Genomic DNA, 57,671 nt, shown 5'->3' on the forward strand with positions numbered 1-57,671 from the left:
ACGAGATGAGTTTTCCATATAGGATCGTAGTAGACTACTACGTTGATAGGCTACAGATGTAAAGGTGGTGACACCATAGTCAAGTAGTACTAATCATCCGAAGCTTTCTTAGAGCAGATAAAAGCTGTTGTTTTCTAAATTACTTCTTTCAATATATGTCTTAGGTAAAAGCGAAAAGCTTTCACCTTAAATGATCTTCAGGTGCCTATATCGGCGGTGTCCACCTCTTCCCATTCCGAACAGAGAAGTTAAGCCCGCCAGAGCCAATGGTACTGCAGTAAAATGTGGGAGAGTAGGTCGGTGCCAACTTTTAAACAAAAGCCCTTCAGGAAACTGATAGGGCTTTTTCATTTGGGGATTTTTCTACTTTTAATTATGCCCCTAGTAAAGATCTTTCGTTTTATAAGAATTCCTACAGCCATTTGTGCCCTCTACGTTTACTTGAAACATATAATAGTTTTAACCCTGGTCTTTAGCTTCTAATGAAAATTTTGAAATAACAGGATAGATATTAGACTCCAATACACCTTGCTTATTCACAGGGGTATAAGTGTCGGTCCGAGAATTCTACTAATTAAAATGCAGCTATATTAGTTCTGAAGTGATCTTTGCTGATAGCAATGCCAAAGGTATTCCCCCTCCGGGATGTACACTTCCCCCCACAAAATATAGATTTTTAATGGAGGAACTGAAATTGGGGTGGCGTAAAAACGCGGCAAAACGACTGTTTGAACTGGTACCGTATAAAGAGCCTTGATAAGAGCTTGTTCTGCTTTCAATGCTTCTCGGATCAAGTATATCTTCGCAAACTATATAGTCTCTGAGATTAACATTCAAATTACGGCTAATCTTATTTATAACATTTTCCCTTGCTTCTGCAATCAGTTTATCCCAATCTTGTCCTGCGTTAGCTGGTACATTGATCATGACAAACCAGTTCTCACATCCTGCCGGAGCATCAGAGGCATTATATTTAGAGCTTATATTAATATAAACGGTAGGATCATTGAAGATCTTCTTTTCTTTCCAGATTGCTCTGAACTCCGCTTCGTAGTGTTCGCTAAATAGAATATTGTGAAGGTCAAGTTCTTGAAAGGTCGTGTTTATTCCCCAATAGAAAATAAGTGCCGAACTACTTCTCTCTTGATTCAATACTCTTGACGAAACGTACAGGTTTTTTAAAAGCTTTTTGTAAGTATGCCACACATCCATGTTAGAAATTACCAAATCAGCTTCTTCTAACTGACCTTGCAACCTTATGCCTTTAACTTTTTCGTCTTCCAATACAATTTCCTCAACTTTGCTGTTATACCGGAACTTCACGCCCAGCTCCTCAGCTAGTTTAACCAGGCTTGCCGTTATCATATTCATTCCGCCTTTAGGGAAGTATGCACCAAAATGCTGCTCAAGGTGAGGAATAACATTTAAAGTTGCCGGGGCTCGGTAAGGATCAGATCCATTATAGGTGGCATAACGATTAAAAAGCTGCGTAGTCCTTTGATCAATAAAATAACTCTCGTTCGCCTCATTCATTGACCTGAGAGAATCGATCTTTCCAATTTTAAGAAGGGAGTTAAGCGTAGCCGTATTAAGGTAGGTCCTTATTTTGTGAAGGGATTTTTCAAGGAATACATGGTGTGTTATTTCGTAGATCTCTTCAGATCTCTTAAGAAAGTCATGTACAGCATGCTCTGAATCTGCAGTTTTTCCCGCTATTTCCCGCGCAAACTTATGTTTATCTGCCCATGCGGTTAAGCGGGTTCCGTCTTCATAGAAATAGTTGCAGATAGAAGATAGCTTGTAGTAAGAAAAGTACTCTAATGGATTCTTTCCTGCCAGGTGAAATAATTCTTCAACATATTGAGGCATGGTAAATAAACTGGGTCCGGCATCGAAACGATATCCATCAATCACTATCTCAGACAGCTTGCCACCCGGATAAGCGTTTGATTCGAAAACTTCAACTTCGAAACCTTTAACCGCCAGTCGTATCGCTGAAGCAATACCTGCCACTCCTGCACCTATGATGATTGCCTTTGGCATTATTTATCCTTATTAACAAAATAGGCCACTATTACTGCAAAGATCACCAGGGCAGCTAATACTGCAACTCCTATCTTTCTTGTTTTCGCGTCTTTCCATACAATAAAGTAGAAAAAGAAGAAGATCATTGGTATAACGAAAACGAGACCAAAGATTATAGTTGAAAAACTCATGTATACGTGTTCAAATAAGATTAAAATTAAAAAGGCATTCTGGCTAAAGGAGCGATATCCTGTCCTACAAAGTCTTTATTAAGGAATTTGTAATAACCGGCAATTGCGATCATTCCAGCGTTATCGGTGCAATATTGAAACTCGGGAATAAAAACCTTCCATCCTTGTTGTTGCGCCATTTCTTTCAATGCAGATCTTAAGCCCGAATTGGCAGACACCCCACCGGCAATGGCAATACTTTTTATACCGTACTGTTTTGCCGCTTTTTTAACCTTACTTAAGAGAATGGTAATGATACGGTACTGAACGGAAGCACAGACGTCTGCCATATTCTTTTCCAAGAACTCAGGATCGTTCTTCTGTTTATCCCTCACAAAATATAAAATGGAGGTTTTGAGTCCGCTGAAGCTGAAGTCGAAGCCCGGTATTTGAGGTTCTGGAAACTGAAACGCATCTGGATTGCCTTCCTTAGCATATTTATCGATCAGTGGTCCACCCGGATAAGGCAGGTCGAGTATCTTAGCTGTTTTATCAAAGGCCTCTCCTGCAGCATCGTCCATTGTTTGTCCGATGATTTCCATATCAAAGTAATCTTTCACCAGAACCACTTGCGTATGGCCGCCAGAAACGGTAAGGCATAAAAAAGGAAATTCAGGAGCTGACCAGTCCGGATGATTATCATAAGGGATGAAATGAGCCAGAATGTGCGCCTGCATATGGTTAACCTCAATTAAAGGGATATTTCTAGCAAGGGTAAACGCCTTTGCAAAAGAAGTTCCAACCAGGAGTGAACCTAATAAGCCGGGACCACGAGTAAAAGCTACTGCATCAATCTCTTTTTTGTTTACTTTTGCGTTAGAAAGTGCTTCCTCTACGACGGGGATGATGTGCTGTTGATGCGCACGGGAAGCTAATTCTGGCACTACTCCACCATATTTTTGATGAACTTGCTGAGTAGCTATAATATTAGACAGCATTTTGCCGTCTTTACATACGGCTGCTGATGTTTCATCACACGAAGATTCAATTGCGAGGATTGTTGCCAAACCGGATATCTTTATTATTGTTTTACTTATACAAAACGCAAAACTATTAAAAAAGTACTTAAAATAACGCTTTGGACACTGACTGTGATCATTCTATTGTTTGCAGCTTTAGTTTTCTCCTTGCGATATAAGTCGGTACAAACCTACATAGCAAAAAAAGCGGCTGCTTACCTTTCTAAAGAGCTTAAGACATTAGTTGACCTAAAGGGCATTTATGTAAAGCCTTTTAAATCCCTGGTTCTTGAAGGACTATATGTGCAGGACCTGGACAAGGATACGCTACTTTATTCTCCTCAACTTACGGTAGATATTAATGTCTTCTCTATTGAGAACCGCCGGATAGGTATTGAATCTGCCCAACTTGATAGCGGGCAGTTCTACTTCAAGAGCTATAAAGGCGGAGGCAATAACCTGAAGTTTATAATTGACTATTTTAAACCTAAGCCTAGTGGCAAACCTAAAGGGAAGCCCTATGACATTACTGTGGATAGGATTGTACTTAATAAAATAGCTTTCAAGTACCGCAATTTTAGTCGGGATAATGCATTAAAACGAATTAATTTCGATGATATTGACCTTTCCGCTCTAAGTACTACAGTTCTAAATATCGATACCAAAAAGCATTTGTTTGATGCCCAGGTTAACAATTTGACTTTCAGGGAGAAGAGCGGTTTTAAGCTTCTTAATCTAACTACGAAAGCAAGTATCGATACTAATAAGATGGAATTCAGCAGGTTGTTGCTGCAAACGCCTCATTCCAGGGTCAGCAACTACTTACTAATGCGGTATAATCGCTTTTCCGACTTTAAAAGTTTCGTAAGTAAGGTTTATGTAAAGGCTAACTTAAAACAATCTCACATCCACTCAAAAGATATCTCCTTCTTTGCAGATGCCACCAGGAAAATGAACCTTGATCTTAGGGTTAAAGGAAATTTAAATGGTTATGTAAATAATATAAGGGCAAGGAATTTCATAGCAAGTGCAGGACAGGCGACCTATTTGAAAGGGAATTTTACTGTCAAAGGATTGCCTTCAATCAGTAAAACTTACCTCGAACTTCGGTTTGACCAATTGCATACCAACAGTAAAGACATACAATATTTGTCAAAGGCACTTGCACTTAAATTGAAAGCGCTGCCTCCGGTTGTAACAAAATTGGGAAATGTTAGTTATTCGGGTGTTTTTAAAGGGCTCGTTAAGAACTTCAGCATTAACGGGGAGGTGAAAACAGCCTTAGGAAGACTTCAGCCAAACCTGCGTATGAACCTGGCAGGAACTCCAACTTATTCGGGTGTTGTTAAGGCAATTGATTTTGATCTGCAGAGCTTGTTGAATCGACAGGACCTTGGTCGTGCAACTTTAACTGCAAACATCTCCGGCAAAGGGTTTGATGTTAAGAACCTAAGTGAAACGGTAGAGGCACGAGCTGATTATTTTGATTTCAGAGGTTATCGGTACACAAACATCGCTATCAACGGAACGTACAACCGCCGGTTCTTCCGGGGTAAGGCTAGTATTAATGACAGAAATATTCATCTTCAATTTAATGGAGGGATAAATTTGGACTTGAAAGTGCCCGAGTTCCATTTCGTGGCCAGCTTAAGGAATACTGATTTCAGGAAACTTGGATTCACCAAAGACACTTTAAAAGTTGATGCCGATATCAGGACAAATTTTACAGGCACCAACCTTAATAACATCCAGGGAAATTTTGTGGTGAGGAATATCCATTTGATCCGTCCGGGAAATTCTTTGGTTGTTAATTCTTTGGATCTGGTAGCTGGAGGCACAGGTAGATCTCGTTCACTTACAGTTAAGTCTGATATACTCGATGCTGAAATAGTAGGTCAGTACGGCCTGCAAGAGCTTCCTGCCTATTTCAAGTCGGTAGTCAAGAAATATATACCTTCTTTGCAGCTAAAAACTCAGAGAACTGCTCCTCAGATTTTTGATATTAATCTCAAGATTAAATATTTCGAACCGATAGCAGCTTTCTTTATGCCGCAATTGAAACTACCCGAGGGTGCGGTGTTCAATGGCAAGTTTAACTCAACTACTAACACTGCTACGATCAACGGGTCAAGTCCGGTTATCGAGTATCAGCAAATTAAACTTACTAATTTTATCCTCGACGAGTCCACTACTCCGGAAGCTTTAAATATTTTCGCTACTGCGGATCGTATCGACCTTAATAATAAATTTTATATACAGAATATAAACGTTGCTAACATCCTCAGAAACGATAGTCTGGCACTGAATGTTAAGTTATCGGATAAGGACGCAACGAACCAGCTCGACTTGAACGGCCTCGTTGAATTTTCTACTGATACCGCTGCACGATTATCTGTACTGCCGTCTGACGTTGTTATCAACAAAGAGGGTTGGAGGATTCAGGAGAAGGTTAGGCTGAAGTTTGATCAGAAGAAGGTTTATATTGAAAACTTTGAATTATTCAGGGATAACCAGTTGCTGACAGTAGACGGGGTATTGTCTGCCGATCCAAAGGATGTTCTTAACGTAGGTTTCAAGCAGTTCAAGCTGGCTACCTTCAATTCTTTAACCGCCGGGTCTAAGGTTGCCCTTGGAGGCATGATGAACGGTCACCTTATTATAAATACACCACTTAAAAAGCCTAAGCTAGAATCTGATATCAGCATAGATTCCCTAACAATGAATAGTACTCATATTGGGGACCTTACCTTAACTGCTAATCTCGACAACGAAACGAAGCTGGTAGAGGTCGAAATGAATATTCTGAAGGAAGGCAAGGAGACAATGTTCATCTCGGGAACTTATAATGCTAATTCAGAAAATAACAAGCTGAACCTTGATCTCATCATGAATAATAGTGAGGCTGTACTTTTTCAGCCTTTTATAAAAAACCTTGTTTCTGACTTGAATGGTAATGTTTCGGCATCCTTCAAGGTAACAGGTAATCCTCTAAATCCACACATCCGGGGAAGAGCTAAACTTGATGGGGTCGGATTAACAGTTAATTATTTAAAAACGCATTATCTCATAAACGATAGTGTAAGGGTTGAGAATAGTGTGATCCTTTTAAGGGATCTTGCTATCAACGATATTTATGGTCATACTGCTACTGCCAACGGGACCGTGGATATGAAGAACCCCAAGGTTCCTGATATAGACATTGTGATCAAGGCGGATGGTATTCAGGCTTTAAATACAACGGCCAAGGATAATCCTTTGTACTATGGAACCGCCTTTGGCACGGGTACGTTTAAGTTTAAAGGACCAACAAATAATATGAGGATTGATATTACCGCCCGGACAGAAGACAGGACGGTATTCAATATCCCTCTGAATAGTTCTGAGCGGGTAGGTAACAGTAATTTTATTACTTATGTAACTAAGGATTCAGCACTGGCTCCACCAAAGGCAAACTACTTTGCTGGTTTAGTGATGAATTTTGAGCTAACAGTGGGAGAATCCTCTCAGGTGAATATTATCACTGACCTTGGTAAGCTAAGCGGACAAGGCCGCGCCGATCCTCTTGTTATGAAGATCACCAGTGCAGGGGACTTCGAAATGCGTGGAGAATACCAGATCTCTCAGGGTAAATTTATCTTCACTGCGCAGGATTATTTCAACAAGCAGTTTGATATTTATCAGGGTGGTACCATTCGTTGGACAGGAGATCCTACTCAAGCTTTGATCAATGTTAACGCAGTATATAGTGTAAGAGCTAATCTTAAAGATCTTTATCTGGCAGCTAATGCCGGGCAGCAGTCTCAGACTGCTCTTACAGAAGCAATTATTAACCTGCAGGGAATTATCACTCAGCCCAAGATAAATCTCGACCTTAACTTCCCTAACGATGCGTACATAAAGGATCAATTGCAAAGTTATTTCAGCAATCCCGATAATACCCGTACACAAGCGATCAGTATTATCGTAAGAAGAGCTTTTACCAATACCAGTAACTTTGAAAATACTGCGACATCAACACTTGCCAACGCAGGTACAGAGCTGACGGTGAATATTCTTAACTCAATTATTGCCAAGTCTTTGAACCTTAAAACTGTCGATATAAACATCAGGTCGGTAAACGATTTCGGTTTGTCTGGCAGGTTCTTTAATGACAGGCTAAGGATCACAGGAAGTTTAACAGACGTAAGGGCCACTTCAAGTAATCTCGTTAATTTCAATAGTTCGACTGGAAATACCTATTACGCCCGCGATATTGAGTTGCAATACCTGATCAAGAAAGATGGGACATTAATTGCTCGGGCCTCTAACCGCCTGAGTAATCGCAGTATCCTTACTGCTACAAATGTGAACGGGCAGGACTATGTGAATGCATTGGGAGTAGTCTATAGGAAAGATTTTGATTCGCTTGGAGAATTTATCAGAGCATTTGTAGGAAAGAGCAGGAAGGAAGAAAGAAAGGATGGAACTCCTATTCCTAATCCAGCCGGCCCCGTAACTCCTGTAACTCCCAGTACTCCGGTTCCGGCTCCAATATCAGGTGAACCTGCCAAAAAAGCGGCAGGCCGTTAATCTTGTTCGTTCTTCATTATCGAATGCCCCATCTTATCCCTTTTCGTTTTCAAGTATAACTCGTTATGCTTGTTTGACTGGATTTCGATAGGAACGTTTTCTATAACTTCTAATTGATAACCAATTAAACCAGCCCTTTTAGTCGGGTTATTTGACATCAGGCGCATTTTTTTAACACCAAGGCTGCGAAGGATCTGGGCTCCTACACCGTAATCCCGCTGATCCATTTTGAACCCTAGCTGAAGATTAGCTTCGACGGTATCAAAACCATTTTCCTGCAAGTTATATGCATGTAATTTATTGATCAGGCCAATACCTCGGCCTTCCTGATTCATGTAAATGATCACGCCTTTTCCTTCCTGGTCAATCATCTCCATAGCTTTATGAAGCTGAGGACCGCAATCGCAGCGGCAAGAACCAAATATATCTCCGGTAATACATGAACTATGAACACGTACCAGGATGGGTTCTTCTGGATCCCAGGTCCCTTTGACAAGTGCAATATGGTGTTCCCCTGTATTGATCTGTGTATAGGCAACCATTTCGAAATCGCCCCACTCTGTAGGAAGTTTAACCGCTACTTCTTTTTTAATAAGAGATTCGGTACGCAACCTATAGGCAATAAGATCCTTTATAGAAATGATCTTCATGTCGAATCTTTTAGCGATCTCTACAAGATCATATAGACGGGCCATTTCTCCGTCCTCTTTCATGATCTCTACGATCAGACCTGCAGGCTCAAAACCTGCCATTGCTGCAAGGTCTGTAGCTGCTTCTGTATGTCCAGCTCTTCTAAGCACACCGCCTTCTACAGATCTTAGAGGAAAGATATGTCCCGGTCTGCCTAATTCTTCTGGCTTGGTTGCTGGATTTATCAGGGCAAGCACCGTTTTAGCACGGTCTGAGGCAGAAATGCCAGTAGTACAGCCATGTCCAATTAAATCTACCGAAATAGTGAAATTAGTTTCATGGGTAGCGGTATTGTTGCCTACCATCATATCCAGCTTTAGTTCATCGCATCGTTCTGCTGTAAGAGGTGCACAGATTAAGCCTTTGCCATGAGTAGCCATGAAGTTGATCACTTCAGGAGTGGCATTAGCTGCAGCAGTTAGGAAGTCGCCTTCATTTTCGCGATCTTCATCATCCACTACAATGATCACTTTTCCGGCTTTTATATCGTCAATAGCTTCTTCTATTGTATTTAATTTGATATCCATGTTAAGAACAAAATTACGCTATTCGAGCAAGCAAAAAATGGGAGTATATAATTGAAAGGTAAATTATGTGGATTTCTTAAACCGCTTGAATAGCTTCTGGAAGTATTGCTTATAATAATCCAGGTCAAACAACACAGAATCGGAAGCCGCTTTATAGGTTAAAAATGCTCCGAGAGGCGCAAGTACTACAATTGCTATCCACATACCCAACAGTGGGGTGATTGATCCTTCACGAGCTGCTTTCTCCCCAATGGTAGAAATAATGTGGAAGATCAGGAAGAAAATGATAGACACCACCACAGGCAATCCCAAACCACCTTTTCTTATAATTGCACCTAAGGGAGCGCCAATGAAAAATAGCACCAGACAGGAAAGGGCCAGGGTGAATTTACGATGATATTCTACAATGTACCTTCTGATGAGCTTATAATATCCCTCCTGTTCTTCTTTTCGCATCGTAAGTGACTCAGAAAGCGTTCTAGCCTGACTCATGGCATACTCGATCGACTGACTACGGTTGGTTTCGGGAATGATTTCAAGAACTGGCTTATTAGCAGCTTTAATCTTTGGATGCTGTGCTATTCTGTAATTCGAGAAGAATACACGGTAGGATGGTAGTAATGTTCTGTAGATTGCACTGGCATTGCTGTCGGCAATTTTTCCGGTAGAGTCCTGGTAGTATTTCAGCTGCTTTAGATTAAGCATAGCAGCATTGTTTTTGAAAAGATCTTCATCGGTGCGTTTCATCTTGAAACTACTGATGTTAAACTTTTGCTCGGTCTGTTGGAAAAAGAATCTGCTGAAGCGTTGACGGGGATTGTACACTTTATCTCCTGAAGTTTCCTCATAACGTACCCCATCTTTCAGGATCATTACAAGGAACTGGTCATCATGTGTTTTATACATTTTGCCAGACTTCGCTTTGATTACCGAAGAAGCGCCATTAGCTCCATTATTTTCGTAGATCAACACATTGTGAAGTGTTTGACCGTCAGGGTCTTTCTTTTCCACCTTTATGGCATAATTATCAAAGGTGCTGTTAAAGACCCCTTCCTGAATAAGTTTGGTGGATTTCTGGTTCCTAACATCCCAAAGCAGCGAACCCATTTTAAGGTTAGCTACGGGAAGCATATAGTCTGAGAAGAGGAATGCCGCAATACTCAGCATAGAAATGAGTACGACCAAAGGCATCATCGCTTTCTGTAAAGAAATTCCTGCTGCTTTTATTGCTACAAGTTCATAGTTCTCTCCCAGGCTACCAAAGGTCATAATAGAGGAAAGCAGCATCGCGAGCGGCAATGCCATTGCTACGTTTGTAGCCGAAGCATACCACATTAACTCCAGAATAACGTACCATTCGAACCCCTTTCCAATAAGATCATCGATGTATTTAAATAAAAATAGCATCAATAATACAAACATTACAATAAGAAAGGTCACGAAGAAAGGCCTTATAAATGCCTTAATAACCAGCAGGTGAACTTTTTTCACTATGCAAACTTAGATAAAATTTTTACTATGTGTCCCATACAAATAACACATAAAAACCTATCTTATTTTAGCAATTTAAAATTCAGGAAAATAAAATTAGGCTCCTAATACGCTGATAAGGTATTCTATCTGGTTATCCCAGATCTTCTTTCTTTCTTCTATTGCATCTTCCGGTGCAAAATCTGTAATAGCCAGGGCAACATCATTGGTTAGCTCGTCTTGCATCACCTCCATTTCAAAATAACAGTGCGGCTCGTCGTCAATCCATTTGAATTTTACGAGTTTGTTATCTTTTGCTGAAAGAAGTTTGGCTTTGTGCTCCTCGCCATCCCAAACGAAAGTATACGTTTGATCTCTGTAGGTTACCTCGTCTGCAAACCATTGAGACAGAGCATTTGGCTCGCTCAAAAAGCTGTATAAGATCTTAGGAGAAGACTTTATTTCGTACTCTAAATTAAACTTCTTTTTTTCTGCCATTCTTATTCCGTTTGTACGATGTCGTGTTTTTTTAGAATTTTCTTTTTAAAGAAAGGTAAATTAATCTATATTTGCAAACCCTTTCGGGGAGGCACTCATCATAAGTGCAAAATATAAAAAGTTTTGATCTTTGTTGAAACTTTAAAATAATGGCGGGGTAGCTCAGATGGTTAGAGCGCAGGATTCATAACCCTGAGGTCGGCAGTTCGATCCTGCTCCCCGCTACTTGGAAAAAAGGCTTTTAGGCGTTGCTTAAGAGCCTTTTTTATTGTTTGTTAGTTTGCCGGGCCAGGTGGCGCGTTTACTATTTTAAATTCCTAAGTAGTAAGTCTAGTTAGCCTTTCAACTTAAATCACTGTATTGATAATAGGGTAAATCAACCTATTTTTTCTTCCTTAATTATTTCGCTTTATAATCGAAAATGAGAGGTTACGAATTTCTTTGGCCTGATTTCTGAAAAGGTATAAGGCCAAGGGCACAACTTCGCCCCTGGCTTTTAAAACTATTATAACTTACTATACCGCTCTTTCAGCAGCTTCATCATGTAAACGTTATTAGCCCACTGATCAGAAATTGGTTTTTGAGAATATGGTAAGTGTACCATATAAGGGTACGGTCCGAATTCTGGGGTTATGGTTACCAATTCAGCATTTTCTGATTGTTTACGCTCCACAATCTTATCCCACCACCCTAGGTGATGCTGTAAGGCTTCATTCCATTCTGGTGCCGCCGGATCCGGAACTTGTGGTCCTTCTGGGTATCCAACCCGGGCATGAATATGCTCTGTTCTTGCGATAGCGAGTTCCAAAGCTGCCTGCTGATCTTCCAAAAAAGATTCTGCTACGTTTACCCAATGCGAGGCATCGAGGGTGATACGCAGCTCAGGAATCCTTTGGAGGTAGTCGAAGGTGATGTGCGCAGCGAAAGTGAACTTATTGCGATGAGTTTCATGATATACTTCAACCCCTGTAGCGTTTGTATGTTCTGCCGCCCGTTCTACCAGCTTTTTGTTCTGCTCAAAGCTGAAGTAATCTTTTCCGGTCTGCGAATCTATTTTCAAGGCCTTGTAAGGCTTTACCATATCTAACCACCCGCCATAGTTTTCGTAGTGTTTAGAGAAGTCTGAGTCGTAGGTTCCGTAATGTTGCGGGATAGCATCTAATCCGAACTTATCGAAATTAGTCCAGGCTTCGTCCAATTCCTTTACGTCGACCTCGTTCGGAATGCCATATTCAACACCGTCGTATCCTTCGTCCTGCACCCTCTGACAGAACGAATCCCAACTTACATGTTCATTACCCCATCTGGGGCAAAAGAATTTAAATTTCAAAGTAGTAGTTTAAAAATTTATGTTTTTATTTCACCTTCAGCGTGATTTCGTCTTCTTTTTGAAGGAAATCTCGGTCAGCAGATAAGCCTTTCGCCTCTGAAGAAATCACTGCGTTATTTGGTACTGTTTGCACTGGCGTAATGCAGGATAAGTTCTTCTCGCGGAAAGGTTTATTATAACTTAAATTATAAGCGGAGATCATAGACCAGCGAGGCTTATCGGAAGTGTTAGCTTCAGACATATGAAGCGTATTACTATGGAAGAACAAAAGGTCTCCTGGCTCTAGTTCAACGTATACCCTTTCAAAGCGGGTAAGTGATTCATTCACGAAGTCCATATCTGCACCCTGCTGCTCTCCAGCGAAACTGTGTTCTACCCGTCCGATCTTATGAGAGCCTTTCAATACTTGTAAGCAGCCGTTTTGCACGTTAGCTTCAGTAAGGGCAAGCATCACGCTGATCATCGCATCCGGAAACAGGAAGCCGTTCTTGTACCAGTAACCATAGTCCTGATGCCATTCCCAGGCACCGCCCACCTGTGGCTCCTTCTGCATCAGCTTGGAATGGAAGTGACAAACTTCTCCTTCACCTAGCAGGTCTTGCACAGCATTTACCAAAGCTTCGCTTCTGGTAAGTAAGCCATATGCATCGTCTCCCGGAGTGAACCAAAGGGTAAGCTTTGTTCTTTTTCCGGATTGGTCGTTGAAGTCGAAGGCCTTGTTCTTCAGGACGTCATCTTCTGTAGCAATCCCATACAAAAGGCTTACCTCTTCTTTTGACAGGAAGTTTTTTACAATAATATATCCATCTCTGTCGTATGCCGCTTTTTGTTCGGCTGTTAATCTTAACTCATTCATAGTATTAGTTCTTTAGGTAAATATTTTTAGGCACCAACTGCCTTTAGTGTATCATCAACAAAGCGTTTTGCACGCGGAATATCTTCTTCATCCAGATGCTCTATGATCAAAGGAATATTTGGATGTTTTTTAGAAAGTAATTTCAGATATAATTCATAGTTTAATATACCCAAACCTGCTGCAGGAAGTTCAACATCCCCTGCTCCGCGGAAAGTATGAGATTCTACAGCATCAATTGCTGCATGTTTTTCTTCGCTGTTTTCTGCTTGCTTTATGTCTTTCGCATGAGCAATCTTGATTCGGTCTTCAAGTGCATTGAAAATGCGGTAAAGCTCTGCATCTACGTTTTTAATATTTGCTCCATTGAAATAATTTGTAGGGTCCATAAGTAGCCCCAACCCAGGATGATCTACTTCTCTGAATAAACGAAGGAGCTGATCAACACTGCCAATTACATTATTTACGTAGTTTTCCACGAGGAACACCGAATCGTGTTTATAAGCGAATTCCGCAAGTTCTTCAATAACTGCTTTAATTTCCTGGAAGGCTTCTTCTGTGGCGTTGTTTTCGTGGAACACCCAATCACTGCTGGGCTCGTAGGTCCCGGTTTCACTGATCACATAAGGGGTACCAAATTCCCTGGCGAACTTTAATAAGGTCTTCACATATTCAATGTTCTTACGCTTTTTCTCTGGATCAGGAGAAATCAGATTGGTATACCCGGAGATAGCAACGATTTCAATATTAGCATCACGGAAAGCATTCCGGATAGTACGGGCTTTTTCGACGGTAAGGGTTTGCGGTAAAGTGTAAGGATCGTTCAGGTCGAAGTCTTTAAAACTTAGATCCAGCTGAATACAATTGAACCCATCTTTTTTCACTTTAGCGATAGTTTCTTCTAAGGTGTAGGGGTAGTATCCGTTAAAAATACCTACTGATATCATTTCTGTTTATTTAAGGGTTTGTAATGTTTCGGTTAGTTTTACTGTTCTTTCTTCCTTGATAGAGAGATAAAGTGCGTCGATAGTGGCCATGGTGCGCAGATTATCACGACCGTTTATTTCTGGCAAGCGGTCTTCCTCTACTGCACAAAGCAATGAAGCCATGGTCCCTTCAAAAGCATCGGGGAACCAAACGGTATCCCAAGAAGGCTCAATCCACTGATCAGGGAATTTACGTGTAGTGAACTTTAAGGTACTTAAACCTTTTTCAGGGAATTTAGGCCAACCGATTTCTCCAAGGGCCATTCCTTCTGTACCTTCTACCCTCCATTTTATATACATATCCTTTTGAGTTCCTTCGCCCTGCCATGCCCATACATCGTCCAGGCTGGTTGCCATTAGTCCATCTGCATACTGGAAGGTATATTGAGTGATACCATCAATATGAGGGAATTTGGTGCGTGGGTCATTTCTGGTAATAGCCGTTACTTTTTCAGGATCACCAAAGAGATACCGGAAGGTATCAATATGATGTATTCCCATGTTAAGCATCTCTAGCCGATCATATTCTTTCAGGAACTCCTGCCAGTGAGGAATAGCACGCATATCGATGGTTGCAAGGACGATTTCTCCGAAGTAATTATGTTCAAGGAGGGTTTTTAGGGCACGGATAGATTGGTCGTACCGCATGTTGCTATTAACAGCGAGCTTGATTCCTGCCTGCTCGCACAGCAACACTATTTCGTTGGCTTCTTCAAGGTTCATCGCCAAAGGTTTCTGGCAGAGTATTCCCCTGATGTGATCGTTTTCTTTAACCGCTTCCCGTACTATTTCAAGTTGCCTGTTCGGAGGGACAGCAATGTCAAGGATCTCAATGTCCTTATCCTTTATCAGTTCCTGCCAGGAATTATGAATCGTTGGAATATTAAATTCTGCAGCTACCTCTTCTGCCTTTGAGCGGTCTCTGGAAGCAATAGCATAAGAATTGAAGCCGGCACTACGGTAGGCTACCTGGTGACATCCCCGGACGATTGCACCTGAACCTATAGTCCCAATGCGCCAATCCTTGCGGGAAGGCATGCGGGCTGTTAAATTCAGATCTAATGTAAATTCATTCATTGTTTATTTAGGAAATGGTTTTGATGGTTATAAAATGTTCCTAGCTAAAGGCTTAAAACAAGAAATGTCTTACCTCACGTTATGCTATCCCCGCGCTCTGGTCTTAAGCTCGTATTTATAAAATATCCTCCTTGAGTTTCATAGGTAAGGAAGGACTAGTACTTGATTCAAATTAGTTTGCTTACCAAAGCTAATTATGCGCGGGAACAGGATTTTATAGGATATTTACATATTGATGTGAAATACTACCATGCTTTTGCCCTGGTAGTTTTACCTGCATACCTTCTCTAGGAAGGAGGTGACTGCATAAGTGGATAATTGCCCACCGGGACCGTTTATATTAAAGTCAAACCCGTGCGTTGCCCAGGGGAGGCTTAGGAAATGGGTCTGTATGTTATTCTCCTGGAGTTTCTTGTATAGTCGCTGGCTGTGTTCGTAGGCAACCAATACATCATTTTTTCCGTGAATAATTAAGGTTGGAACCGATTGTTTATTAACAAATAACAGGGGAGAGCTCTTTTGGTATTGTTCAGGTATTTGCTGGTAGGTGCCACCCAGATAATCTTCCATTACTTTTCTGGAATCCATTACAAGAGGATTGGCAGGGATAGAGTATCCCCAGACCATATCGGCCGGACCATAAAAATCCACAACGCCTTTAATTCCTGCATTTGCAATAGTGTATGCTGCCAGAAGAGCAATTTGAGCTCCAGCAGAGCGGCCAAGTAATACAAATTTTGTGGTGTCAATAGAAAGTTCCTTGGAATGCTCGATTAGATAGCTTAATGCCTGTTTCACATCTTCAATTGGCGATGGACTCTTGTATATTGGAGCGAGCCGGTAATTGATCGCAGCAACATGGTACCCCTCATATGCGAGATAGGAGTTCAATTCAGGCAATTGATCATTGTCTCCGCTTTTCCAGGAACCTCCATGAATAACAATGACACATGGCCTGATTCCTGCTTTTGAAGATGGAAAAAATTTTAGTTCTAATTTCTGTTTATCTTCCCTTGTATAGCGAAAGGACTTATAAGCAATAGTTCTAGTGTTGCTTCGAGTTAACAAGGTACTGAAGCTAAATGGAATGCTTTCGGAATTTGACTGTTGCTGCATGTTCCATTTTAATGAGCTACCGATGAAATAGGCTTTTATAATTGGATAACTGAAAAGCAGGATTGCTAAAATACCTATTGCATTGCCTGTGGTTTGCCATGATGAACTTTTCAACACCACCAGTGCCAGCAGACTAAGGAGTACAAAGGCCAATGAGTATTCAGTAACCAGTATTGCGATTAACCAAAGATGATAAGTGGGTGCTGGAAAAATAGTCAGCAGCGATAAAAGGAAAAGTATAACCAGAAATATCAGTCGGATCATAGAAGCTGTTAGTAAAAAAGGAAAGACGAAAGATCTATTCTTTACGATCCTAAAAAGCTACTGAACCATTTTCCGGAATCTTTAACTATTCTTTCCTGTGTTTTGAAGTTAACATAAATCAGACCGAAACGAGGATGATAGCCTTCTGCCCATTCAAAATTATCGGTAAGGGTCCACACGAAATATCCTTCTACCTTACATCCTTCCTGTTTGGCTTTTAATACTTGTGCTATATGATCCTGCAAATACTTGACTCTTTTTTCGTCTTTGACAGACCCGTCCTGAACAGTATCAGGAAAAGCTGCGCCATTTTCAGTAATTATGATCTTTCTTATCTGCGGGTACGCGTCGAACTTTTTAAGGATATGGTATATTGCTGAAGGATAAACCTCCCAACCCATAGTTGTGGTGGGCACTTTTCTTTTTTCAGCTTTTACCAGTCTTGCACCGATATAGGGTGTGAAGAAGGATGACTTTACGATTTCTCTGGTATAATTTTGCAAGCCAATAAAATCAAAATCGAAGGTAAGTTTTGCTTCGTCTCCAGATTTAATATGTTTTTCGAGCTTTCTTAGTACCGGGAGGTCATTTACAGGATAACCCAGGCCAAGAACCGGCTCGATAAATAGGCGGTTTAATAAAGTATCGGCCCTTTTTGCTGCAGCTAAGTCTCTCGGACTGTTAGAATAGGGTTCGATATAGGTACAGGAAAATGTAGTTCCTATTTCGGCATCTGGGATAGTATTGCGTAGAATACGTCCGCCCTCGGCAATTGAAAGGGCTGTGTGATGAATTGCAGGAGCAAAGTTGCCCATGCCTCGACGCCCCGGAGCGTGGATGCCCATGAAATAGCCTGCCCCTGTAAATACGGAGGGCTCGTTCATAACCATCCAGTGTTTTACAGTATCTCCAAAGTTCTGCGCACAGAGGGAGGTGAAATCCGAGAACCAGCCTACAACATCGCGATTAGTCCAGCCTCCTTTTTGTTCTAATGCGAAAGGCAGATCCCAGTGGTAAACAGTTAACCATGGATTTATATCCTTTTCCAGGCAATACTCTATAACTCTTTTGTAGTAATCAATTCCTGACTGATTTATTCGTCCTTTACCTTCAGGCAAGATACGGGACCAGCTAATTGAAAAGCGGAAATCGGGGATGTTGAGCTGTTTGATTAGATTGATGTCCCCCTGGTAGCAATTGTAAAAATCACAAGCTACTTGTCCGTGTTGCCGATCTTTAACTTTTCCTCTTTTTTGCGTAAAGACATCCCAGATGGACAGACCTTTTCCATCTACATCAAAGGCTCCTTCTATCTGATATGCGGCCGTTGATACACCCCAGCGAAAATTATCTCCGAATTGTTCTCGTTTTAGATTTTGCAAATTATCCTCTTTCATTTTGGCGCACAGGCCGTCTTTCTTCGCCCAATATCAGGAAATTTAATTAATGGCGGAAAGAAGATATCATAGCCTTTAGAAAAAGCCATTCTTTGAATGATAGCAACATTTGAAAAATTGAGTATTTCATAGCGTTTGTTTTTATCTCTTATCAAATCTAACTAGGATGTCTTTCCTTAATGTATAAAAGCTGTTATTAATATGTTAAGGATTTAGGGATGAGATTTAAACCTTTTGTTTTTCTATAGGTCTGATTTTCATAGCAATTTAAAAGAGGGTGAAGATGTTGGATTATGCTGAGGGATGGTGGAATAAGCCATATAAAGATGATTTACCACGTAAATACTTTGGGTTCTAAAACAAAGTTGTGAAGCGTTAATTATTGTTAAAAGAAAAATTCACTTTTGTCGGATTTTTGTAGTTAAGGAATTTGTTAATAATTTACTAGCGTAACGTTGCGTTTAGTGTAACACTTAGATAATTAGAGTATGATTCTACTAAAAAGGATAATAATATTGGGGCTTCTTTTGCCCTTGGGCGTCTATGCGCAGAAGAAGGAGGCGGTGAAGCCTAACTGGCAAAATCTTGACCTTCAGAAAGATGGAGTTTTTGGAATTAGTACAGAAAAGGCTTACGACCTTGTTAGAGGTAAGAAAAGCGTTCCGGTGGTAGTGGCTGTTATTGACGGTGGCGTAGACGAGGAGCATGAGGACTTGAGGAGCGTGATGTGGAAGAATCCTAAAGAAATAGCAGGAAACAATAAAGACGACGATAATAATGGTTATGTTGATGATATTTATGGTTGGAACTTTTTAGGTTCAGCTAAAGGCAACGTGCGTTTTGATAACCTTGAGGCTGTTCGTTTAATCCGCATTTACCAGGATAAGTATGCCTCTGTCCTTAATTCAACGCCACTTACTCCTCAGGAGCGAAAAGAGTTTAGTTTGTATAAGAAGCTGGTGACTGAGCAAATGGATAAGTTGCAGCGAGCACGCGTGGGCTATGAAAATTACTCAGTAGTTGCTAAGACACTTGATTCTATCGAGGCAAGGATTGGAAAGAAACCGGTAACGAAAAAGGATATTGAAGATTATAACTCAAGGAATGATGTTGAATCAAAAGTTCTGAAAATCGTAAAATCGGAGTTGAAAGATAATCCGGATTATCCAGCGGTTAAAGAAGAGCTTATGGACGCTGTGAAGTATTTTAACAGTCAATTGAACTATCATCTCAATGTGTCTTTTGATCCAAGAGATTCTATAGGTGACAATTATGCAAATAGCTACGAGAAGATATATGGAAACGCTGATATTACTGGTCCGGATGCTCTTCACGGAACTCACGTAGCTGGGATTATTGCAGCTGATCGTACGAACAAATTAGGAATTAAAGGTGTAGCGGACAATGTGCGTATTATGGGAGTGCGTACCGTTCCTGATGGTGACGAAAGGGATAAGGATGTGGCTAATGCAATAAGATACGCCGTTGATAATGGCGCGAAGGTGATTAATATGAGTTTTGGTAAAAGCTTTTCCTGGGATAAGGCTGCAGTAGACAGTGCAGTTAGGTACGCTGAAAAGAAGGACGTCCTTCTTGTTCATGCCGCTGGTAATGATGGTAAGAACAATGATTTTAGTAATAATTTTCCGAATAAGTATTACCATACTGACACAACTAACGTAAACTTTGCCAACCTGCCAGGTAACAGACTTGATCTTCTTGCCAGGGGAGCTCAAGGGAGAGGTCCCCAAACTATGGGTATGGGAGGTATGATGCGTCCTATGGAGATGCCTAAGCCGAAACCTGATTCTGTAAAGTTTAATGGACCACAAGCAAAAAATTGGATAGAAGTGGGAGCTTCAAAATGGAAGAATGATGAAACGCTTGTGGCTAACTTCTCCAACTATGGAAAGTACGCAGTTGATGTGTTTGCTCCAGGTGTTCAGATTAACTCAACTACTCCTGGTTCTAAATATAAGGAGGAAGATGGCACCAGTATGGCTTCTCCGGTAGTTGCTGGTCTAGCTGCCTTAATTCGTTCCTATTATCCTTCACTGACAGCTCCTCAGGTAAAAGACATCATTATGAGGTCTGTAGTAAAGGTTGAGCAAAAGGTGAAGATTAAAGAAGATGGAGAAAATAAGAAAGTAAAGTTATCTGATATTAGCGTAACTGGTGGTGTTGTTAATGCTTATAATGCATTAAAACTTGCAGCAGAAATAAGTAAATAATTTAACGGTTTAAATTTAGAAATTTAAGTATAAAAAAGCGGCTCATCGATTTCTGAGCCGCTTTTTTATTGCCTTTAATTAAAAAGCGAAGCCACCATTGATGGAAAAATAGCCTCCTTCTTTAGACATTCCGTAACCTGCTGAAACGAGAAACTTATTGTAGAAGTTAACCCATATACCTGGCCCATAACCTGTGTGCCAGGTATTCTTCTCAGGATTATCAGAAAATACTCTTCCCGAATCAAAGAAGCCGAAAACTCCGTATGTCCCTGTCAAAAAGTAGTTTCGTACGTTAGATACTGTTAATCGAAGTTCTGTATTGTTGAACAAATAGCTCCTGCCTGCGAACCTGTTATTTCTGTAGCCTCTTAAATATGTATTGCTTCCCAATGAATTAGCCTGAAAAAACTTATAATCACCAATATTCGTAGCAGCGCCAAATTGAACCGCAAGTGTCATTGGGAAACTAAAATTAGGTGTTCCATAAAAAGCAACATTACTTTTTAGCTGTAAGAAGTTGTGACCTGTTCCTCTGACTTCAGAAAAATACCTTGCGCTGTTAAACCATCTAATACCGCGAGTAGGAAAAATCTCCTGATCTACATAGTTAAGATTGGCAAAGGTGTTTACGGTTGCGAAACGGGAAGGATTATCGGTGTCCTTTTTATCCGGAAAATCCGCACTAGTAAGGAACCTGTTATCTTGTTTTTCCAGCCAGTAGTGCTCATAACCCGGCCCGATTCCTACTCTGAAAGCTTCTGTGAAGCGTTTCTGATAGAAGGCAGCAAGGCTCAAATTCTTTGTCCTTACCCTGAAGAAGTCGATGTCGTCCCCAATGTTAGGCGTCGAGTTACCCTCTCCGTAATAGTTGAAAGTATATTTAGGTCCATTGAAAGAACTGCGTATCAGCAAGTCGTTGTTTCGTTTAAAGAGTGAATAGAAATCTCCCTTGTAGTTTATTGTATAGGCTCCTGTTTTAGGTGCATAATTTGCTTTAACTGTTTGTTTGTAGCTGTAAGGTTGCTTTCTAAATCCGTAGTGGACCCTTGAAAAACCTGCCCCAAAAAAGAAACCATCGTCTGCATTGTAATCGAAAGACGGAAGGGGAGTAGCTATATCATAGTTAAACCAGTTTGGATCATAATAGTGAATGTAAGGGTTACCTGATAATTGAGTGCGAAGATTGTCTCCTTTATCTATTTTGTTACCTTCATTGCTGTCATAAAAAACAATTGAATTGCCCAGGGCTGCTTCACTCTTATCGGCAATAAAGTCTTTACCTTCACCTCCCACAACTCTGACCTTTATTTTAGATTTGTCTCCGCTTGCAACGATACTATCTCGTCCGCTAAGTGTAAAGATCTGAATTTCATCAGTTTCGGTTTTTTTGAAGGTTCGATCATAAATAGTTTGTTCAATCTTTTCTTCGCGGTTGATCTTGTTGATTTTTATCCGTGTGCTATCTCCGAGGCCAATGATTTGCACAAACTCCTTTTTGTCGGTGCCGGAGATGCGGACTTCCCTGGCGAGCTCTTTGTAGTAATCTTCTGCAACTTGTGTTATCTGGCTGCGTCTTGCTTTCAATTTGGCACTTATTTCCTCTCCAGACATTTTATATGCTTCTGGAGGCATACTCCTTACAGCCGAATCAATAGTTGCATCTGTTAATTTGCTCTTAATATCGTTAGAGATTTCCATCCATTCATTGGAGGTTAATTTATTTAAGAAGTTCCTGTCCAGATTTCGGGCTGCGGTATTTATTTTTTTAACGTTTTTTATTCTGTCTGTGAACGCTTCAATGCCCGGGGCTATGCTGCTTACCAATGACGGGATAAAACCGTCGTATTTAGAAAATGCCTGATCATGATCACGAGGAATAGGACGGAATAACGAACCTTTTTCCTTTTTAAATTCGGCCCATCGCCATTGGTCCTCATGGCGGTCCCAGTCATTGATCAACATATCGAATAGCCTTGCTCTCAGGAACATCTTCTGGTCTACTTCGTTATCATTGTCCTCACGTATTTCCTCATACATTTTCCGGGTACTAACAGCTTTATCTGCATTTCCAAAAGCTTTTACCCCTGATACGTCTTCGTCGGGCCTTATTTCGATGGTTCCTAACTTGCCTCCCACTTGCTGAATGTAAGGCCCAAGCAAACGGCTTGCCGGCATATACACTAGCTGGGGATTAACATAATAGATGCCGATCTTTTTAGCCATTGGCGGAATTACCAAACCTCCATAAGGGTTTGCCGAAGATATCTGATCCTGAAGGAAATCTTCGGCAAAGGTTTTTACAAGTCCCTGCGGGAGCAACGAACTAGGATCTTTACTGATAGATCTGAACTGGTAAAGCTTTCCATCTTTTCCTTGTAGCTGTAAGGAGGTTGTCTGTTTTCCTCCACCCATTTTTATCGGGGTTAGTCCTCCTCCGTAGGTTGAAAGGTCGAGATATGGCGCAGTGACGGGCACTGCCCAGGTATCACGATAGTGTTCACCATACAGGCGTCTTCTATACCCGCTGGCCTGATACTCTTCACCTGCTGCAATAACCTTTACACTGTCTTTATAATTCAGCTGTTTTTCTTCAGCCAGTTCTACTTTGCCTTTGGGTGGAATTGCATACAGTGGAGTCCGGAAAACAAGTTTGCCTGTCGACCCGTCTCCTTCAGGTTCCCAGAATTCCACCCAGCACTGACCGTTATCGTAGTAATTCAAACGGGCGAAGCCTTTATCTCCATGAGCAAAACTAGCTCCATTGCCTTTTACCAGGGGACTTGATTTTGATCCTGCACCACTGATAATATGGTTCAGGTTCTCGTATTTGTTAAATTGTAAAGCGTGCTCATGCCCCGTTGCCATCACAACGTTCGGTTCGTCTGCAAGAATGGCAAGTAAACCCCGTTTCAACTGCTGATAGTCCTTGTTGGAAAGGTCCTGGGGGGAAACTCCATATTTCCGCATCAGGGGATAAATTGATCCGATAACCGGAAGTGGAATATAGGCCCTATCTCGTATAAGGGTTAATGGGAATATATAGTCTTTTAGCGAAAAGAATCCTCCGTGTGTACCATTGGTAAACAAGGGATGATGTTGAGCAAGCAAAATATTTTTTCCTTTGTTACGAACGATAATATCTTTCACTTGCTCGATAACTTCAAGACGACTTCCTGCAGTACAGCCATTGTCGGGGGCTATCGGCTTTTCATATTTATGCAACCACCATTCACTGTCGATAAGGATCATTACCAGATCTTTATTCACCTGTAGCTCGACAGGCCCGGGACAACCATTGGTAGGTATGAAGGTATCTCCGTCGTTCAGATATGCTTCTACGAATGCTTCTTCGCGATTAACTGCTGCCAGCCCTCCCGGCCTCATCTCGTTCCAGTCGTGATTTCCGGGGATGAAGATCTTTTTGCCCCTGAAGTTTTTTACAACCTTCATCTGTTCAACTATTCTTCGCTCCTTTTCCTTCCGGTCTGCCGCTTCGGGCTCTGGTAAACCGGTCTCGTAGATGTTATCTCCAAGGAATATTATAATATCTTCTGGCCTTGAATAATTAGTATCTGCTGCCGAAAGAGTTGTTCTTGTACTATCATAAAGTTGTTTCTGCAATAATTTCAAAACAGGTTCCTGCCGGTTATCACTAGGTTTTCCAGCATCTCCTATTAAAAAGACCGAATATTTGAGTTTTATAGAGTCGGGTGGCGAAACTTCATTCCACTTTGATTGATTCTTCGCGTAATACGGCTTCAAGCTTATGCAGCTGCTTAAGGGAAGGAAACTTAACAGAACGTAAAAAAAGCACTTCACTAACTTACTCTGCATAATTAACCTCTATTATATTAGCTGGAAATTTTTTTCCTTCATTCGAGATATATAGCTTACCATCTGGTGAAAAGGCGAGCCCCTCGGGCTGGCTGAATTCTTTACCATCAAATTCCAATATCCGTGTTATTTTACTGGTCTTATCAAGGATCGCTATTACATTATTTAAAGAAGATAACGCATAAAGTTCTCCCGTTTGAGGATTAAGGGTGATCGCAGATGTCCGGAATACCTCGTTTAAGTTTTTATTCCCGACCGTCTTTAGTAGTTTTTTCGAGAACTCTTCCAGCTTGTCGCCGGAAAAATAACTCTCCACTTCTGTCAAACTGATGGAATAAACAGCTTTCGTATTGAGGGTTTTTGTTTTTAGATCAAAAGCGTAAATGTCTTTGTGAGATTTATCTCCGTCAAGGCTCAAGTCCTTCACTGATAACAGGAGGCGGTTATTTTTTTGATCATATGCCAACCCTTCCATGTTGTTTTCTGAGCTAAGCGGTGTTTTGTAAACCGTAGGCCTGGAAATACCCGCTTTAAAATTTTTCATTTCGTACAACGTACCATTGCTCTGCAGGACGTAAAGATCGTTACCTGCGATAACGAGATCTTCATAGTCTTTCCCCTTCCAAAAATCTTGTTTCTTTACGATTTCTTTTTGAATGAGATCATAGTAATAAAGGATCCCTTCTTCATCTTGAATAGCGATAACGGTATGGTCGTCCAGGAAAGCTATTCCAGAGATCTCTTTAAGTTCCATAGGTAATGGATAAAGCTTTGTGTCGTCTGGTTCGAGCACCTCTTTATCTCTCTCTGATTGCTCGGTCTTATCCTCCTTTCCGGCTTCTGACCGGTTTTTACTGTCGGAGTTTTGACAGGAAGTTAAAAAAGCTACTAACAAAAAAGCAAATATTCTGTTCATTGGATGTTCTGATGATTAGTGCTGTAACATTAAAAGTTTTATAATAACCCGCATTATAAATTATAGTTTTAAGCTTTGGGAAGAACTAATTGCCGGAATTTTGAGTTTTGGTCGGCAAATAAAAAAGAACTTTCCTTTGCAGCGATATCATCTTTAATAAAAACAGTTTTTTTAAATGAAAAATAATAACCCTATTGTTAAAAGCGCTCAGGAGTTTGTTTTCAATTTACTGCGCGAGAAGTTAAAACCAGACTTTGTTTACCATAACTATAAGCATACATTGCAAACCGCAAAGGCATGCCGTGAACTGGCAGAAGCCTATAATCTAACCAGTCGCGACTTTGAAATCTTAATGCTTGCAGCTCTTTTTCACGACACCGGTTACACAGAAACTTGCCAGGGGCACGAAGAAGTAAGTGTTAGAATACTGAAAGATTTTCTAAAGAATGATTATCCGCAGGAAGATATAAATAAGATTGAGGATTTGATCTTATCGACGAAGGCGTCCTCAAAACCGAGCGGTACGCTTCAGGAAATACTACATGATGCGGATTATATAAATATGGGTAAGAAGCGGTTTGCTGAACGTGCAGAGTTGCTTCGTATTGAGTGGGAGAGGGTGTTGAATAAGAAGTACACCGATTTGGAGTGGGCGGAAGAACAGTTAGGTTTTTTGATTTCAAAATCTTTTGTAACGGAAGAAGCTACGGTTCAATTTGGCGACTTTAGAGAGGAGAACATAAGGAAGCAGCGTGAAAAAATAGAAGTTTTGAGAGTTGAGTATGAAAAGTTGAAGGTTAAGCTTGAAAAAAACACGCCGGACAATAAGCCGAAAAAGGAAGGTCGCGGAATTGAAACTCTTTATCGTGCAGTTTATTCATATCATATCAATCTCAGTTCTATTGCCGACAATAAAGCCAATATAATGATCAGTATTAACACTATTATTATTTCACTGGTAATAACGCTCTTTGGTTCTGGCTATACTTTTTCAGGGCAGGATGAGTTCGGCAGTCTTCGCTTTGTAATACCTATTGCACTTCTGTTGGTAACAAGTTTACTCGCTGTAGTATTTGCTATATTATCCTCAAGGCCTAATGTTACTACAAAAGAACGTTATGAGCTTTCTAAAAAGGATAGCAGTATTTTGTTCTTCGGAAATTTCGCTCAATTGCAGCTTAATGAGTTTTTGGGCAGAATGAAAGAATTGAAGGACCGGAATGATGAATTGTATGACAGTATGACGGTAGATATTTATTACCTGGGTGCTGTATTGGTTAAAAAGTATAAGTTGTTAAGCTGGTCTTATAATATCTTTATGGGTGGCCTCATCCTATGTGCAATGGGCTTCGTAATAATAATGATGTTCTCCTATGGTTAAAAACCTTCGGGCTAAGCAGCAAGTGCTGCTTGGCTCTTATAATTCGTGTCAGTTAGGGCTTTACCGGTTGAACTGCCTCGATGAACTGCCGCTGGTAAGGAATATAGTAATAATGTACCTGTCCCAAATGATCATATTCTTCTGTGCCTTGCTTTAGCTCGTCCCAATGGAACCAAAAACTTACATCTTTCTTTTTTATCTTATTCAGGTAGCTTTCCGTTAAAAGGATATATTCGTATTCTTCGATTCCGTTTTTCAAAAGTTTATGAGTGATTATTACATCTTCTCCTATAAGCTTAGTTCGTCCTTTAATATTGGCAGAGCTAATATGACCAAAATGGATAATGATCTTTAATCCAAGTCCTCCATTCGCCAAATGCTTTTCATAATTCTCAGGATCTTCTTTTTGCACAACGTCAATGTAATTGTAAAAAGTTTCAAATAAGCTTTGACACTGTTTTGCAACTTGCTTAATAGCAGGCAGTCTACCTGTTCTGTAAAAGAAAATAGCATCCCCCTCGATCTCTCCTATATTCATACGCAGCATGTTCGCATTTATCAACCGCCTGAGTAGTCCTGCAATGAAGTCCTTGCTAAAGGAAATATCTGCCGTGGCGATAAATTTCGTAAAGCCCGTGATGTCTGGTACGCAAAAAAAAGCTGGTAAAATGTCGTCGTTTTTTTCCATATATTGGATATACGATAAGCATTTAAGAGCCGTTTTTGTTTGTTAGGTTTAAAGGCTTTGAAAATATAATATTGATTTTTTGCAGAATTAATTGTTTCTTAAAAATCAATTCCTAATTTTATAATTATCTTCCTAACTATCCTATTATTGAAAAATATTACATATGAAAAAACACGTTCAACTTTCTGAAGGGCAGAAGCTAGTATTTAAAGGTAAAGTTTTTGACGGCTTTGATTCCAATGATCCTTACCTTGTTTTCCTCGGTTATGATAGTAGTGGTTGGAATGATCTTTGGGTAGATTATCAGGGTAGGAAGCTTATGGTGAGAACTGAGGATGTAGAGCTTACAGAGGAAAATATTTAAATAGGATTAGAAAGCTTTTAAAGACAAACTTTAATCCTGATCTTACTAAGTATTCCATTAGCTTCAGGAGGATATATGCTTTTTTATCGGCCTTCAAATCTTGTTTCAAAATAGGGTATTGTGGTTTAATTCTCTTTGTTTAAGTCACATTTTCTCAACAGCTACTTCCAAAAACAATAAAATCCGTAACTTCGAAATCGTCTTTTGAATGATTAGCTGATGCCGGAATTTTCTCATTTACACGTACATACACAATTTTCACTGCTTGATGGGGCTGCGGATATTTCCCGGCTTTATAAAAAAGCTGCGGCCGATGGAATGAAAGCCCTTGCTATTACTGATCATGGTAATATGTTTGGTGTATTCAAATTTGTAGCTGAAGCAGCAAAGCACAATGTAAAGCCAATTGTAGGATGTGAGTTTTATGTTGTAGAGGACCGTCATAAAAAGCAATTTACCAAAGAAAATAAAGACGTACGTTGTCACCAATTATTTCTTGCTAAAAACCCTACCGGATATAAAAACCTAGTAAAGTTATGCTCTTACGGATTTATGGAGGGCTTGTATAGCAAGTGGCCTCGTATTGATAAAGAGCTTATTTTAAAGCATCACGAAGGTCTTATAGCCACTACCTGCTGTATTGGAGCGTCTGTACCTCAGGCTATCCTGAAAAAGGGTGAGGAGGAAGCTGAGAAGGAGTTTAAGTGGTGGCTGGATATTTTTGGCGAGGATTATTATATAGAACTGCAGCGTCACCGTATTCCTGAGCAGGAGATCGTAAACCAGGTGCTTTTGAAGTTCGCGAAAAAGTACAACGTAAAGATCATCTGCTCGAATGATTCACACTACGTAGATCAGGAAGATTCCAATGCTCACGATATTTTGTTATGTGTGAACACAGGGGATTTGCAGAGTACGCCAATTGCTACCGATGAAGAAGGTGGTAAAGGGTATCGCTTTGGTTTCCCTAACGATCAGTTCTATTTTAAAACGCAGGCAGAGATGGCTCAGCTGTTTCATGATCTCCCTGAGTCGTTGGATAATACAAACGAAATAGTAGATAAGGTAGAACACCTAAAGTTGAAGCGGGACATCATGCTTCCTAACTTTCCTATTCCTCAGGAATTCAAGATTCACGCCGATGATGTTTTAAACCAGTGGGAATTTCTACGTCACTTAACAATGACAGGAGCCCGTCGGCGGTATGAAGTAATTACACCCGAAATTCAGGAGCGCCTGGATTTTGAGTTAAACACGATAAAGATTATGGGTTTTGCCGGATACTTCTTGATTGTATCCGACTTTATCAAAGCTGGGCGCGATTTGGGAGTGTTTGTAGGGCCAGGCCGGGGTTCGGCAGCTGGTTCGGCAGTAGCCTATTGTATAGATATCACCAATATTGACCCCATTAAATATAATCTTCTGTTTGAGCGTTTCCTTAATCCAGACAGGAAGTCGATGCCCGATATTGATACGGATTTCGATGATGAGGGACGCCAGAAGGTAATTGATTATACGGTAGACAAATACGGGAAAAATCAAGTAGCTCAGATTATTACTTATGGTTCAATGGCTGCCCGTACCAGTATTCAGGACGTTGCACGTGTATTGGATGTTCCTTTATCAGAGGTAGCTGCGCTTAAAAAGCTTGTTCCAGACACCTTAGGGATTACTCTTAAGGATGCATTTGCTCAGGTGCCAGAGCTTCAGGATATCCTAAAAGGGACTGATCTGAGAGCGAAAGTTCTAAAGGAGGCTGGAAAGCTTGAAGGTTCGGTTAGAAATACGGGTATTCACGCTGCGGGTATCATTATTGCCCCGGAAGATCTTACCAATATTATTCCGGTTGCTACGGCTAAAGATTCTGATCTTTTAGTTACGCAGTTTGACGGTAAAGTGATAGAGGATGCTGGCGTTATCAAAATGGACTTTTTGGGTCTTAAAACGCTGACTATTATCAAGGATGCCCTCCGTATGATTAAGCGTAATCATCACGTAGATATTGATATTGATTACGTTTCGCTAACGGACGAAAAAACATTTGAGCTGTATCAGCGCGGAGATACAAACGGGACATTCCAGTTTGAAAGTGATGGGATGCAGATGTATTTGCGCGAGCTAAAACCGGACAAGTTTGAGGACCTGATCGCCATGAATGCCTTGTATCGACCGGGACCAATTGAGTACATTCCGAATTTCATCGCGCGTAAACACGGTCGCGAAATTGTGCAGTACGATTTGGCCGATATGGAAGAGTATTTGGCCGATACTTACGGGATCACAGTTTACCAGGAGCAGGTGATGCTTCTATCGCAGAAGCTGGCCAACTTTACCAAAGGTGATGCTGACGTTCTGCGTAAGGCGATGGGTAAAAAGGACCGGAAAACGTTGGATAAGCTGAAGCCTCAGTTTATTGAAAATGCCAAGAAGAATGGCCACGACGAGAAAACCCTTGAAAAAGTTTGGACTGACTGGGAAGCTTTTGCATCTTATGCATTCAATAAGTCGCACTCTACCTGCTATGCATTCGTTGCTTATCAAACGGCCTATTTAAAGGCTCATTATCCTTCTGAATATATGGCTGCGGTTTTAAATAACCAGGGCAATATTGAGAAGATTTCTTTCTTTATGGAAGAGTGCCGGAAAATGGGTGTCAATGTACTAGGTCCGGATATCAACGAGTCTGACTTCAGCTTCGGTGTAAATAAGAAGGGGGAGATACGATTTGGAATGGCGGGAATTAAAGGTGTAGGTGAGAAGGCGGTAGAGAGTATTATTGAGGAAAGAAGGATCAATGGCCCATATGCGGATATTTGTGATTTCGCCAAAAGGACAAACTCACGCACGGTTAATAAAAGAGTTTACGAGAACCTGGTTTATAGCGGTGCGTTTGACTGCTTTGGTTTTCACCGGGCACAGTTTTTCTTCAAACCAGAAGGCGCCATGTTAAATGGCATTGAGAGACTCATTAAATATAATAGTGACTATCAGAATAGTTTGAGTACTTCACAAGCCTCGCTTTTTGGTGGGACTTCTGATGCTCAGATTGCGGAGCCGCAATTAATGGACTGTCCGGAATGGGGACTGATTGATAAGCTGAAATACGAACGCGACATGATCGGTATCTATTTAACGGGGCATCCGTTGGATAATTATAAATTTGAGATGGAGCACTTCTGTCAACATCGTGTAGCTCATCTGTCTTTAATTAACAAAGCTAAGAGTGGTGAGTTGTCAGAGGTTGATACAGAAGAGTTTGCTAAGATTAAAAACAGAGAACTTGTAATCGGGGGACTGGTATCAAGCGCTTCGCACAGGACTACCAAAATGGGTAAGCCTTTTGGTGCTATGATGTTTGAAGACTATCACGAATCTTTTGAAATTGCTTTGTTTGGAGAGGATTACGTGAAGTGGAAGCAGTTTTTCACTGAAGGTTATTTCTTGCAGATCAGAGGAACTGCCTCTGAGAGGTTCAGGCAGAAAGACAACTGGGAGTTTAAGGTTACTTCTATTACACTTTTATCTGATCTTAGAGATAAAATGTCTAAAAGTCTTACTATTCAGCTTCCACTTCAGGAGCTTTCAAGTAAGCTGATCGACGATTTAGACGAGATGTTCAGAGTGAATGCCGAGCAGTATCCTAACCGTAACTGTGCATTGAAATTCACTGTTTACGATAGGATTAAGGAGGAGACTGTTGTGATTGATATGCCCTCGAAAACTTTCAAAATATTTCCTGGGAATGAGTTTTTAGATAAGTTACAGGAACATAACATCACGTATAAATTAAACTAGGAGTTTGTTTTACTATTGTTTAACATCTTTTAACTATTTTTCTAACTAAATTAATTTTTATTTAACATGCAATAACTATATTGCATTAAATAAACACACACACACTTAGACAATTATGAAAAAAACCTTATTCGCTGCGCTACTTGCGCTTGCCTGCACATTTACTGCCAAGTCACAAACAAAAGGAACGAATGCTATTGGGTTGGGAGTTAGTACTGAAGAATACAAGGACACCTACAAGGGGAACTCGTCTAGCACAACTACTAACCAAAAGCAGAACCGGTATTCCCTAACTTATGGCTACTTTTTTACCGATAATGCAAGAATTAAATTAAGCGGATTTTATGGCAAGCAGAAGTTTGATCAGGAAAATTCAAACTATGAAAATAGTAACAGCAGTTTTGGAGGCGCCCTAGCTTTGCAAAAGTACTATCCTCTATATAAAAAATTCTATGCCTATACAGAAGGTGGATTAGGATATTCACAAAATAGGACCAAATTTGTAAATTTTAGTGATCAACAAGAGTCAAAGATCAATTTGTATAGTTTAAATGCAGGGGGCGGAGTAGCCTTTTTTCCCTTCAAGCATCTTGCTCTTGAAGCTAATTTACTTAACGCAAGTGCTACGTATAGTAAAAATAGTCGGGACGAGAGTCCAAACCGCGATTTTAAAGGATCCTCCTTTAATCTTTCCACTTCTGGCTCTATAACAAATCTTGGTTTCAATATCTACTTCCTCTTTTAATCATTTCCCTGTCAGATTGTCTTGCTCCATTTGTGGTAAGGTTATTGATGATGTAAATTTGAATTCAATAACTGTTAATATTTATAATTATGGCTTTAGAAATTACAGATGCAAACTTCGAAGAAGTAGTGCTGAAATCAGATAAACCGGTTCTTATTGACTTTTGGGCTGAATGGTGTGGTCCGTGCCGTATGGTGGGTCCTGTAGTTGAAGAGCTATCTAAGGAATATGAAGGTAAAGCGATTGTAGGTAAAGTAAATGTTGACCACAATCCTGGTGTATCAATGAAATTTGGTATCCGTAATATCCCTGCTTTGTTGTTCTTCAAAAACGGCGAAATCGTTGACAAACAAATCGGTGCGGTGCCGAAATCAGTCCTTGCCGATAAATTGAGCAAGCAAATAGCATAACAAATAATATTTTAATAGAATGATTGAACTCCGTCCAGTTAATGGTCGGAGTTTTTTGTTTTAGAGCAATACTTTAAACCGCTAACTTTAATAATGTTAATTTGTACTTCTTGAATGCAGCCAGATTTAAATACTTATAAAGACTTGCAGGATTTTGGAGGCCTGGAGCTGATAGCCAAACAAGTGGTTGAAGGCTTTATTACCGGCTTGCACAAGAGTCCCTTTCATGGATTTTCTGTAGAGTTTGCGGAGCACCGCTTGTATAATACCGGAGATCCGATAAAGAATATTGACTGGAAGCTGTATGGCCGTACCGATCGTATGTTTGTAAAACGATTTGAAGAGGAAACAAACCTTCGTTGCCAATTGATAATCGATATATCTTCTTCCATGTACTACCCCAAAACGGACTTTAATAAATTGCTGTTCTCAGTTTACTCAGCAGCCTCTTTGATGTATTTATTTAAAAGACAGCGGGACGCTTTCGGTTTGAGTTTTTTTTCTGATAAAGTAGAGTTTTCTTCCCCGGCTAAGTCAACTACCGCTCATCAGAAGTTTCTATTCACGGAAATGGAGAAGCTGATTAAAAATGTGGGTAAAGATGTAAGAACATCTGTCTCATTAGCTTTGAATGAGATTGCGGAGCTTATTCATAGAAGATCTTTAGTTATGATCTTCAGTGATATGTTTGAAACTGGCACTGATGAAAAGGGCCTTTCCGATATTTTTTCGGCATTGCAACACCTTAAATATAATAAGCACGAAGTTGTTGTATTCAATGTTCTGGATTTTAAGCATGAGGTTAATTTTGACTTTGGAAATATACCTTATCATTTCGTTGATATTGAAACGGGAGAGGACATGAAGGTGCATCCACATCGGGTGAAAGAAAAGTATCAAGAGAGTATTGTGAGTTTCAGGAAAGAGTTGACGTTGAAGTGTGCCCAATATGGAATAGATCTTATAGATGCAGACATTAATAAAGGCTTTTACAACATCTTACACAGCTATTTATTAAAGAGAGGTAAGATGTTTTAATCGTTCTTCCTTAAATCTTAATGCTCATTCTTTTGTTATCCAAGAAAAGACAATTTCTATGAGCCACGTTTCTGAAGTTATACACGGGCATGTCGCTTCTCATATTTTTGAAGACGACGGGCAATTTCCTAACAATCCTAATTTGCCAGCACTAGTCTATAAAGGTGCTTTACATCTTCATCCTGGCGATGAATCGCAAGCTATTGTAGAGCGGTTTAAATTGAATAACTGGACCAATAGCTGGAAAGATGGAATTTTCGATTATCATCACTATCATAGCAATACACATGAAGTTTTAGGTGTATTTTGTGGTATGGCGGATATTGAATTAGGGGGTAAGGAAGGTGTATGTGTGGAGATCGTTCGTGGTGATGTTGTGATAATACCTGCTGGAGTAGCTCACAAATGCTTGAAGTCAAGCGATGACTTTTTGTGTATTGGCGCCTATCCTGATGGTAGTTCTTATGATCTTTTAAAGGGGGAGCCTGCTGAACACGAGAGAGCATTAGCTAATATATCTCAGGTGCCCATCCCTTCAACCGATCCGATTTTCGGTGAAGAGGGTCCTTTGTTTGAGTATTGGAAAAAATAAATAGAAAAAGAGATGCGGAAAGCATCTCTTTTTCATTAATAGCTATTATTTGCTAACCATATCACTGAGGGTTCCCAGGATACCGTCGTTGTTTGCCATTTGTTCTGTTTGAGCAAAGCCTTCGGGAGCAGGGGCACCCAATTTAGGTTCGTCTCCCAGAGGTTGCGCTTTTACAACTTTGAACTCTCCTTTGCCATCTATCGACGTGCCGTGAGTAAAGCGTGAACCCTCGTAAGTGAGCGCTTCATTTTCAATGTTGGTAGATACGAAAGAGTAATTGAACTGTTGATTTTCTTCAGCTTGAGGGAAACTGTTTGGAACAGGGTGAGCGTTGATTCCTCCAAGTTCTTCAATTACTGCTAGCCACTGGTTCTGGTGCATCGTATCTCTGGCGATCAGGAAGGAAAGCATGTCTTTCATCCCCGGATCGTCGGTGGATTTCCATAAACGAGTTGCCAAGGCCCTTCCTGTTGATTCTGCAGCAACGTTGGAGTACATATCAGCAACTGTGTTACCGCTGGCAACAATCCACGAACCATTAAAAGGAACTCCATTTGCGTCAGTTGCCATTGCGGCCAATCCTGCAGAAAGATAATGACGGGGATCCATTCCTCCCATTATTTCACCTACAACCGGGTTTTCTTGTACAATTTTTTCAACAATGTTTCCCGATGCCCCTTCAAGGTTTAAAGCGACAGCCGTAGATAGCATCTCGATGTGTGAAATCTCTTCCGTTCCAGTTTCCAGAAGCATATCCCTGTATTTCACCGGGCCACGGTTTCCCCATGCCTGAAATAGATACTGAAGACATACTCTGATCTCTCCTTCAATTCCTCCGATAGCTTGTTGAAGAAGTCTTGCAAATTGAGGATTTGGTTTTTCGACACGTACATGGTACTGCAGTCGTTTGTCATGATAAAACATAGTAGATGATTTTGTTAGAGTAAATAATTTGTTAATTATCAAAAGGGCTAACAGGTGTTATCGTGCTATGTTTAAGGTAATTAGGAATTGTTTGAATGTAAAAGAAAGTGCTTGTAATTTAAATTTCATACGCCGAAGCAGGCTAAGTATTTAACCCCGGCGTGGGTTATTGCACGGGTAATAAGTTCAAGCATTTTTGTTGAACAGGTAAATTTTCTCAAATCGGTTGGATTTTAAGCTGGAAGATCAAAGCCAATTCTTTTTCTTAAAATAAATCAAGGTTCCTGCTGAAGAGAGGATCATTAATAAAATAGCTAGCAAGTATCCATAATCCCATTCAATCTCGGGCATAAACTTAAAGTTCATTCCGTAAATGCTGGCAATGAGTGTTGGGGGCATAAAGGCAACGGTTGCAACAGTAAATATTTTTATAATATGGTTTTGCTCAATATTTACGAATCCCATAAAGGTGTCTTGCAAGTATTCAAGTCGCTCGAAGGCAAACTTATTGTGTTCAACGAGAGAACTAATATCTTTGATCATTATTCTTAAAACTCCCATATACTCTTCAGGGAAGATGGAGCTTTTCATTAAGGCAGAAACCAGACGTTGTTTGTCTATGATGTTTTCTCTTAAAGACATGGTTTCATTCTGAAATGAAGAGATTTGTATCAAAAATTCTTCGTCTGATCTCTTTTTTCTTAAGATTAACTGCTGATTAAGCTCTGCAATTCGTCTGGCAAGATTTTCAATCAGGTCGGCGTCGTTATCTATAGAGGTTTCTAGGATGGTAAGAAAAATCTGGTAACCATTTATGTAACTCGCAGGACTTGCTTTAATTCTTTTTACAGCTTCGCCGAAAGTTTTAAGATCATCATCGCGGTAAGTGAAAAGTATGCCTTTTTCTACGATGATAGATACCGGGCAATAAGCGAAGCCTTTCTCCTTGATAGATAAAAAGTTGGAGTTTATAATCAGCTCATCTTCCACTTCATTAAAACGTGAAGAACTTTCAATTTCCTGCGATTCTTCTTCAGAAGAGTATTTTATGTCAAAATAGGTCTCGACTGTTGCTTTCTCTTTATCTGTTGGATTTTGTAGATCTACCCAAATCAAGCTTTCGATAGGGATTTCTCTCAGTGAATCCAAATCGGTCTCCTTCGCCAATCTTCTATCTTTTTTGTAGTAAATCCTAAGCATAGGCCTTAAAAGTAAAAAGTAAAACCCGTAAGAGCAAGCAACGGCCTTATTAAGTATGGGATCACTAGATTCACTGTTGATTCCTAACGTGTAGGGAAAATATTAGTGGCTTTTGCAAGTAATTAAAGGCCGTTATTAAATTAGGCCTTGGTAAAGGATCCAAGAATCGTAAAAAAGCCTTTTTTTGTTAGCTAAATTGTTCAGCGGCAATCCGTTTTCCTATCTTTGAGGTTTATTTTACTGGTGTAGTTCAATCTGCACCTTATTTTATATAAGCAATGGGGACGCCGTTAGATTTTGGAGTAAAGCCGTACAATTATTATGGAGCGTATTTGAAAAAGAAATACGAAGGGAAGCGTGTGTTTAAGATAATAGTAGACGGTGGTTTTACCTGCCCTAATCGCGACGGAAGCAAGGGGTATGGGGGCTGTTCGTATTGTAATGTAGATTCTTTTACTCCTGAGCTATCCCGGAAAGGTCCCACCATCCGGGAGCAGATAGAAAAAGGTATGGAGAGAGCAATAAATGGATATGCAGCGGAAAAATTCATCATTTATTTTCAGCCTAATACTAATACTTATGCACCGACCCATTATTTAAAGATGATGTACGATGAGGCTTTAAGTATCGCTCCTGAGAATGTGGTCGGATTATCTGTAGGGACAAGGCCTGATTGTATAGATGCTGAAAAGGTTGCTCTGCTGGAAAGTTATATAGATCGCGGCCTTGATGTAGATCTTGAAATGGGCATGGAATCTGTTTATAATGACACATTATTAAGAATAAATCGCGGTTGTACACACGAAGAGTTGGAAACAGCCTTAAATCTGGTTCAAGATTCTCCTTTAGACGTGTGTGTGCACACTATTTTCGGGTTTCCCTGGGAAACAAGGGAGATGATGTTGAAATATGCCGATGAAATAAACCGTTTTCCTCAAATCAAGTTTGCAAAATTGCATCATTTGCATATTGTTGAAGGATCTATAATGGGAGTTCAATATAAGCGGAATCCCTTTCCTGTCTTTTCGATAGCAGAATATACGGATTTTCTTGCTGAATTTATTCCACTGCTCAGACCCGATATTGTCCTTCAACGCCTTTTCGGCCTGGCTGATTATGATCTGCTTATTGCACCTAACTGGGGATTAAAGAAGGCCGAGATCCAGACCTACATAGATAAAGAGTTAGAAAGACGAGGGGTTTTACAAGGAGCTAATTATGAAGCCCTGGTATAAGAGTCATGTTTGATAGGTTCAATTTATATTATCAATCCAAACCTTTCTCTCTTGTGTTCCTAATATTTATTCGATAATTACCGGCACTCCTGGGACTTTTCATACTATCTATGAAGTTGTTTTTAATAAAGTAGTTTTTATAGATTTATTTCTCCTCTCGTTGTTTTTCTGAAATCTTATTGCTGCACGAGCTATTTCCCAGGTCGTCTTTTCTTAACCCCAAAATTTCTTTCAGCCTTTCTGCTTTTCTCCTAGTTAAGTTCAAACCTTTAGAATTATTAGGACTCTCTTTTCTTTGTTATTTTTTTAGGCCTTATTGTTTAAACTCAGCTTTTGGTTTGTTTTTCTATAGTAACAGTTCGTTTTGCTGGTATAATCCTATTTTTACCATTATTAATTTTCTGTTTTTGACTTTTTTTAAAGTTTTGGGTATTTATAATCGTGTTTCTTCGTGTTTGTCTATTAAATCAGCCTGATTTGTCTTTGATTTTTGTCTTTTTGTAAAAAAAACATGAAAAATATTATGACTTTAAATGAAACTTGTTACTTTTACATCTATAATAATAAATGAAACAACAGTTTATTGTTAACAACACCAAAATAACAACCAAAATGAGTAAAAATGTAGTAAAACAAGCCGGACCATTCCTGGTTTTAGCGATTGCAGCAATCGCCGCGCTATTTATTCCTTCTCTTCCTGACTTTGACGGAAGTAAAGTTTACAACAGCTCCGACATCGCGTGGGTAATTGTGTCGACAGCCCTGGTATTCTTAATGACTCCAGCCTTGGCATTCTTCTATGGTGGGATGGTTCATCGTAAAAACGTGCTTTCAACCATGATTAAAAGCACTGTGGCAGCAGGAGTAGTGACGGTACTATGGATAGTGGTAGGATTTAGCCTTTGTTTCGGAGAATCAATCAACGGCTTTATTGGAAATCCTTCGACTTTCCTTTTCTTTAAAGGAGTTAATTCTGGAGCTCCGTGGAGTCTTGCTCCGACCATTCCCTTTACATTATTCTCATTATTTCAATTGATGTTTGCTATCATCACACCTGGTTTGGTTGTTGGTGCAGTGGCTGAGCGTATTCGATTTACATCTTACGTGAGTTTTATAGTTCTTTTTGGATTATTCGTGTATGCTCCCTTAGCGCATTGGAGCTGGCATCCCGAAGGCTTCTTGTTTAAAATGGGAGCATTAGATTTTGCAGGAGGAACAGTAGTTCATATTTCTGCAGGTTGTGCAGCATTAGCGGGAGCATTAGTTCTTAAGCGTCGTAAGGTACATATGGCGAATGAAGAAGTTCCACCAGCAAATATTCCCTATGTATTGATAGGAACCGGGTTGCTTTGGTTCGGATGGTTCGGATTTAACGCTGGTTCTGCTCTAGGAGCAAATGCCCTGGCTGTATCGGCATTCGCTACTACCAATACAGCAGCCGCGTCAGCTGGATTATCCTGGATGTTTTTCGATGTCATCCGTGGGAAAAAGCCCTCAGTATTAGGTTTCTGTATCGGGGCCGTTGTGGGACTTGTTGCAATTACTCCGGGTGCGGGTTTTGTAGCTATTCCTCAAAGTATCTTTATTGGCTTCATTGCGGCTATAATCTCAAATCTTGCTGTTTATTACAAACAGAAGTCAACACTCGATGATACCCTTGACGTGTTCCCTTGTCATGGATTAGGTGGTATGGTAGGTATGTTGCTTACAGGTGTATTTGCAACTAAAACAGTTAACGCTGCCGGTAATGATGGCTGGTTTTATGGAAATATTGATTTCTTTATTACACAAGCTAAGGCAATGTTAATTGTTGTAGGATATAGCTTCACAGTGTCTTACGGTATTTTCAAACTAATCAACTTGTTTCAACCAATTCGAGTGAGCTCAGAGGAAGAAGAATTGGGTCTTGATGAAAGTCAGCACAATGAAAAATATGTTCAAGGTACACTACTTGTTTCAGAGAACGGAGTAGTTGTTGAGAAAGAAGTGAAGGACTTCTAGAATCTTCTAATCTCGCACATTAATCATTATTCAACATTCGATAAACACTATTTAACAATCAATCTTTTCTATTATGTTTAAAAAAGTACTAGCTCTTATCGCGCTGGCGGGGACCAGCTATGCAAATGCTCAAGATTCAACTTCAACACCTTTGAGTATTTCCGGATCAGTTGATGCCTATTACAAATATGACTTCTCTAAGGTTCCAAATATCCCTACAAGCTTTGCAACTGATCAAAATTCAGTTTCTCTCGGAATGATTGATATAGCGTTAAAGAAATCAACAGGCAAAGCATCTTTTGTAGGAGAGGTTTCTTTCGGGCCAAGAGGACAATATCAATCTATTCCAAACGGCGATAATGTAGATGACAATTCATTTCATATTCAAAATCTATACGCCACATATGCGTTCACAGACAAATTTTCTATGACTGCAGGATATATGGGCACATTTGTGGGATATGAAGTTATTTCACCGGTAGGTAATGTCAATTATTCAACTTCTTACCTGTTTACTAACGGACCATTTCAAAATGCTGGGATAAAGGCTAACTACGCTATTTCAAGTAAAGTTGGTTTAATGGCCGGGTTGTTTAATAATAAGTGGAATGTTTATCAGGCTGATGCCAACCAAGGTGTTAATACCTTTGGTGCTCAGTTGTCAGTTACTCCAATAGAGGGCTGGACTGCATATTTTAATTTATTAACGGGATATTCTTCTGGAACAATCCTGGATTTGACTACGGCTTATCAAATTACTGATAAATTTAAATTAGGTCTAAATGTTGCTGATTGGTCCGCTGGCGAAGGCGCTGATGATACTGGTTATACTGGTGTGGCGCTTTATCCTTCAGTTGCTCTGACTTCTTCTATTGGTCTTGGTTTGCGAGGTGAATATTTCAAAACAAAGAAAAATGGAGGTGTTGGTTTCGGTCCGGCAGCAGATGAATCTGTTACAGCTCTTACTGTTTCTGGTAACTTAAAAGCAGGTGGTCTAACTTTTATTCCTGAAATAAGATTTGACAATGCTTCAGTTAATTCTTTCTATAAAAAACCAGAGAGCCTTACCCTTGGAACTGCCGATACGAAATCTGCTTCTCAGTTTTCTCTAGCGGTAGTTTACGCGTTCTAATAACAAAAAACGATAGATTGACATTGAACGAAACTAATTTTGGTTTAGTGTTGTGAGGAGGGTCTGGCGTGAGTCAGCCCTCTTCTTTCTTTTTTTAATGCTTCCTATTTTTTGCCTAAGAGCAACACATCATTTACTACTATTTCAGTTACATGCCTCTTGACTCCGCTCTTATCAGTGTAACTTCTCGAGCTGAGCTTCCCTTCAATGCTTATCTTTGATCCTTTAGAAAGATACTTTTCTGCAATTGAAGCATTCTTATGCCACAGTATAAGATTATGCCATTGTGTTTCTTCTATCTTTTCCCCGTTCTCATTTCGATAATTAGTATTTGTTGCAATTGAAATTTTTGCAACTTTTTTGTTTCCAACTATTCTGATTTCGGGATCGTTTCCAAGGTGACCTATTAGTCTTACGCTATTTCTTAAATTACTCATGACGTATGTTATTTTTTTAGTTTTAGTTTTTGTTTACTTTCAACGATACAAAGTTGGGTAAGAAGGGTGAAGGTAGTCGGATATTAAATGCTTTTATACGTTTATAAGCGTTTGTACATGGATAATATAGGCCGTTAAGTATGATAGAGCGCTATTGCCTTGATTGCGGAAATTCGATAAAAGGAAGGTCGGATAAGAAATTTTGTGATGATCACTGTCGCAATAATTATAATAATCGACTTAAGATCGAAGATAGTTCTACTGTGAAGCAGATAAATGCGATTCTTAGAAAGAACAGGAGTATTTTACAGAAATTAAATCCTGAGGGAAAACTGAAAGTTAGCGCTCAGAAGATCTTAAGACTCGGTTTTAATTTCAATTATTTTACCCACACCTACGAGACCTATAAAGGGTCTGTATATTTTTTCTGTTATGAATACGGTTACCTGAAGCTAAACCAAGATGATGTTTTGCTAGTGAAGAGAAACGGCCAATTTAATTTATAATTTCATATCTGAAATGTTTAAAGTTCGTCCCGCAGTTAGTGAAGATTTTGATGGAATCTTCAACTTATACAAAATAGTAGCTTGCACAGTGGGAGGAATATCCCGGCTGGAAGAAGAGATATCTGAGACTTATATTAGGGAATTTATGTCCCAAGCTCAGACAAATGGGATTCAACTAGTGGTCTGTCTCAAAGAAGATCTAAATCAGATTCTTGCCGAAATCCACTGTTATAAGCCAGTTCAAAGTGTATTTGCTCATGTACTTACTGATTTGACTATCGTTGTTGCCCCTGAAGTACAAGGGAAGGGCTTAGGTAAACTTCTATTCAGAAGCTTGCAACACGAGATAAGAACTAAACGAAAAGATATTTTAAGGGTGGAGTTAATTGTTAGAGAGACTAATTTCCGGGCCATTTCTTTTTACAGGAGTATAGACTTTAGGATAGAAGGTCGATTTGAGAGGCGGATAGATTCGAGAAACGGCCGGTTTGAGTCGGATATTCCTATGGCCTGGTTTAATTCGGAATTTGAAAATCCGTACCTGAAGCGCAAAGAAGAATAATTTCACGCCTAATTTCTATCAACCTTATCAAGATGAATCTAAAAGAGTATTTTGAGTTTTCTAAGAAAGAACTGAATGGGTTAATTATATTATGTGTTCTACTAGTGCTTATTTTTCTGGCTCCGGATGTTTACTTGCAACTTAGGTCGGTAGATCAGGAAGTCCAGGACACAGCTTTCGATGCGGAAGTTGCAGAATTTCTGGCTTCTGCTGTCGATGATAAAGAGTATGGTACTAAGATCTTCAGTCATAACAAATGGACGTTGGAGAGGAGGAAGAAAAATGTTAAGTACTTTTTATTTAATCCCAATAATCTTCCAGAATTAAAGTGGCTAGATCTGGGGTTGTCTGCCCGGCAAGTTAAAGTCATAAAAAATTTTGAGGCGAAAGGTGGCCGTTTCTATAGGAAGGAAGATTTAAAGAAAATCTACTCTTTAGCGGCTGAAGATTACGCCCGATTGGAGCCCTACATTTTGATTCCCGAGTCCAAAAACAGCAAACCTCATTACAAAAAATTCGAGAGGGTATATCTCAAGAAGGAAGATGCTATTATAAATATAAATACGGCTGACTCGGCACAGTTAGAAACACTACGAGGGATAGGACCGGCTTTCGCAAGTCGCATTATCAAATATCGGAATCGATTAGGGGGCTTTTGGAAAAAGGAACAGCTGCTAGAAGTGTACGGCCTAGACTCTTTAAGATATAAAGGCTTAGAGAGTAAGATTCTGGTAGAACCGGAAACGATATTGAAAATTAATGTAAACTCTGCCACCTTTAATGAACTCAAGAGATTCCCTTATTTAAGTTATAAACAAATTAACGCTATTGTTCAGTATCGAAAGCAGCACGGAAACTATATATCTGCTAATGACTTGAAAAAGGTGCTTCTCCTGGATGATGAGGTAATAGGGAAAATAGCGCCTTACATCACCTTTTAAAGTAGTTTATGGAATTAAGGGGGAGTAGATGATTATTTTTAAATTAATATTTTGACTGTGAATAATTTACTTAAATTTGCAATCCCGAAAAAAAATGAGAGGAGGTATAAGAACATGATTATTATCAACGTAAAAGACGGAGAATCTTTAGACAAAGCTTTAAAGCGCTTCAAGAAGAAATTTGAGAAAACCGGAGTATTAAGAGAATTACGTAGTCGTCAGGCATTCGAGAAGAAATCAGTTGCACGTCGTAACGTGGTTAAGAAAGCTGTTTACAAACAAACTCTTACTCAGGAAACTGCTTAAGATTTTTTTAAAATTTCTTTAAATAATATTAACCTATTTGTATATTGCTTTTGCATTATTCAAATAGGTTTTTATGTTTCTAGAGCGTTTTAAGAGTTATCTTCAGTATGAAAAACGATTCTCTGAGCATACAGTGACCGCCTACATGAATGACCTGGATCAATTCAGGAGTTTCATTGAATCACAAAATCCCGATATTTTATCTGTTGGTCATCAGGATGTACGTTCCTGGATGGTTGACTTAATAAATAGTAGTATTGCTCCTAATACTATTAATCGAAAACTTTCAACTTTACGTACTTTCTATACCTTCCTTCAGCGGGAAAAGCTGATTGAGTTGAATCCAACACTTTTGATAAAAGCATTGAAGGCACCAAAGCGACTGCCAGTAGTAGTGCATGAGTCGAAAATGGATGATTTGCTGGATAGTGAAGGTGCTTTTGCTGAAGATTTCGAAGGCCGGCGGGATAAGTTAATTATAGAGTTATTATTTGGTACGGGAATTCGCCTTGCTGAACTCTTAAATATAAAGGAGGCGGACATTAATCTTTTTGATCAAAGTATTAAAATTTTTGGTAAAAGGAGTAAAGAGAGGATCGTTCCTTTAACATCACAAATTATTAATGAGATTAAAGAGTATTTGTCTGCAAGACAACTGCAAAATTTCGAGAACCTTCCAATTGAATTATTCGTAACAAAAGATGGAAAGAGGGCATATCCTAGTTTAATTTACAGGATAGTAAAGCGGTATCTTGATCATATTACTACGAATCAGAAGAAGAGTCCGCACGTTTTGAGGCATTCCTTTGCTACCACTTTGTTAGATAATGGTGCAGATTTAAACGCAATAAAAGAGTTACTGGGCCATGCAAGTTTAGCTGCTACGCAGGTTTATACTCATAATTCTGTTGAAAAGTTAAAATCAATTTATAAACAGGCCCATCCAAGGGCGTAAAAAAAGGAGGAAAAATGAGAATTTCTGTTCAATCTATCCACTTCAATGCAGACAAAAAATTGTTGGCTTTTATTCAAAAAAAAGCTGAAAAGCTGTATCAGTTTTCTGATAATATCCTAAATGCAGAGGTGTATCTGCGATTAGAAAACACCGAGGATGACGCGAATAAAATAACCGAAATTAAACTGAACCTCCCGGGTAGTCAACTTTTTGTTAAAGAGCAATGTAAGTCGTTTGAAGAGGCTATAGATCTGGCAATAGAGTCATTAAGAAGACAGGTAACAAAACATAAAACTAAGAACCGTTTAAGGCTAACTAATTACAAAGCGGAGATGAACTCCGTCCAAGCGTGGGCTTAGTAGTATGTTGTTCAATATATGTCCGGCTGTTTTCTACTGCCGGATTTTTTTTAAAAAAAATTTTGATGGATATAATATTTGCGTAGATTTGCATTCCCTTTCGGAGAGGTTCTCAATAAGAGAAAAACGCTTAAAGGGACGTTCTTTAAAAGGATATAATAAAATTAAAAGCCTCCTTAGCTCAGCTGGTAGAGCAACTGACTTGTAATCAGTAGGTCATTGGTTCGATTCCGATAGGAGGCTCAAAAATTTTAATTTTTAGTTTGCGTTAATCAATTTAAGTTGTACCTTCGCAGACCGAAAAAGAAAGCCTGGGGAGATACCAGAGCGGTCAAATGGGGCGGACTGTAAATCCGCTGCTTCGGCTACGAAGGTTCGAATCCTTCTCTCCCCACAATGGTGAATTTAGGTTCACCAGTTCATGCGGAAGTAGCTCAGTTGGTAGAGCGATAGCCTTCCAAGCTATAGGTCGCGAGTTCGAACCTCGTCTTCCGCTCATGAGCTAATAAAAGTTAACTACTAAGATGTATTTCTTAGTAGTTAACTATTTAGTATAAGGCCGAAGTAGCTCAGCGGTAGAGCACTTCCTTGGTAAGGAAGAGGTCGTGGGTTCAAGTCCCATCTTTGGCTCAGCGAAAAATTATTCGTTTTATTTAGAAAGTAAAATTAACCTACTAATTAGTATAAAAACATGGCAAAAGAAAAATTTGACCGCAGTAAACCGCACTTAAATATCGGTACTATCGGTCACGTTGACCACGGTAAAACTACTTTGACTGCAGCTATCACTAAAGTATTGGCTGACGCTGGTTTGTCAGAAGCTCGTTCATTTGATTCAATCGACTCTGCTCCTGAAGAAAAAGAAAGAGGTATTACAATCAATACTGCTCACGTTGAGTATTCTACAGCTAACCGTCACTATGCACACGTGGACTGTCCAGGTCACGCTGACTATGTGAAGAACATGGTTACTGGTGCTGCTCAGATGGACGGTGCAATCCTTGTAGTTGCTTCTACTGATGGTCCGATGCCACAAACTCGTGAGCACATTCTTTTAGCTCGTCAGGTAGGTGTACCAGCTCTAGTTGTTTTCATGAACAAAGTAGATATGGTTGACGATCCTGAATTGTTAGAGCTTGTTGAAATGGAAGTTCGCGAATTGTTATCGTTCTACGATTTCCCTGGTGATGATATCCCTGTAATCAAAGGTTCTGCATTAGGTGGATTGAACGGTGATGCTACTTGGGTAGGTAAGATCATGGAGCTTATGGATGCTGTAGATAACTACATTCCAATTCCTCCACGTTTGACTGATCTTCCATTCTTGATGCCAGTTGAAGACGTATTCTCAATCACTGGTCGTGGTACAGTTGCAACTGGCCGTATCGAGCGTGGTGTAATCAACTCAGGTGATCCTGTTGAAATTCTTGGTATGGGTGCTGAGAACTTGAAATCAACTGTAACTGGTGTTGAGATGTTCCGTAAGATCCTTGACAGAGGTGAAGCAGGTGACAACGTAGGTTTATTGTTACGTGGTATTGAGAAAACTGATATCCGTCGTGGTATGGTTATCTGTAAACCAGCTTCAGTAACTCCTCACACAGATTTCAAAGCTGAGGTTTACGTATTGTCAAAAGCAGAAGGTGGTCGTCACACTCCATTCTTCAACAAATACCGTCCACAGTTCTATTTCCGTACTACAGACGTAACTGGTGAGATTTCACTAGCAGAAGGTGTAGAAATGGTTATGCCTGGTGATAACGTTACAATCACTGTAAAGTTGATCAACGCTATCGCAATGGAAAAAGGTCTACGTTTCGCTATCCGTGAGGGTGGTAGAACAGTAGGTGCTGGTCAGGTAACTGAAATCTTGAAATAAGATACACTAATAATATAATAAGTCCGTTCTTGTGACGGACTTATTCATCCACGGGAATAGTTCAACGGTAGAATAGAGGTCTCCAAAACCTTTGATCAGGGTTCGAATCCTTGTTCCCGTGCAAAAGCTTTAAAATGGCTAACGTAATTCAATTTTTAAAAGAATCATACGACGAGATGACAACGAAAGTTTCATGGCCTACTTGGTCTGAACTTCAAAGTTCTGCTGTCATCGTACTTGTTGCTTCCCTGATAATTGCTCTTGTTGTTCTAGCAATGGATCAAATGTCTGGAGGTAGCTTGAAGTTGTTCTATCAATCAGTTGCATAATTTAGAGAATCAATGAGTGATCAACTGAAGTGGTACGTAGTACGGGCTGTTAGCGGCAAAGAGAAAAAAGTAAAACAGTATATAGAAGCCGAGGTTAATCGCCTTGGTATTTCTCATTTAGTTCCACAGGTTCTTATACCTATGGAAAAATATTATCAAATGCGTGAGGGGAAAAAGATTGCAAAAGAGCGCAATTATTATCCAGGTTACGTGTTGATAGAAGCAGCTTTAGATGGTGAGCTTGAACATATCATCAAAAATGTCAACAGTGTTATCGGGTTCCTTGGAGATAAAGGAGGTAATGCTGTACCTATGCGTCAGGCAGAAATTAACCGGATCCTTGGAAAAGTAGACGAAATGTCCTCTCAGGGAGAAACGATGAATGTTCCATATTACGTTGGCGAAAACGTTAAAGTAATGGATGGTCCATTCAACGGATTCAGTGGTGTTATCGAAGAGGTGAATGAAGAGAAGAAAAAACTGAAAGTTATGGTTAAGATTTTCGGTCGTCGTACCCCTCTCGAATTAAACTACATGCAAGTAGAAAAAGAATAAGTCAGATCTGGGATTTTACATAACAAGATTGAGGTAAGGTATCGAGCCTCAGATCTTAATTTTGCGATCTCATATCTCATTATAAAGATCTTAAATGTTACATGCTTCCACTACTAACATTAAGTACTAATTAAATTAATAAAATGGCAAAAGAAGTCGGTGCGTTAGTAAAATTACAAATCAAGGGCGGCGCTGCTAATCCATCTCCTCCGGTAGGACCTGCATTGGGTGCTAAGGGTGTGAATATCATGGAATTTTGCAAGCAATTCAACGCACGTACCCAAGATAAGCCAGGTAAAGTATTACCTGTTGTAATCACTGTGTATGTAGACAAGTCATTTGAATTTATCATTAAAACTCCTCCTGTTGCAATCCAGTTACTGGAAATTACAGGATTAAAGAGTGGATCAGCGGAGCCAAACCGTAAAAAGGTGGCTCAGGTTTCTTGGGAACAAGTTGAAACCATTGCTAAAGACAAAATGGTTGATTTAAATGCATTTACTGTAGAGTCAGCTATGAAAATGGTTGCCGGTACAGCACGCAGCATGGGGATTACCGTTTCTGGTACTGCTCCTTGGAACAATTAATTAACACAAATTCAGTTAAGAAGTGGCTAGATTAACAAAAAATCAAAAACAGGCACTATCCAAAATTGAGGCTGGTAAAGTTTATTCTTTACAAGATGCATCTGCATTAGTTAAAGAAATCACTACTACCAAGTTTGATGCTTCTGTAGATATCGACGTTCGTTTGGGCGTTGATCCACGTAAGGCAAATCAAATGGTACGTGGTATCGCTTCACTACCTCATGGTACAGGGAAAACTGTTCGTGTTTTGGCTTTGGTAACTCCGGATAAGGAAGAAGAAGCTAAAGCTGCCGGAGCAGATTTCGTTGGACTAGATGAGTATATTGCTAAAATAGAGGGTGGATGGACAGATGTTGATATCATTATCACTATGCCTAGTGTTATGGCTAAAGTTGGTCGTTTGGGACGTATTTTAGGTCCTCGTAACTTAATGCCTAACCCTAAGTCAGGAACTGTAACAACTGAGGTTGGCAAAGCAGTTACTGATGTTAAAGGTGGTAAGATCGACTTCAAAGTTGACAAAACTGGTATCATCCATACTTCAATCGGTAAAGTATCTTTCGATGCAGATAAAATTTATGAGAATGCACTTGAAGTTCTTCAAACATTATCAAAATTAAAACCATCTGCAGCAAAGGGAACGTATTTTAAGAGTATCCATATCTCTTCTACTATGTCTCCTGGAATTGAAATTGAAACTAAATCAGTAGCGGGGATCTAAGCATGAACAGAGAAGAAAAACACGAAATTGTTCAGGCTCTTTCTGAGCAGATCAAAGAGTACGGTAATTTCTATATTACTGATACTGCAGACCTTACTGTAGCGAAAATTAACGCTATCCGTCGTAAATTTTTTGACAACGGAATTTCAATCCAGGTTGCTAAGAACTCTCTTATTCGTAAGGCTATGGAAGCTGCTGGAGTTGAAGCTCCTGAGCTTTCAGAAGCATTGAAGGGTTCATCAACAATATTGTTTTCTACAGTAGCAAATGCTCCTGCTAAATTGATAAAAGAACTTAGAAAAACTGGTGACAAACCGGTTTTGAAGGGTGCTTACATTGATACGGCTGTGTTTGTTGGAGACAAACAATTAGATGCACTTGCGAGCCTTAAATCTAAGGAAGAGCTTGTTGGAGATATCATTGGATTGTTACAATCACCTGCGAAAAACGTACTTTCTGCTCTTCAATCAGGCGGAACTACAATTGCAGGATTAGTAAAAACATTACAAGAAAGAGGTTAAGACGGACACCTGTAAGGACGTCAATTTAAACAAAGTATTGAATTTTAAAATTTAAATAAAATGGCAGATTTAAAAGCGTTTGCTGAACAATTAGTAAACTTAACAGTTAAAGAAGTTAACGAGTTAGCTCAGATCCTTAAAGACGAGTATGGCATTGAGCCTGCTGCTGCAGCTGTTGCTGTTGCTGCTGCTCCTGCTGGTGATGCACCTGCAGCTGCAGAAGAAAAGACTGCGTTCGACGTTATCTTGAAAGAAGCTGGTGGTCAGAAATTAGCTGTAGTTAAACTAGTTAAAGATCTTACAGGCCTTGGTCTTAAAGAAGCTAAAGATCTAGTTGACGGTGCACCTAAAGAATTGAAAACTGGTGTTGCTAAAGACGAAGCTGAAGCTTTGAAAAAACAATTAGAAGAAGCAGGAGCTGTAGTTGAGATTAAATAATAATCGAACTCAATAAATTAATGGACTAGACTCCGGTTTTCACCGGGGTCTATTGCCATTTCTATCATACCCATTTTTGTCTGACTTGCAGAAATTGGTACAAAAGTCCAAATAAGTCGCAGTTTATTATAAACTAAAATCTTAATCCATTGGCAAACAGAAATCAAAGCGAAAGAGTAAATTTTGCAACCAGCAAACACGTGATAGATTATCCCGATTTTCTGGATGTGCAACTGCAATCTTTCAGAGAATTTTTCCAGCTGGAAACAACTTCAGACGACCGTCATCAGGAAGGGTTGTTTAAAGTGTTTGCTGAAAATTTCCCTATCTCTGATTCAAGAAACATCTTCGTACTGGAGTTTCTTGATTACTTTATAGATCCTCCTCGTTACGACATTCAGGAATGTATTGAGCGCGGGTTAACGTACAGTGTTCCATTAAAAGCTAAATTACGTTTATCTTGTAATGACGAAGAGCACGAAGATTTTGAAACAATTGTTCAGGATGTGTATTTGGGAACGATCCCATATATGACTCCTAAGGGAACGTTTGTAATCAATGGAGCTGAGCGTGTGATTGTTTCACAATTGCATAGATCACCGGGTGTGTTTTTCGGTCAAAGCCGTCACACTAACGGAACAAAATTATACTCAGCCCGTGTAATACCTTTTAAGGGTTCATGGATTGAGTTTGCTACAGACGTTAATAACGTGATGTATGCATATATCGATCGTAAGAAGAAATTCCCTGTAACTACTCTCTTACGTGCCATCGGTTATGATTCGGATAAAGACATTCTGGAATTATTCGAGCTGGCAGATGAAGTAAAAGTTAGCAAGTCTGGCCTGAAGAAATTCGTTGGTCGTAAGCTGGCTGCAAGGGTTCTTAAAAAGTGGGTAGAAGATTTTGTGGATGAGGATACCGGTGAAGTGGTTTCTATCGACCGTAATGAGATAATCCTTGAAAGGGAAACTATTTTAGAAGATGACCACATTGATATGATCATTGATGCTGGTGTTAAGACCGTAATCCTTTCGAAAGATGATGGTGTTAGCGCAGCAGATTATTCAATTATATATAATACTTTACAAAAGGATACCTCGAACTCTGAGAAGGAAGCGGTAGAGCATATCTATCGCCAATTGCGGAATGCAGAACCACCAGATGAGGAAACTGCTCGTGGTATCATTGAACGTTTATTCTTTTCGGATAAAAGATATGACTTAGGAGATGTTGGTCGTTACCGTATCAACCGTAAGCTTAAATTAGATACACCTGATGAGACTAAAGTTTTAACGAAAGCTGATATCATCGCTATCGTTAAGTATCTTATCAAATTGATCAATTCTAAGGCTGAAGTGGATGATATTGACCACTTATCTAACCGTCGTGTTCGTACGGTAGGGGAGCAATTATATGCTCAATTTGGCGTTGGTTTAGCCCGTATGGCTCGTACCATTCGCGAACGTATGAATATTCGTGACAACGAAGTATTCACTCCTACTGACTTAATTAATGCACGTACACTTTCATCTGTGATCAACTCGTTCTTTGGAACCAATCAGTTGTCTCAGTTCATGGACCAGACAAATCCTCTTGCGGAGATTACGCACAAGCGTCGTTTATCTGCGTTGGGTCCTGGTGGTCTTTCCCGTGAGCGTGCAGGTTTCGAAGTTCGTGACGTTCACTATACTCACTATGGTCGTTTGTGTACCATTGAGACACCCGAGGGGCCAAACATCGGTTTGATTTCTTCCCTGTGTGTTCACGCTAAAATCAATAATCTTGGTTTTATCGAAACTCCATATAGAAAAGTAGAAAATGGTAGGGTTGTAGTTGAAGAGCCTGTTATCTACTTGTCTGCTGAAGACGAAGACGGAAAGACGATAGCTCAGGCGAACGCTCAGTATGACGAGAAAGGCAATTTCGACTCCCCGCGTGTAAAAGCACGTTTTGAAGGTGACTTCCCTGTTATTGAGCCGGAAAGGCTTGATTTAATGGACGTGGCTCCTAATCAAATCACATCTATTGCTGCTTCATTAATTCCATTCCTGGAACATGATGACGCAAACCGTGCATTGATGGGTTCGAACATGCAACGTCAAGCTGTTCCTTTGTTACGTCCAGAAGCGCCTGTAGTAGGTACTGGTCTGGAAGGCCGCGTAGCGCGTGACTCACGTACGCTTATTAATGCTGAGGGGGATGGAGTTGTGGAATATGTGGACGCTAACGAAATCCGTATCAAATACGATAGAAATGACGATGATCGTTTAGTATCTTTTGAGGGTGAATCGAGGACATATCGTTTAACTAAATTTAAGAAAACTAACCAAAGTACTTGTATCAACCTGAAGCCGATTGTTAAGAAAGGCCAAAGGGTAGCTAAAGGCCAGGTTCTTTGTGAAGGATACGCAACTCAGGATGGAGAGCTTGCTTTAGGTCGTAACCTGAAAGTTGCATTCATGCCTTGGCAAGGTTTTAACTTTGAGGATGCGATCGTAATTTCAGAACGTGTGGTATCTCAGGATATCTTTACGTCTCTTCATATTGAGGAATTTGAATTAGAAGTTCGTGATACTAAACGAGGAGAAGAGGAATTAACTCCAGATATTCCTAACGTATCAGAAGAAGCAACCAAGGACCTTGATGAGAACGGTATCATTCGTGTTGGTGCTGAAGTTAAGGAAGGTGATATTCTTATTGGTAAGATCACTCCTAAAGGAGAGTCTGATCCTTCGCCAGAAGAGAAATTATTACGTGCAATCTTTGGTGACAAAGCAGGGGATGTGAAGGATGCTTCATTAAAAACTCCTCCTTCGATTAGCGGTGTTGTAATTGATACAAAGCTGTTCTCACGTGCTAAAAAGACATCTAAAGCGGAAGAAAAGTCTCAGCTTGATAAATTAGATGCAGGTCATGATAGAGCAATGAAGCAACTTAAAGATAGTTTGATCGATAAGTTATTCACAATTGTTAATGGTAAAACTTCTCAGGGAGTTTATAATGTTTACAAAGAACTTCTTATACCAAAAGGGGCTAAGTTCACGCAAAAAATGTTGGTTGAGCTGGAATATGCAAATATCAACCCTACTAAATGGACTACCGACGACGATAAGAATGAGCTAATTAAGCAATTACTTCACAATTACAACATCAAGTTGAACGAAGAGCTTGGTGCTTATAAACGTGAGAAATTCGCTATCAGTGTAGGTGATGAGCTTCCATCTGGAATTGTTCAGATGGCCAAAGTATACATCGCTAAGAAACGTAAGCTACGTGTAGGGGATAAAATGGCGGGCCGTCACGGAAATAAAGGTATCGTTGCCAGAATTGTTCGTGATGAGGATATGCCGTTCCTTGAAGACGGTACTCCCGTTGACATTGTTCTTAACCCATTAGGGGTGCCTTCCCGTATGAACCTTGGACAGATTTATGAAACTGTACTTGGTTGGGCTGCAAAAGAGCTTGGAGTGAAATTCGCTACTCCTATTTTCGATGGAGCGACACACGAAGAGGTAGAAGAGTGGGTTGCAAAAGCAGGTGTGCCTGCTTCTGGAAGAACTTATCTCCACAATGGCTTAACAGGTGAGCGTTTTGATCAACCAACTACTGTAGGTATTATTTATATGCTGAAGCTGGGGCACATGGTTGATGATAAAATGCACGCTCGTTCAATTGGTCCATACTCGTTAATAACACAACAACCTTTGGGCGGTAAAGCACAGTTCGGTGGTCAGCGATTTGGAGAGATGGAGGTGTGGGCACTTGAAGCGTTTGGTGCCGCCAATATCCTGCAGGAGATCTTAACAGTAAAATCGGACGATGTTGTTGGACGTGCGAAAACATACGAAGCGATTGTAAAAGGCGAGAATCTTCCAACTCCTTCTGTTCCAGAATCATTCAACGTGTTGGTTCACGAGTTAAGAGGACTTGGTTTAGATATCACACTAGATTAATAATGAATGATAGAAGGATCGAATTCAAGAGTTCAATCCTTCCTTCATTCTCTCATTCAATTATTTGAATAAAGAGATATGTCTTATAAAAAGGATAATAAAATAAAAAGTAACTTCACCTCGATTACTATCAGCTTAGCGTCTCCAGAGTCTATTCTTGAACGTTCAAGCGGTGAGGTTTTAAAACCGGAAACAATCAACTACCGTACTTACAAGCCGGAGCGTGATGGTTTGTTCTGCGAGCGCATTTTTGGTCCTGTGAAGGATTATGAGTGTCATTGCGGTAAATACAAACGTATCCGTTATAAAGGCATTGTGTGTGACCGTTGTGGTGTTGAGGTTACTGAAAAGAAAGTACGTCGTGAGCGTATGGGACACATTAACCTTGTTGTTCCTGTTGCCCATATCTGGTACTTCCGTTCATTACCTAATAAGATAGGTTATTTGTTAGGCCTTCCTACCAAAAAGCTAGATCTTATTATTTATTATGAGCGCTACGTTGTAATTCAAGCAGGTATTAAAGAAACAGACGGAATCGCTAAAATGGATTTCCTTACTGAAGAAGAATACCTTGATATTTTAGATACGCTTCCAAAAGAAAATCAGTACTTAGACGATAAAGATCCTCAGAAATTTATTGCTAAAATGGGTGCTGAAGCCCTTGAGGAATTGTTAAAACGTATCGATCTTGATCAGTTGTCATACGACCTTCGTCACCAGGCAGCTAATGAAACTTCCCAGCAACGTAAAAATGAAGCATTAAAACGCCTTCAAGTAGTTGAAGCATTTCGTGGTGCGAGGGAGAATATTGAAAATCAGCCAGAGTGGATGATCGTTAAGATTGTTCCTGTTATTCCACCGGAACTTCGTCCATTAGTGCCATTAGAGGGCGGGCGATTTGCTACTTCTGATTTAAATGACTTATATCGTCGTGTTATCATCCGTAACAACCGTTTAAAAAGACTTATTGAGATCAAAGCTCCTGAAGTAATCTTACGTAACGAAAAACGTATGTTACAGGAAGCAGTTGATTCGTTATTCGATAATTCTCGTAAGGTTAATGCTGTTAAAACTGAAGGTAACCGTGCTTTAAAATCTCTTTCAGACATTTTGAAAGGTAAACAAGGTCGTTTCCGGCAGAACCTGTTAGGTAAACGTGTGGATTATTCTGCTCGTTCTGTAATCGTTGTAGGACCAAATCTGAAACTACACGAGTGCGGATTACCCAAGGATATGGCTGCTGAGCTATTTAAACCATTCATCATTCGCAAGATGATTGAAAGAGGTGTAGTTAAGACAGTAAAATCGGCCAAGAAAATTGTTGATCGTAAGGATCCATTAGTTTGGGATATTTTGGAAAATGTTCTTAAAGGACACCCAGTGTTACTAAACCGTGCTCCTACACTACACCGTTTGGGTATTCAATCATTTCAACCAAAGCTCGTTGAAGGTAAAGCGATCCAACTACACCCATTAGTTTGTACAGCATTCAACGCCGACTTTGACGGTGACCAGATGGCGGTTCACGTTCCACTTGGTAATGCGGCAATCCTGGAAGCTCAAGTATTAATGCTAGCTTCCCATAACATTCTTAACCCTGCAAATGGTACTCCTATTACTGTTCCTTCTCAGGACATGGTACTTGGTCTCTATTATATTACCAAAGGTCGTAAGACGGATGATAAGCGGGTAATGAAAGGTGAGGGGCAGACTTTCTATTCTGCTGAAGAGGTTATTATTGCTTATAACGAGAAGAAAATTGATCTTCACGCTTTTATCAAGGTAAAAGGAAAGATTAAAGAAAAAGACGGTTCGATCGTTACTAAGTTAATTGATACTACTGTGGGACGCGTATTATTTAATCAACATGTTCCTGAAGAAGTAGGTTATATTAATGAACTCCTTACTAAAAAATCACTTCGTGATATTATTGGTGAGGTGGTAAAGATGACCGGAATGGCTCGCGCTGCTCAGTTCCTTGATGACATCAAGGAATTAGGGTTCCAGATGGCATTCCGCGGTGGCCTTTCATTTAACCTTCAAGATCTTAATATCCCTGAAGCTAAGGTTAAATTGATCGAGCAGGCTTCTCAAGAGGTTGAGGAGGTAATGAATAACTATAACATGGGATTCATTACCAATAACGAGCGTTATAATCAGATCATTGACATTTGGACACGTATCAACAATCGTTTGACAGCAAACGTGATGGAGATCTTGTCGACGGATAATCAAGGTTTTAATTCTGTGTACATGATGCTTGATTCCGGGGCGCGTGGTTCTAAAGAGCAGATCCGTCAGCTTTGCGGAATGAGAGGCTTGATGGCTAAACCTCAAAAGTCAGGTTCAGGTGGTGAAATTATTGAGAACCCGATCCTTTCTAATTTTAAAGAAGGATTATCGGTACTTGAATATTTCATTTCTACTCACGGTGCTCGTAAAGGTCTTGCGGATACGGCATTAAAGACAGCTGATGCTGGTTATCTAACACGTCGCTTACATGACGTGGCTCAAGATATGATTGTTGGAGAAACAGATTGTGGTACTTTAAGAGGTATCTTCACAACAGCATTAAAAGACAACGAGGATATTGTTGAGCCTTTATACGATCGTATTTTAGGTAGAACTTCTTTACATGATGTTTACGATCCAATTTCAAATGAACTTTTAGTATCGGCGGGTCAGGATATAGATGAAGATATTGCTCATGCTGTTGAAAACTCAGCACTTGAAGGAATTGAAATTCGTTCAGTTCTAACCTGTGAGAGCAAGCGCGGTGTTTGTGCCCTTTGTTATGGACGTAACCTTGCAACTGGTAAGCGTGTTCAGGCAGGTGAAGCTGTTGGTGTAATTGCAGCGCAGTCGATCGGTGAGCCTGGTACTCAGTTAACACTTCGTACATTCCACGTGGGTGGTACTGCATCAAACATTGCCGCAGAATCTCAGATCAATGCGAAATTCGATGGTGTTATCGAGTTTGAAAATATACGAACTGTTCCTTATACAACAGAAGAAGGTCCGGTAGAAGTAGTTCTTGGTCGTTCTGGTGAGTTCCGAATTGTTGAACCAAACAGTGGAAGAGTAATCATGACTAACAACATCCCTTACGGTTCGTATCTGTATGTTAAAGAAGGTGATAAAGTAACTAAAGGTGACAGAATTTGTAGCTGGGATCCGTATAATGCGGTTATTATTTCAGAGTTCTCTGGTAAAATTGAATTTGAAGCTGTTATCGAAGGTGTTACCTTCCGTGAGGAATCAGATGAACAAACAGGGCACAGAGAAAAAGTTATTATCGATACCCGCGATAAAACTAAGAACCCGGTTATTAAGATTGTCGATAGCACTGGTGGGGCAGTAAAAGGTTACAATATTCCAGTAGGTGCTCACATTGCAGTTGATGAAGGCACTAAAGTTAAAATGGGTGAGGTTATTGCTAAGATCCCTCGTTCCACAGGCAAAACTCGTGACATTACGGGTGGTCTTCCTCGTGTAACCGAGTTGTTCGAGGCTCGTAACCCTTCAAATCCAGCTGTAGTAACAGAAATTGACGGTGTAGTTACCTTGGGAGGTGTTAAACGTGGTAATCGTGAAATATCTATCGAATCAAGAGATGGACAAATTAAGAAATACCTTGTTCCACTTTCTAAGCACATCCTTGTACAGGATAATGACTTTGTGAAAGCTGGTATGCCACTTTCTGACGGATCTATTTCTCCTGCAGACATCCTTGCAATTAAAGGTCCTGCTGCAGTTCAGGAGTATCTGGTAAATGGTATTCAAGAAGTTTACCGTCTACAAGGCGTAAAGATCAACGACAAGCATTTTGAGGTCATTGTTCACCAGATGATGCAAAAAGTTAGAATTGAAGATCCGGGAGATACACGTTTCTTAGAGAACGATGCTGTAGATCGTTGGGATTTCATGCTTGAAAATGATGACATCTTCGATAAGAAAGTTGTTACAGAACCAGGTGATTCTCCAAACTTAAAGCCAGGTCAGATAATTTCTGTACGTAAGCTTAGAGATGAAAATTCTATGCTTAAACGTAAGGATATGAAACTTGTAGAAGCACGTGACGCAATCGCTGCAACTTCAAGCCCACTATTGCAAGGTATTACGCGTGCATCACTAGGTACCAA

At 39.9% G+C, this 57,671-nt stretch carries 45 protein-coding genes, 6 tRNA genes and 2 rRNA genes (1 of these 53 running past the window's edge); 35 read left to right on the top strand and 18 right to left on the bottom strand.

Going from position 1 to position 57,671, the window contains the following annotated elements:
* Positions 1-113: ribosomal RNA gene (locus tag J4N24_RS23595) — 23S ribosomal RNA — on the top strand; the annotation flags it as partial.
* Positions 114-197: 84 nt separating this feature from the next.
* Positions 198-309: ribosomal RNA gene (gene rrf / locus J4N24_RS23600) — 5S ribosomal RNA — on the top strand.
* 276 nt (positions 310-585) lie between these two features.
* On the opposite strand, the gene crtD is transcribed toward rrf, so the two are convergent.
* From crtD to tsaD, 3 genes are read right to left on the bottom strand one after another with little or no spacing between them, the layout of a single operon-like run.
* Positions 586-2,043 carry a 1-hydroxycarotenoid 3,4-desaturase CrtD gene (crtD, locus tag J4N24_RS23605; protein WP_207536213.1) on the bottom strand — a complete coding sequence of 486 codons (1,458 nt, stop codon included), beginning with the start codon at positions 2,041-2,043 and terminating at the stop codon, positions 586-588.
* A complete protein-coding gene (locus J4N24_RS23610; RefSeq protein ID WP_207536214.1) occupies positions 2,043-2,216 on the bottom strand; it encodes a hypothetical protein in 174 nt (57 codons plus the stop codon). The genes crtD and J4N24_RS23610 overlap by 1 nt, the downstream gene beginning before the upstream one ends.
* A gap of 26 nt (positions 2,217-2,242) precedes the next feature.
* Positions 2,243-3,262: a tRNA (adenosine(37)-N6)-threonylcarbamoyltransferase complex transferase subunit TsaD gene (tsaD, locus tag J4N24_RS23615; protein WP_207536215.1), complete on the bottom strand. Its 1,020-nt coding sequence runs from the start codon at positions 3,260-3,262 to the stop codon at positions 2,243-2,245.
* Positions 3,263-3,307: 45 nt separating this feature from the next.
* On the opposite strand from tsaD, the gene J4N24_RS25950 reads away from it, so the two are divergent.
* Positions 3,308-7,783 carry a translocation/assembly module TamB domain-containing protein gene (locus J4N24_RS25950; RefSeq protein WP_440131516.1) on the top strand — a complete coding sequence of 1,492 codons (4,476 nt, stop codon included), beginning with the start codon at positions 3,308-3,310 and terminating at the stop codon, positions 7,781-7,783.
* Here the strand turns inward: J4N24_RS25950 and J4N24_RS23625 are convergent.
* The 3 genes from J4N24_RS23625 to J4N24_RS23635 form a co-directional block, all read right to left on the bottom strand.
* Positions 7,780-9,000 carry a bifunctional 3,4-dihydroxy-2-butanone-4-phosphate synthase/GTP cyclohydrolase II gene (locus J4N24_RS23625; RefSeq protein ID WP_207536217.1) on the bottom strand — a complete coding sequence of 407 codons (1,221 nt, stop codon included), beginning with the start codon at positions 8,998-9,000 and terminating at the stop codon, positions 7,780-7,782. The two genes, J4N24_RS25950 and J4N24_RS23625, sit on opposite strands and share 4 nt — an antisense overlap.
* 63 nt (positions 9,001-9,063) lie before the next feature.
* Complete coding sequence (locus tag J4N24_RS23630) at positions 9,064-10,491, bottom strand: LptF/LptG family permease (protein WP_207536218.1); 1,428 nt, start codon at positions 10,489-10,491, stop codon at positions 9,064-9,066.
* A 96-nt stretch (positions 10,492-10,587) separates the two neighbouring features.
* Complete coding sequence (locus tag J4N24_RS23635) at positions 10,588-10,968, bottom strand: START-like domain-containing protein (RefSeq protein ID WP_207536219.1); 381 nt, start codon at positions 10,966-10,968, stop codon at positions 10,588-10,590.
* A gap of 151 nt (positions 10,969-11,119) precedes the next feature.
* Between J4N24_RS23635 and J4N24_RS23640 the strand changes: the two genes are divergently transcribed.
* Positions 11,120-11,193 (top strand) — tRNA-Met (locus J4N24_RS23640).
* A gap of 280 nt (positions 11,194-11,473) precedes the next feature.
* On the opposite strand, the gene J4N24_RS23645 is transcribed toward J4N24_RS23640, so the two are convergent.
* The 6 genes from J4N24_RS23645 to J4N24_RS23670 form a co-directional block, all read right to left on the bottom strand.
* Positions 11,474-12,298 (bottom strand): sugar phosphate isomerase/epimerase, encoded by an 825-nt coding sequence (locus J4N24_RS23645; protein ID WP_207536220.1) that lies wholly within the window; start codon positions 12,296-12,298, stop codon positions 11,474-11,476.
* Between the two features lie 25 nt (positions 12,299-12,323).
* Positions 12,324-13,154 carry a phytanoyl-CoA dioxygenase family protein gene (locus J4N24_RS23650; RefSeq protein WP_207536221.1) on the bottom strand — a complete coding sequence of 277 codons (831 nt, stop codon included), beginning with the start codon at positions 13,152-13,154 and terminating at the stop codon, positions 12,324-12,326.
* Positions 13,155-13,180: 26 nt separating this feature from the next.
* The gene (locus J4N24_RS23655; RefSeq protein WP_207536222.1) at positions 13,181-14,098 is read right to left on the bottom strand and encodes a sugar phosphate isomerase/epimerase family protein; all 918 of its coding nucleotides are present in this window, start codon (positions 14,096-14,098) and stop codon (positions 13,181-13,183) included.
* Positions 14,099-14,104: 6 nt separating this feature from the next.
* Positions 14,105-15,214, bottom strand: coding sequence for a Gfo/Idh/MocA family protein (locus tag J4N24_RS23660; protein WP_207536223.1), 1,110 nt, complete (start codon positions 15,212-15,214; stop codon positions 14,105-14,107).
* A 270-nt stretch (positions 15,215-15,484) separates the two neighbouring features.
* Positions 15,485-16,594 (bottom strand): alpha/beta hydrolase, encoded by a 1,110-nt coding sequence (locus tag J4N24_RS23665; RefSeq protein ID WP_207536224.1) that lies wholly within the window; start codon positions 16,592-16,594, stop codon positions 15,485-15,487.
* Between the two features lie 41 nt (positions 16,595-16,635).
* Positions 16,636-17,991 (bottom strand): GH1 family beta-glucosidase, encoded by a 1,356-nt coding sequence (locus J4N24_RS23670; RefSeq protein WP_207536225.1) that lies wholly within the window; start codon positions 17,989-17,991, stop codon positions 16,636-16,638.
* A gap of 488 nt (positions 17,992-18,479) precedes the next feature.
* Here J4N24_RS23670 and J4N24_RS25795 point away from each other — a divergent pair, with 488 nt between their 5' ends.
* Complete coding sequence (locus J4N24_RS25795) at positions 18,480-20,222, top strand: S8 family peptidase (RefSeq protein ID WP_207536226.1); 1,743 nt, start codon at positions 18,480-18,482, stop codon at positions 20,220-20,222.
* Between the two features lie 78 nt (positions 20,223-20,300).
* Here J4N24_RS25795 and J4N24_RS23680 read toward each other — a convergent pair whose 3' ends face one another.
* A complete protein-coding gene (locus J4N24_RS23680; protein WP_207536227.1) occupies positions 20,301-24,056 on the bottom strand; it encodes a BamA/TamA family outer membrane protein in 3,756 nt (1,251 codons plus the stop codon).
* Complete coding sequence (locus J4N24_RS23685) at positions 24,046-24,972, bottom strand: SdiA-regulated domain-containing protein (protein ID WP_207536228.1); 927 nt, start codon at positions 24,970-24,972, stop codon at positions 24,046-24,048. The genes J4N24_RS23680 and J4N24_RS23685 overlap by 11 nt, the downstream gene beginning before the upstream one ends.
* 175 nt (positions 24,973-25,147) lie before the next feature.
* Here J4N24_RS23685 and J4N24_RS23690 point away from each other — a divergent pair, with 175 nt between their 5' ends.
* A complete protein-coding gene (locus J4N24_RS23690; RefSeq protein ID WP_207536229.1) occupies positions 25,148-26,353 on the top strand; it encodes a Pycsar system effector family protein in 1,206 nt (401 codons plus the stop codon).
* Positions 26,354-26,405: 52 nt separating this feature from the next.
* On the opposite strand, the gene J4N24_RS23695 is transcribed toward J4N24_RS23690, so the two are convergent.
* Positions 26,406-27,041: a DUF2652 domain-containing protein gene (locus J4N24_RS23695; RefSeq protein WP_207536230.1), complete on the bottom strand. Its 636-nt coding sequence runs from the start codon at positions 27,039-27,041 to the stop codon at positions 26,406-26,408.
* A gap of 163 nt (positions 27,042-27,204) precedes the next feature.
* Between J4N24_RS23695 and J4N24_RS23700 the strand changes: the two genes are divergently transcribed.
* The 6 genes from J4N24_RS23700 to J4N24_RS23725 all read left to right on the top strand — a co-directional run bounded on the left by J4N24_RS23700 (position 27,205) and on the right by J4N24_RS23725 (position 33,985).
* Complete coding sequence (locus J4N24_RS23700) at positions 27,205-27,405, top strand: hypothetical protein (RefSeq protein ID WP_207536231.1); 201 nt, start codon at positions 27,205-27,207, stop codon at positions 27,403-27,405.
* Positions 27,406-27,624: 219 nt separating this feature from the next.
* Entirely contained in the window at positions 27,625-31,200 is a 3,576-nt protein-coding gene (dnaE, locus tag J4N24_RS23705; RefSeq protein WP_207536232.1) for a DNA polymerase III subunit alpha, read from the top strand.
* Positions 31,201-31,315: 115 nt separating this feature from the next.
* Positions 31,316-31,945 (top strand): outer membrane beta-barrel protein, encoded by a 630-nt coding sequence (locus J4N24_RS23710; protein ID WP_207536233.1) that lies wholly within the window; start codon positions 31,316-31,318, stop codon positions 31,943-31,945.
* A gap of 89 nt (positions 31,946-32,034) precedes the next feature.
* On the top strand, positions 32,035-32,355 hold the full coding sequence (gene trxA, locus J4N24_RS23715; protein ID WP_207536234.1) for a thioredoxin: 321 nt from the start codon (positions 32,035-32,037) through the stop codon (positions 32,353-32,355).
* 114 nt (positions 32,356-32,469) lie between these two features.
* A complete protein-coding gene (locus tag J4N24_RS23720; protein WP_207536235.1) occupies positions 32,470-33,393 on the top strand; it encodes a DUF58 domain-containing protein in 924 nt (307 codons plus the stop codon).
* 58 nt (positions 33,394-33,451) lie between these two features.
* Positions 33,452-33,985 (top strand): hypothetical protein, encoded by a 534-nt coding sequence (locus J4N24_RS23725; protein WP_207536236.1) that lies wholly within the window; start codon positions 33,452-33,454, stop codon positions 33,983-33,985.
* A 45-nt stretch (positions 33,986-34,030) separates the two neighbouring features.
* On the opposite strand, the gene J4N24_RS23730 is transcribed toward J4N24_RS23725, so the two are convergent.
* Entirely contained in the window at positions 34,031-34,909 is an 879-nt protein-coding gene (locus J4N24_RS23730; RefSeq protein ID WP_207536237.1) for a manganese catalase family protein, read from the bottom strand.
* 246 nt (positions 34,910-35,155) lie between these two features.
* Positions 35,156-36,109: a magnesium/cobalt transporter CorA gene (gene corA, locus J4N24_RS23735; RefSeq protein ID WP_207536238.1), complete on the bottom strand. Its 954-nt coding sequence runs from the start codon at positions 36,107-36,109 to the stop codon at positions 35,156-35,158.
* Between the two features lie 278 nt (positions 36,110-36,387).
* Here corA and mnmL point away from each other — a divergent pair, with 278 nt between their 5' ends.
* The 3 genes from mnmL to J4N24_RS23750 all read left to right on the top strand — a co-directional run bounded on the left by mnmL (position 36,388) and on the right by J4N24_RS23750 (position 40,477).
* On the top strand, positions 36,388-37,344 hold the full coding sequence (mnmL, locus tag J4N24_RS23740) for a tRNA modification radical SAM protein MnmL/YtqA (protein ID WP_207536239.1): 957 nt from the start codon (positions 36,388-36,390) through the stop codon (positions 37,342-37,344).
* Positions 37,345-37,956: 612 nt separating this feature from the next.
* Positions 37,957-39,345, top strand: coding sequence for an ammonium transporter (locus tag J4N24_RS23745; protein ID WP_207536273.1), 1,389 nt, complete (start codon positions 37,957-37,959; stop codon positions 39,343-39,345).
* A gap of 73 nt (positions 39,346-39,418) precedes the next feature.
* Positions 39,419-40,477, top strand: a complete 1,059-nt coding sequence (locus J4N24_RS23750) for a porin (RefSeq protein ID WP_207536240.1) — start codon at positions 39,419-39,421, stop codon at positions 40,475-40,477.
* Between the two features lie 104 nt (positions 40,478-40,581).
* Here J4N24_RS23750 and J4N24_RS23755 read toward each other — a convergent pair whose 3' ends face one another.
* Positions 40,582-40,914 carry a single-stranded DNA-binding protein gene (locus J4N24_RS23755; RefSeq protein WP_207536241.1) on the bottom strand — a complete coding sequence of 111 codons (333 nt, stop codon included), beginning with the start codon at positions 40,912-40,914 and terminating at the stop codon, positions 40,582-40,584.
* Positions 40,915-41,054: 140 nt separating this feature from the next.
* Between J4N24_RS23755 and J4N24_RS23760 the strand changes: the two genes are divergently transcribed.
* The 20 genes from J4N24_RS23760 to rpoC form a co-directional block, all read left to right on the top strand.
* A complete protein-coding gene (locus J4N24_RS23760) occupies positions 41,055-41,420 on the top strand; it encodes a DUF2116 family Zn-ribbon domain-containing protein (protein ID WP_242691790.1) in 366 nt (121 codons plus the stop codon).
* Between the two features lie 13 nt (positions 41,421-41,433).
* On the top strand, positions 41,434-41,982 hold the full coding sequence (locus J4N24_RS23765) for a GNAT family N-acetyltransferase (RefSeq protein ID WP_207536242.1): 549 nt from the start codon (positions 41,434-41,436) through the stop codon (positions 41,980-41,982).
* Between the two features lie 32 nt (positions 41,983-42,014).
* Positions 42,015-42,923, top strand: a complete 909-nt coding sequence (locus tag J4N24_RS23770; RefSeq protein ID WP_207536243.1) for a helix-hairpin-helix domain-containing protein — start codon at positions 42,015-42,017, stop codon at positions 42,921-42,923.
* Positions 42,924-43,037: 114 nt separating this feature from the next.
* Positions 43,038-43,229 carry a 30S ribosomal protein S21 gene (gene rpsU, locus J4N24_RS23775; RefSeq protein ID WP_207424734.1) on the top strand — a complete coding sequence of 64 codons (192 nt, stop codon included), beginning with the start codon at positions 43,038-43,040 and terminating at the stop codon, positions 43,227-43,229.
* A gap of 73 nt (positions 43,230-43,302) precedes the next feature.
* Positions 43,303-44,184 (top strand): tyrosine-type recombinase/integrase, encoded by an 882-nt coding sequence (locus J4N24_RS23780; RefSeq protein WP_207536244.1) that lies wholly within the window; start codon positions 43,303-43,305, stop codon positions 44,182-44,184.
* 14 nt (positions 44,185-44,198) lie between these two features.
* Complete coding sequence (gene hpf / locus J4N24_RS23785) at positions 44,199-44,543, top strand: ribosome hibernation-promoting factor, HPF/YfiA family (RefSeq protein ID WP_207536245.1); 345 nt, start codon at positions 44,199-44,201, stop codon at positions 44,541-44,543.
* A 170-nt stretch (positions 44,544-44,713) separates the two neighbouring features.
* Positions 44,714-44,786: transfer RNA gene (locus J4N24_RS23790), tRNA-Thr, on the top strand.
* Positions 44,787-44,856: 70 nt separating this feature from the next.
* Positions 44,857-44,937, top strand: a tRNA-Tyr gene (locus J4N24_RS23795).
* Positions 44,938-44,966: 29 nt separating this feature from the next.
* Positions 44,967-45,039, top strand: a tRNA-Gly gene (locus J4N24_RS23800).
* Positions 45,040-45,101: 62 nt separating this feature from the next.
* Positions 45,102-45,173, top strand: a tRNA-Thr gene (locus J4N24_RS23805).
* Positions 45,174-45,234: 61 nt separating this feature from the next.
* On the top strand, positions 45,235-46,422 hold the full coding sequence (gene tuf / locus J4N24_RS23810) for an elongation factor Tu (protein ID WP_207424731.1): 1,188 nt from the start codon (positions 45,235-45,237) through the stop codon (positions 46,420-46,422).
* A 50-nt stretch (positions 46,423-46,472) separates the two neighbouring features.
* Positions 46,473-46,543 (top strand) — tRNA-Trp (locus tag J4N24_RS23815).
* A gap of 13 nt (positions 46,544-46,556) precedes the next feature.
* On the top strand, positions 46,557-46,751 hold the full coding sequence (gene secE / locus J4N24_RS23820) for a preprotein translocase subunit SecE (RefSeq protein WP_207536246.1): 195 nt from the start codon (positions 46,557-46,559) through the stop codon (positions 46,749-46,751).
* Between the two features lie 12 nt (positions 46,752-46,763).
* Positions 46,764-47,306 (top strand): transcription termination/antitermination protein NusG, encoded by a 543-nt coding sequence (nusG, locus tag J4N24_RS23825; RefSeq protein WP_207424729.1) that lies wholly within the window; start codon positions 46,764-46,766, stop codon positions 47,304-47,306.
* Positions 47,307-47,449: 143 nt separating this feature from the next.
* Positions 47,450-47,893, top strand: coding sequence for a 50S ribosomal protein L11 (rplK, locus tag J4N24_RS23830; protein WP_207424728.1), 444 nt, complete (start codon positions 47,450-47,452; stop codon positions 47,891-47,893).
* 22 nt (positions 47,894-47,915) lie between these two features.
* On the top strand, positions 47,916-48,614 hold the full coding sequence (gene rplA / locus J4N24_RS23835; protein ID WP_207536247.1) for a 50S ribosomal protein L1: 699 nt from the start codon (positions 47,916-47,918) through the stop codon (positions 48,612-48,614).
* A 2-nt stretch (positions 48,615-48,616) separates the two neighbouring features.
* Positions 48,617-49,135: a 50S ribosomal protein L10 gene (rplJ, locus tag J4N24_RS23840; RefSeq protein ID WP_207536248.1), complete on the top strand. Its 519-nt coding sequence runs from the start codon at positions 48,617-48,619 to the stop codon at positions 49,133-49,135.
* A gap of 60 nt (positions 49,136-49,195) precedes the next feature.
* The gene (gene rplL, locus J4N24_RS23845; RefSeq protein WP_207424725.1) at positions 49,196-49,573 is read left to right on the top strand and encodes a 50S ribosomal protein L7/L12; all 378 of its coding nucleotides are present in this window, start codon (positions 49,196-49,198) and stop codon (positions 49,571-49,573) included.
* 149 nt (positions 49,574-49,722) lie between these two features.
* The gene (gene rpoB, locus J4N24_RS23850) at positions 49,723-53,529 is read left to right on the top strand and encodes a DNA-directed RNA polymerase subunit beta (protein WP_207536249.1); all 3,807 of its coding nucleotides are present in this window, start codon (positions 49,723-49,725) and stop codon (positions 53,527-53,529) included.
* A gap of 78 nt (positions 53,530-53,607) precedes the next feature.
* A protein-coding gene (rpoC, locus tag J4N24_RS23855; protein WP_207536250.1) for a DNA-directed RNA polymerase subunit beta' crosses the window boundary here: on the top strand, positions 53,608-57,671 show its 5' portion. Its footprint extends 223 nt past the window's final position; only the first 4,064 of its 4,287 coding nucleotides appear in the window; its start codon is at positions 53,608-53,610; the stop codon falls past the right edge of the window.

It is taken from the genome of Desertivirga arenae, from assembly GCF_017355785.1.
Taxonomy (GTDB): domain Bacteria; phylum Bacteroidota; class Bacteroidia; order Sphingobacteriales; family Sphingobacteriaceae; genus Desertivirga; species Desertivirga arenae.

Excerpts from the sequence above, each read along its gene's own strand:
- J4N24_RS23655 (WP_207536222.1), bottom strand. The coding sequence starts at position 14,098 with ATGATATCAGTAGGTATTTTTAACGGATACTACCCCTACACCTTAGAA.
- J4N24_RS23760 (WP_242691790.1), top strand. The coding sequence starts at position 41,055 with ATGATAGAGCGCTATTGCCTTGATTGCGGAAATTCGATAAAAGGAAGG.
- J4N24_RS23725 (WP_207536236.1), top strand. The coding sequence starts at position 33,452 with ATGAGCCACGTTTCTGAAGTTATACACGGGCATGTCGCTTCTCATATT.
- J4N24_RS23720 (WP_207536235.1), top strand. The coding sequence starts at position 32,470 with ATGCAGCCAGATTTAAATACTTATAAAGACTTGCAGGATTTTGGAGGC.
- crtD (WP_207536213.1), bottom strand. The coding sequence starts at position 2,043 with ATGCCAAAGGCAATCATCATAGGTGCAGGAGTGGCAGGTATTGCTTCA.
- J4N24_RS23780 (WP_207536244.1), top strand. The coding sequence starts at position 43,303 with ATGTTTCTAGAGCGTTTTAAGAGTTATCTTCAGTATGAAAAACGATTC.
- J4N24_RS23680 (WP_207536227.1), bottom strand. The coding sequence starts at position 24,056 with ATGCAGAGTAAGTTAGTGAAGTGCTTTTTTTACGTTCTGTTAAGTTTC.
- nusG (WP_207424729.1), top strand. The coding sequence starts at position 46,764 with ATGAGTGATCAACTGAAGTGGTACGTAGTACGGGCTGTTAGCGGCAAA.
- J4N24_RS23670 (WP_207536225.1), bottom strand. The coding sequence starts at position 17,991 with ATGAAAGAGGATAATTTGCAAAATCTAAAACGAGAACAATTCGGAGAT.
- rplJ (WP_207536248.1), top strand. The coding sequence starts at position 48,617 with ATGAACAGAGAAGAAAAACACGAAATTGTTCAGGCTCTTTCTGAGCAG.
- J4N24_RS23660 (WP_207536223.1), bottom strand. The coding sequence starts at position 15,214 with ATGAATGAATTTACATTAGATCTGAATTTAACAGCCCGCATGCCTTCC.
- J4N24_RS23650 (WP_207536221.1), bottom strand. The coding sequence starts at position 13,154 with ATGAATGAGTTAAGATTAACAGCCGAACAAAAAGCGGCATACGACAGA.
- corA (WP_207536238.1), bottom strand. The coding sequence starts at position 36,109 with ATGCTTAGGATTTACTACAAAAAAGATAGAAGATTGGCGAAGGAGACC.
- J4N24_RS23665 (WP_207536224.1), bottom strand. The coding sequence starts at position 16,594 with ATGATCCGACTGATATTTCTGGTTATACTTTTCCTTTTATCGCTGCTG.
- rpsU (WP_207424734.1), top strand. The coding sequence starts at position 43,038 with ATGATTATTATCAACGTAAAAGACGGAGAATCTTTAGACAAAGCTTTA.
- J4N24_RS23710 (WP_207536233.1), top strand. The coding sequence starts at position 31,316 with ATGAAAAAAACCTTATTCGCTGCGCTACTTGCGCTTGCCTGCACATTT.
- rplL (WP_207424725.1), top strand. The coding sequence starts at position 49,196 with ATGGCAGATTTAAAAGCGTTTGCTGAACAATTAGTAAACTTAACAGTT.
- J4N24_RS25795 (WP_207536226.1), top strand. The coding sequence starts at position 18,480 with ATGATTCTACTAAAAAGGATAATAATATTGGGGCTTCTTTTGCCCTTG.
- hpf (WP_207536245.1), top strand. The coding sequence starts at position 44,199 with ATGAGAATTTCTGTTCAATCTATCCACTTCAATGCAGACAAAAAATTG.
- J4N24_RS23695 (WP_207536230.1), bottom strand. The coding sequence starts at position 27,041 with ATGGAAAAAAACGACGACATTTTACCAGCTTTTTTTTGCGTACCAGAC.
- trxA (WP_207536234.1), top strand. The coding sequence starts at position 32,035 with ATGGCTTTAGAAATTACAGATGCAAACTTCGAAGAAGTAGTGCTGAAA.
- J4N24_RS23685 (WP_207536228.1), bottom strand. The coding sequence starts at position 24,972 with ATGAACAGAATATTTGCTTTTTTGTTAGTAGCTTTTTTAACTTCCTGT.
- J4N24_RS23635 (WP_207536219.1), bottom strand. The coding sequence starts at position 10,968 with ATGGCAGAAAAAAAGAAGTTTAATTTAGAGTACGAAATAAAGTCTTCT.
- mnmL (WP_207536239.1), top strand. The coding sequence starts at position 36,388 with ATGGGGACGCCGTTAGATTTTGGAGTAAAGCCGTACAATTATTATGGA.
- J4N24_RS23770 (WP_207536243.1), top strand. The coding sequence starts at position 42,015 with ATGAATCTAAAAGAGTATTTTGAGTTTTCTAAGAAAGAACTGAATGGG.
- secE (WP_207536246.1), top strand. The coding sequence starts at position 46,557 with ATGGCTAACGTAATTCAATTTTTAAAAGAATCATACGACGAGATGACA.
- J4N24_RS23610 (WP_207536214.1), bottom strand. The coding sequence starts at position 2,216 with ATGAGTTTTTCAACTATAATCTTTGGTCTCGTTTTCGTTATACCAATG.
- J4N24_RS23700 (WP_207536231.1), top strand. The coding sequence starts at position 27,205 with ATGAAAAAACACGTTCAACTTTCTGAAGGGCAGAAGCTAGTATTTAAA.
- tuf (WP_207424731.1), top strand. The coding sequence starts at position 45,235 with ATGGCAAAAGAAAAATTTGACCGCAGTAAACCGCACTTAAATATCGGT.
- J4N24_RS23730 (WP_207536237.1), bottom strand. The coding sequence starts at position 34,909 with ATGTTTTATCATGACAAACGACTGCAGTACCATGTACGTGTCGAAAAA.
- J4N24_RS23745 (WP_207536273.1), top strand. The coding sequence starts at position 37,957 with ATGAGTAAAAATGTAGTAAAACAAGCCGGACCATTCCTGGTTTTAGCG.
- dnaE (WP_207536232.1), top strand. The coding sequence starts at position 27,625 with ATGCCGGAATTTTCTCATTTACACGTACATACACAATTTTCACTGCTT.
- J4N24_RS23755 (WP_207536241.1), bottom strand. The coding sequence starts at position 40,914 with ATGAGTAATTTAAGAAATAGCGTAAGACTAATAGGTCACCTTGGAAAC.
- J4N24_RS23625 (WP_207536217.1), bottom strand. The coding sequence starts at position 9,000 with ATGGATATCAAATTAAATACAATAGAAGAAGCTATTGACGATATAAAA.
- J4N24_RS23690 (WP_207536229.1), top strand. The coding sequence starts at position 25,148 with ATGAAAAATAATAACCCTATTGTTAAAAGCGCTCAGGAGTTTGTTTTC.
- J4N24_RS23750 (WP_207536240.1), top strand. The coding sequence starts at position 39,419 with ATGTTTAAAAAAGTACTAGCTCTTATCGCGCTGGCGGGGACCAGCTAT.
- rplK (WP_207424728.1), top strand. The coding sequence starts at position 47,450 with ATGGCAAAAGAAGTCGGTGCGTTAGTAAAATTACAAATCAAGGGCGGC.
- J4N24_RS23765 (WP_207536242.1), top strand. The coding sequence starts at position 41,434 with ATGTTTAAAGTTCGTCCCGCAGTTAGTGAAGATTTTGATGGAATCTTC.